This is a genomic window from Pseudomonas sp. GW821-FHT05H12 (assembly GCF_059419385.1).
Genome location: NZ_JBWKRS010000035.1, coordinates 1 through 55,471, shown reverse-complemented (window position 1 = coordinate 55,471; position 55,471 = coordinate 1). Strand labels below are relative to the sequence as shown.

General features: G+C 56.3%; 59 protein-coding genes, 2 tRNA genes and 2 pseudogenes (1 of these 63 cut by a window edge). 25 read left to right on the top strand and 38 right to left on the bottom strand.

The annotated features are described in order from the left end of the window. Positions 1-379, bottom strand: partial view of a GntR family transcriptional regulator gene (locus AC07SU_RS25140; RefSeq protein ID WP_494998548.1) — the 5' portion only. 290 nt of this gene lie to the left of the window's left edge; only the first 379 of its 669 coding nucleotides appear in the window; the start codon lies at positions 377-379; its stop codon lies beyond the left edge, outside the window. A 220-nt stretch (positions 380-599) separates the two neighbouring features. Continuing rightward, positions 600-836: a hypothetical protein gene (locus AC07SU_RS25135; protein ID WP_494998547.1), complete on the bottom strand. Its 237-nt coding sequence runs from the start codon at positions 834-836 to the stop codon at positions 600-602. Positions 837-1,145: 309 nt separating this feature from the next. Here AC07SU_RS25135 and AC07SU_RS25130 point away from each other — a divergent pair, with 309 nt between their 5' ends. Next, positions 1,146-1,397, top strand: coding sequence for an ECs_2282 family putative zinc-binding protein (locus tag AC07SU_RS25130; protein ID WP_494998546.1), 252 nt, complete (start codon positions 1,146-1,148; stop codon positions 1,395-1,397). 74 nt (positions 1,398-1,471) lie between these two features. On the opposite strand, the gene AC07SU_RS25125 is transcribed toward AC07SU_RS25130, so the two are convergent. The 3 genes and pseudogenes from AC07SU_RS25125 to AC07SU_RS25115 form a co-directional block, all read right to left on the bottom strand. Next, positions 1,472-1,693: a hypothetical protein gene (locus AC07SU_RS25125; protein ID WP_494998545.1), complete on the bottom strand. Its 222-nt coding sequence runs from the start codon at positions 1,691-1,693 to the stop codon at positions 1,472-1,474. After that, positions 1,690-1,959 (bottom strand): hypothetical protein, encoded by a 270-nt coding sequence (locus AC07SU_RS25120; RefSeq protein WP_494998544.1) that lies wholly within the window; start codon positions 1,957-1,959, stop codon positions 1,690-1,692. The genes AC07SU_RS25125 and AC07SU_RS25120 overlap by 4 nt, the downstream gene beginning before the upstream one ends. A 17-nt stretch (positions 1,960-1,976) precedes the next feature. Beyond that, a pseudogene (locus AC07SU_RS25115) lies at positions 1,977-3,139 on the bottom strand (IS3 family transposase). Between the two features lie 158 nt (positions 3,140-3,297). Here AC07SU_RS25115 and dndB point away from each other — a divergent pair. The 6 genes from dndB (at position 3,298) to AC07SU_RS25085 (ending at position 10,278) form a co-directional block, all read left to right on the top strand. Further along, on the top strand, positions 3,298-4,380 hold the full coding sequence (gene dndB, locus AC07SU_RS25110) for a DNA sulfur modification protein DndB (protein ID WP_494998543.1): 1,083 nt from the start codon (positions 3,298-3,300) through the stop codon (positions 4,378-4,380). Then, positions 4,377-5,903: a DNA phosphorothioation system sulfurtransferase DndC gene (gene dndC, locus AC07SU_RS25105; RefSeq protein ID WP_494998542.1), complete on the top strand. Its 1,527-nt coding sequence runs from the start codon at positions 4,377-4,379 to the stop codon at positions 5,901-5,903. Before dndB ends, dndC begins: the two co-directional genes overlap by 4 nt. Continuing rightward, positions 5,900-7,912 carry a DNA sulfur modification protein DndD gene (dndD, locus tag AC07SU_RS25100; RefSeq protein ID WP_494998541.1) on the top strand — a complete coding sequence of 671 codons (2,013 nt, stop codon included), beginning with the start codon at positions 5,900-5,902 and terminating at the stop codon, positions 7,910-7,912. The genes dndC and dndD overlap by 4 nt, the downstream gene beginning before the upstream one ends. Then, positions 7,909-8,274, top strand: a complete 366-nt coding sequence (locus AC07SU_RS25095) for a DndE family protein (RefSeq protein WP_494998540.1) — start codon at positions 7,909-7,911, stop codon at positions 8,272-8,274. The genes dndD and AC07SU_RS25095 overlap by 4 nt, the downstream gene beginning before the upstream one ends. 301 nt (positions 8,275-8,575) lie before the next feature. Then, the gene (locus tag AC07SU_RS25090) at positions 8,576-9,661 is read left to right on the top strand and encodes a hypothetical protein (RefSeq protein WP_494998539.1); all 1,086 of its coding nucleotides are present in this window, start codon (positions 8,576-8,578) and stop codon (positions 9,659-9,661) included. Positions 9,662-9,663: 2 nt separating this feature from the next. Then, on the top strand, positions 9,664-10,278 hold the full coding sequence (locus AC07SU_RS25085) for a class I SAM-dependent methyltransferase (protein WP_494998538.1): 615 nt from the start codon (positions 9,664-9,666) through the stop codon (positions 10,276-10,278). 580 nt (positions 10,279-10,858) lie between these two features. On the opposite strand, the gene AC07SU_RS25080 is transcribed toward AC07SU_RS25085, so the two are convergent. The 16 genes and pseudogenes from AC07SU_RS25080 to thrS all read right to left on the bottom strand — a co-directional run bounded on the left by AC07SU_RS25080 (position 10,859) and on the right by thrS (position 26,122). Next, positions 10,859-11,629, bottom strand: a complete 771-nt coding sequence (locus AC07SU_RS25080) for a restriction endonuclease (RefSeq protein ID WP_494998537.1) — start codon at positions 11,627-11,629, stop codon at positions 10,859-10,861. A 395-nt stretch (positions 11,630-12,024) separates the two neighbouring features. Then, complete coding sequence (locus AC07SU_RS25075; RefSeq protein WP_494998536.1) at positions 12,025-12,915, bottom strand: hypothetical protein; 891 nt, start codon at positions 12,913-12,915, stop codon at positions 12,025-12,027. Between the two features lie 3 nt (positions 12,916-12,918). Beyond that, positions 12,919-14,049, bottom strand: a complete 1,131-nt coding sequence (locus tag AC07SU_RS25070) for an AAA family ATPase (RefSeq protein ID WP_494998535.1) — start codon at positions 14,047-14,049, stop codon at positions 12,919-12,921. After that, positions 14,049-15,554: an FtsK/SpoIIIE domain-containing protein gene (locus tag AC07SU_RS25065; protein ID WP_494998534.1), complete on the bottom strand. Its 1,506-nt coding sequence runs from the start codon at positions 15,552-15,554 to the stop codon at positions 14,049-14,051. The genes AC07SU_RS25070 and AC07SU_RS25065 overlap by 1 nt, the downstream gene beginning before the upstream one ends. Further along, positions 15,554-17,617: an AAA family ATPase gene (locus AC07SU_RS25060; protein ID WP_494998533.1), complete on the bottom strand. Its 2,064-nt coding sequence runs from the start codon at positions 17,615-17,617 to the stop codon at positions 15,554-15,556. Before AC07SU_RS25060 ends, AC07SU_RS25065 begins: the two co-directional genes overlap by 1 nt. Then, positions 17,614-17,811, bottom strand: coding sequence for a hypothetical protein (locus AC07SU_RS25055; RefSeq protein ID WP_494998532.1), 198 nt, complete (start codon positions 17,809-17,811; stop codon positions 17,614-17,616). The genes AC07SU_RS25060 and AC07SU_RS25055 overlap by 4 nt, the downstream gene beginning before the upstream one ends. Positions 17,812-18,362: 551 nt before the next feature. After that, positions 18,363-18,541, bottom strand: a pseudogene (locus AC07SU_RS25050) (KUP/HAK/KT family potassium transporter); the annotation flags it as partial. 124 nt (positions 18,542-18,665) lie between these two features. Then, a tRNA-Pro gene (locus AC07SU_RS25045) sits at positions 18,666-18,742 on the bottom strand. 90 nt (positions 18,743-18,832) lie between these two features. After that, positions 18,833-19,189, bottom strand: a complete 357-nt coding sequence (locus AC07SU_RS25040) for a MerR family transcriptional regulator (RefSeq protein ID WP_003174972.1) — start codon at positions 19,187-19,189, stop codon at positions 18,833-18,835. Then, positions 19,170-19,472 carry an integration host factor subunit alpha gene (gene ihfA / locus AC07SU_RS25035; protein ID WP_002553164.1) on the bottom strand — a complete coding sequence of 101 codons (303 nt, stop codon included), beginning with the start codon at positions 19,470-19,472 and terminating at the stop codon, positions 19,170-19,172. The genes AC07SU_RS25040 and ihfA overlap by 20 nt, the downstream gene beginning before the upstream one ends. A 3-nt stretch (positions 19,473-19,475) precedes the next feature. After that, positions 19,476-21,854 carry a phenylalanine--tRNA ligase subunit beta gene (pheT, locus tag AC07SU_RS25030; RefSeq protein ID WP_494998531.1) on the bottom strand — a complete coding sequence of 793 codons (2,379 nt, stop codon included), beginning with the start codon at positions 21,852-21,854 and terminating at the stop codon, positions 19,476-19,478. Between the two features lie 26 nt (positions 21,855-21,880). Further along, complete coding sequence (gene pheS, locus AC07SU_RS25025; RefSeq protein ID WP_017737822.1) at positions 21,881-22,897, bottom strand: phenylalanine--tRNA ligase subunit alpha; 1,017 nt, start codon at positions 22,895-22,897, stop codon at positions 21,881-21,883. A 109-nt stretch (positions 22,898-23,006) separates the two neighbouring features. Then, positions 23,007-23,363 carry a 50S ribosomal protein L20 gene (rplT, locus tag AC07SU_RS25020; RefSeq protein ID WP_007913489.1) on the bottom strand — a complete coding sequence of 119 codons (357 nt, stop codon included), beginning with the start codon at positions 23,361-23,363 and terminating at the stop codon, positions 23,007-23,009. A 30-nt stretch (positions 23,364-23,393) separates the two neighbouring features. Beyond that, entirely contained in the window at positions 23,394-23,588 is a 195-nt protein-coding gene (gene rpmI, locus AC07SU_RS25015; protein WP_002553160.1) for a 50S ribosomal protein L35, read from the bottom strand. Positions 23,589-23,648: 60 nt separating this feature from the next. Then, on the bottom strand, positions 23,649-24,200 hold the full coding sequence (infC, locus tag AC07SU_RS25010) for a translation initiation factor IF-3 (protein WP_169850653.1): 552 nt from the start codon (positions 24,198-24,200) through the stop codon (positions 23,649-23,651). After that, positions 24,200-26,122 carry a threonine--tRNA ligase gene (thrS, locus tag AC07SU_RS25005; RefSeq protein ID WP_494998530.1) on the bottom strand — a complete coding sequence of 641 codons (1,923 nt, stop codon included), beginning with the start codon at positions 26,120-26,122 and terminating at the stop codon, positions 24,200-24,202. Before thrS ends, infC begins: the two co-directional genes overlap by 1 nt. 366 nt (positions 26,123-26,488) lie before the next feature. Here thrS and AC07SU_RS25000 point away from each other — a divergent pair, with 366 nt between their 5' ends. Next, entirely contained in the window at positions 26,489-26,800 is a 312-nt protein-coding gene (locus tag AC07SU_RS25000) for a hypothetical protein (RefSeq protein ID WP_494998529.1), read from the top strand. A 292-nt stretch (positions 26,801-27,092) separates the two neighbouring features. After that, complete coding sequence (locus AC07SU_RS24995; RefSeq protein WP_003234260.1) at positions 27,093-27,305, top strand: cold-shock protein; 213 nt, start codon at positions 27,093-27,095, stop codon at positions 27,303-27,305. A 73-nt stretch (positions 27,306-27,378) separates the two neighbouring features. Here AC07SU_RS24995 and AC07SU_RS24990 read toward each other — a convergent pair whose 3' ends face one another. Continuing rightward, complete coding sequence (locus tag AC07SU_RS24990; RefSeq protein ID WP_176998758.1) at positions 27,379-27,699, bottom strand: I78 family peptidase inhibitor; 321 nt, start codon at positions 27,697-27,699, stop codon at positions 27,379-27,381. A gap of 143 nt (positions 27,700-27,842) precedes the next feature. Continuing rightward, complete coding sequence (locus tag AC07SU_RS24985; RefSeq protein ID WP_176998757.1) at positions 27,843-28,151, bottom strand: hypothetical protein; 309 nt, start codon at positions 28,149-28,151, stop codon at positions 27,843-27,845. A gap of 156 nt (positions 28,152-28,307) precedes the next feature. Between AC07SU_RS24985 and AC07SU_RS24980 the strand changes: the two genes are divergently transcribed. Further along, a complete protein-coding gene (locus tag AC07SU_RS24980) occupies positions 28,308-28,520 on the top strand; it encodes a hypothetical protein (RefSeq protein ID WP_176998756.1) in 213 nt (70 codons plus the stop codon). Positions 28,521-28,553: 33 nt separating this feature from the next. On the opposite strand, the gene AC07SU_RS24975 is transcribed toward AC07SU_RS24980, so the two are convergent. The 7 genes from AC07SU_RS24975 to AC07SU_RS24945 are packed head-to-tail and all read right to left on the bottom strand — an operon-like array spanning position 28,554 to position 35,520. Next, on the bottom strand, positions 28,554-29,582 hold the full coding sequence (locus AC07SU_RS24975) for a nucleoside hydrolase (protein ID WP_176998755.1): 1,029 nt from the start codon (positions 29,580-29,582) through the stop codon (positions 28,554-28,556). Positions 29,583-29,607: 25 nt separating this feature from the next. Then, a complete protein-coding gene (gene rbsD / locus AC07SU_RS24970) occupies positions 29,608-30,012 on the bottom strand; it encodes a D-ribose pyranase (protein WP_176998754.1) in 405 nt (134 codons plus the stop codon). Beyond that, positions 30,009-30,926: a ribokinase gene (rbsK, locus tag AC07SU_RS24965; RefSeq protein WP_494998528.1), complete on the bottom strand. Its 918-nt coding sequence runs from the start codon at positions 30,924-30,926 to the stop codon at positions 30,009-30,011. Before rbsK ends, rbsD begins: the two co-directional genes overlap by 4 nt. Before the next feature lie 23 nt (positions 30,927-30,949). Further along, on the bottom strand, positions 30,950-31,972 hold the full coding sequence (locus AC07SU_RS24960; RefSeq protein WP_176998752.1) for a LacI family DNA-binding transcriptional regulator: 1,023 nt from the start codon (positions 31,970-31,972) through the stop codon (positions 30,950-30,952). 3 nt (positions 31,973-31,975) lie between these two features. Beyond that, positions 31,976-32,953: an ABC transporter permease gene (locus tag AC07SU_RS24955; RefSeq protein WP_176998751.1), complete on the bottom strand. Its 978-nt coding sequence runs from the start codon at positions 32,951-32,953 to the stop codon at positions 31,976-31,978. Further along, the gene (locus tag AC07SU_RS24950) at positions 32,950-34,503 is read right to left on the bottom strand and encodes a sugar ABC transporter ATP-binding protein (RefSeq protein ID WP_494998527.1); all 1,554 of its coding nucleotides are present in this window, start codon (positions 34,501-34,503) and stop codon (positions 32,950-32,952) included. Before AC07SU_RS24950 ends, AC07SU_RS24955 begins: the two co-directional genes overlap by 4 nt. 57 nt (positions 34,504-34,560) lie before the next feature. Continuing rightward, entirely contained in the window at positions 34,561-35,520 is a 960-nt protein-coding gene (locus AC07SU_RS24945; RefSeq protein WP_176998749.1) for a sugar ABC transporter substrate-binding protein, read from the bottom strand. Between the two features lie 555 nt (positions 35,521-36,075). Here AC07SU_RS24945 and AC07SU_RS24940 point away from each other — a divergent pair. From AC07SU_RS24940 to AC07SU_RS24930, 3 genes are all read left to right on the top strand, one after another. Continuing rightward, a complete protein-coding gene (locus AC07SU_RS24940; protein WP_494998526.1) occupies positions 36,076-37,164 on the top strand; it encodes an asparaginase in 1,089 nt (362 codons plus the stop codon). 175 nt (positions 37,165-37,339) lie between these two features. Further along, positions 37,340-37,591: a DUF1654 domain-containing protein gene (locus AC07SU_RS24935; protein ID WP_176998747.1), complete on the top strand. Its 252-nt coding sequence runs from the start codon at positions 37,340-37,342 to the stop codon at positions 37,589-37,591. Positions 37,592-37,595: 4 nt separating this feature from the next. Further along, complete coding sequence (locus AC07SU_RS24930) at positions 37,596-38,285, top strand: endonuclease (protein ID WP_176998746.1); 690 nt, start codon at positions 37,596-37,598, stop codon at positions 38,283-38,285. Between the two features lie 31 nt (positions 38,286-38,316). On the opposite strand, the gene AC07SU_RS24925 is transcribed toward AC07SU_RS24930, so the two are convergent. Next, the gene (locus tag AC07SU_RS24925) at positions 38,317-38,682 is read right to left on the bottom strand and encodes an SPOR domain-containing protein (protein WP_176998791.1); all 366 of its coding nucleotides are present in this window, start codon (positions 38,680-38,682) and stop codon (positions 38,317-38,319) included. Positions 38,683-38,945: 263 nt separating this feature from the next. On the opposite strand from AC07SU_RS24925, the gene csrA reads away from it, so the two are divergent. Next, positions 38,946-39,140: a carbon storage regulator CsrA gene (gene csrA / locus AC07SU_RS24920; protein WP_003192511.1), complete on the top strand. Its 195-nt coding sequence runs from the start codon at positions 38,946-38,948 to the stop codon at positions 39,138-39,140. A gap of 567 nt (positions 39,141-39,707) precedes the next feature. Continuing rightward, positions 39,708-40,004: a hypothetical protein gene (locus AC07SU_RS24915; RefSeq protein WP_494998525.1), complete on the top strand. Its 297-nt coding sequence runs from the start codon at positions 39,708-39,710 to the stop codon at positions 40,002-40,004. Positions 40,005-40,015: 11 nt separating this feature from the next. Here AC07SU_RS24915 and AC07SU_RS24910 read toward each other — a convergent pair whose 3' ends face one another. Beyond that, a complete protein-coding gene (locus AC07SU_RS24910) occupies positions 40,016-40,693 on the bottom strand; it encodes an HAD family hydrolase (RefSeq protein ID WP_494998524.1) in 678 nt (225 codons plus the stop codon). A gap of 217 nt (positions 40,694-40,910) precedes the next feature. Here AC07SU_RS24910 and AC07SU_RS24905 point away from each other — a divergent pair, with 217 nt between their 5' ends. The 5 genes from AC07SU_RS24905 to AC07SU_RS24885 all read left to right on the top strand — a co-directional run bounded on the left by AC07SU_RS24905 (position 40,911) and on the right by AC07SU_RS24885 (position 44,603). Further along, entirely contained in the window at positions 40,911-41,681 is a 771-nt protein-coding gene (locus AC07SU_RS24905) for an alpha/beta fold hydrolase (protein ID WP_176998743.1), read from the top strand. A 111-nt stretch (positions 41,682-41,792) separates the two neighbouring features. Beyond that, entirely contained in the window at positions 41,793-42,053 is a 261-nt protein-coding gene (locus tag AC07SU_RS24900; RefSeq protein ID WP_176998742.1) for a DUF2790 domain-containing protein, read from the top strand. A 42-nt stretch (positions 42,054-42,095) separates the two neighbouring features. Beyond that, a complete protein-coding gene (locus tag AC07SU_RS24895; protein ID WP_494998523.1) occupies positions 42,096-42,767 on the top strand; it encodes a heavy metal response regulator transcription factor in 672 nt (223 codons plus the stop codon). Next, on the top strand, positions 42,764-44,164 hold the full coding sequence (locus AC07SU_RS24890; protein ID WP_494998522.1) for a heavy metal sensor histidine kinase: 1,401 nt from the start codon (positions 42,764-42,766) through the stop codon (positions 44,162-44,164). The genes AC07SU_RS24895 and AC07SU_RS24890 overlap by 4 nt, the downstream gene beginning before the upstream one ends. 121 nt (positions 44,165-44,285) lie before the next feature. Continuing rightward, positions 44,286-44,603, top strand: coding sequence for a hypothetical protein (locus AC07SU_RS24885; protein ID WP_494998521.1), 318 nt, complete (start codon positions 44,286-44,288; stop codon positions 44,601-44,603). A 15-nt stretch (positions 44,604-44,618) separates the two neighbouring features. Here AC07SU_RS24885 and pcp read toward each other — a convergent pair whose 3' ends face one another. From pcp to AC07SU_RS24870, 3 genes are read right to left on the bottom strand one after another with little or no spacing between them, the layout of a single operon-like run. Next, on the bottom strand, positions 44,619-45,260 hold the full coding sequence (gene pcp, locus AC07SU_RS24880) for a pyroglutamyl-peptidase I (protein ID WP_176998740.1): 642 nt from the start codon (positions 45,258-45,260) through the stop codon (positions 44,619-44,621). Between the two features lie 8 nt (positions 45,261-45,268). Then, positions 45,269-46,219, bottom strand: coding sequence for a DUF979 domain-containing protein (locus AC07SU_RS24875; RefSeq protein ID WP_494998520.1), 951 nt, complete (start codon positions 46,217-46,219; stop codon positions 45,269-45,271). Further along, positions 46,216-46,932, bottom strand: coding sequence for a DUF969 domain-containing protein (locus AC07SU_RS24870; RefSeq protein WP_494998519.1), 717 nt, complete (start codon positions 46,930-46,932; stop codon positions 46,216-46,218). Before AC07SU_RS24870 ends, AC07SU_RS24875 begins: the two co-directional genes overlap by 4 nt. A 330-nt stretch (positions 46,933-47,262) precedes the next feature. Between AC07SU_RS24870 and AC07SU_RS24865 the strand changes: the two genes are divergently transcribed. Further along, entirely contained in the window at positions 47,263-47,808 is a 546-nt protein-coding gene (locus tag AC07SU_RS24865; RefSeq protein WP_494998518.1) for a hypothetical protein, read from the top strand. A 56-nt stretch (positions 47,809-47,864) separates the two neighbouring features. Here the strand turns inward: AC07SU_RS24865 and AC07SU_RS24860 are convergent, their stop codons facing one another. Continuing rightward, positions 47,865-49,067: an ROK family transcriptional regulator gene (locus AC07SU_RS24860; protein ID WP_494998517.1), complete on the bottom strand. Its 1,203-nt coding sequence runs from the start codon at positions 49,065-49,067 to the stop codon at positions 47,865-47,867. 209 nt (positions 49,068-49,276) lie between these two features. Between AC07SU_RS24860 and AC07SU_RS24855 the strand changes: the two genes are divergently transcribed. The 3 genes from AC07SU_RS24855 to AC07SU_RS24845 are packed head-to-tail and all read left to right on the top strand — an operon-like array spanning position 49,277 to position 52,733. Continuing rightward, positions 49,277-50,680 (top strand): APC family permease, encoded by a 1,404-nt coding sequence (locus AC07SU_RS24855; protein ID WP_494998516.1) that lies wholly within the window; start codon positions 49,277-49,279, stop codon positions 50,678-50,680. Positions 50,681-50,688: 8 nt separating this feature from the next. Further along, the gene (locus tag AC07SU_RS24850) at positions 50,689-51,699 is read left to right on the top strand and encodes an ROK family protein (RefSeq protein ID WP_494998515.1); all 1,011 of its coding nucleotides are present in this window, start codon (positions 50,689-50,691) and stop codon (positions 51,697-51,699) included. A gap of 2 nt (positions 51,700-51,701) precedes the next feature. Then, positions 51,702-52,733 carry an SIS domain-containing protein gene (locus tag AC07SU_RS24845; protein WP_494998514.1) on the top strand — a complete coding sequence of 344 codons (1,032 nt, stop codon included), beginning with the start codon at positions 51,702-51,704 and terminating at the stop codon, positions 52,731-52,733. A 75-nt stretch (positions 52,734-52,808) separates the two neighbouring features. Here the strand turns inward: AC07SU_RS24845 and AC07SU_RS24840 are convergent, their stop codons facing one another. Together AC07SU_RS24840 and AC07SU_RS24835 are read right to left on the bottom strand one after the other, a co-directional pair. Next, on the bottom strand, positions 52,809-53,438 hold the full coding sequence (locus AC07SU_RS24840) for a YajG family lipoprotein (RefSeq protein ID WP_494998513.1): 630 nt from the start codon (positions 53,436-53,438) through the stop codon (positions 52,809-52,811). Between the two features lie 438 nt (positions 53,439-53,876). Further along, positions 53,877-53,953 (bottom strand) — tRNA-Val (locus AC07SU_RS24835). A gap of 184 nt (positions 53,954-54,137) precedes the next feature. On the opposite strand from AC07SU_RS24835, the gene AC07SU_RS24830 reads away from it, so the two are divergent. Next, on the top strand, positions 54,138-55,421 hold the full coding sequence (locus AC07SU_RS24830) for an NAD(P)/FAD-dependent oxidoreductase (RefSeq protein WP_494998512.1): 1,284 nt from the start codon (positions 54,138-54,140) through the stop codon (positions 55,419-55,421). The last annotated feature ends 50 nt before the right edge of the window (positions 55,422-55,471 follow it).

Here is a 55,471-nt window from a genome sequence, read left to right as displayed (position 1 = left end):
CGCGGTAGTCATCCATCTCGTCGAGCATGCGTTCCAGTGCGGCCAATTGGCGCTCGCCGATCCGGCTGACGGCCACACGTACTGCCAGGCCCTCGAGGGCGCTGCGCATCTCGAAGACTTCGTGCAACTCGTCGATATCCAGACCGCTGACGACGGCGCCGCGGTTGGGCCTGAGGGTGACCAGACCCTGGGCATCCAGGCGGCGAAAGGCTTCGCGCACCGGCATGCGGCTCATGCCTATTTCACTGGCGATGTCTTCGGCAATCAGCCGGTCGCCCTTGCGGTAGCGGCCACTGCAAATGGCATCAAGCAGGAAGTTGTAGGCCTCCTCCTCGGCGGTGAGGGGCTGGCGGTCAACGTAAGCGGGAGCAAATTGCATCGGCAGCACCTTTTGTATTTTTGTATCCAATTATCCATGAATGCAAAAGAGCAGGATGTGTGCCAACTGGGTGGGTGGTGAGGCAAGTGGTTGATTTGGATGGAATAGAAAAGATTTTCGGCTGATGGGGCGGAAGGCGGGCGTAGGAATCTGCTACCAAATGGCTCAGAAGATGCCCCATTGGTGGGCGGAGGTAACATGCCGGTCTATTGGTTTAGAATCACCGCATACCGCTGCTACCTGCATATCCAGCCTGCAAAACTACTTGCGTGAACTCCTTTTGAACTTTCTGAATAGTTTCTTCTTTCAGATTGTAAACGCGGATATCTGCTGAGTTTGGGGTTTTCAGATCTCCCCTCCGCACACCAAACCGGTTGCGCATGTCTGATAGGTCGAGCGCGCTCTCAGCATCGCCGACCTTGAGGCTGATTTGCCGCAGGTATTGGGGTAGGCTCATAGGTCACCAACAAGGATTTAGGCAAGGAAATGGGATACAAAAAACCTAGCGATTTCATCGATAAAATCATTCGGCACTGGCTAAACCGCATCTACAACAAGGATGGAAAACTCTTTCTTTCGATTGATTACTCGAAAATCTCACCGCCAGCCGGAACTGCACACTTTTCAGCTTCTAACGGCGGTTTTCGTGTTGTTTTCGAATGTGGTGGCTCCATAGGCATGGAGAAAAACCCATTCACATTCATTCGAGATCAGAACGACTAATCGTTCGCCTCAAGTGCCTACTGGGCGCTCACAGAGGGCGAGCTTGCTTGCAGTCGACTACCCTCCTGAATCCAAAACCGAGGAAGTAGGCAATATGGATGTGAAGGCGCAATGCGCAGGGTGCGGCAGTGAAGATCTGCAAATCACCCTTGATGAAAATCACGAAGCTGCTCATGACAGTGTTGTGAAATGTAAAGACTGCGGAAAAGAATGGTCTTTCGCTGAGTACAAAGAAAATATCGCAAAAAGCGCAGAAGAAGCGCTTAAGAAGATGCTTGGTGGTTTCAAGCTATGACGCGATTTTGACCGAGACACCGGTCTGCAGCAGTAACTCTTTGGCCGCATCTACTGCGGCCTTTTCATGATCGGTCATGCGCCACGCGCCCCCTCTGGCACATGCACGTAAAAGCATGCGTACGTTCCGCGCCCTCGCATCGTTTTGATCCAGGTATGCTCAGCACCACCAAGATTCCAGCGCGGCCTGTCTTTCACGGCCTCGGACATGAACAGATCAAGATCGTGATGGCCGCGACTCATGACGATGTAGGTGTCTTCGCCGACCGATTCGACTTCCAGTGGATATGCCTTCATTGGGAGACCTCTGCTAGTTTGAGTGCGACGTCGATGCGCTCGTACAGCTCGTCGCAGGTAAGGTGTTTGGCATCGGCCAACAACCCCTCCAGCACATCAACTCGGGCCTTAAATTGCATGCGATCCATGTCATAGATGTTATCCGACTGAGACACCATCAGATCAAACCGTTTGTTCTCGGTCTCCAGCACATCCGCCCGCTCATCCGCTGCGGTCAAGCCCTGATGCAGGGCGCGCTCACCGGCGAGCGCATTGTTCAGCTGCAACTGAAGGTCTGTAGTGCTCAGCTAATCCCGGACACGACGTTAAGTTTTTCCTCGGCCTGTGCTGGCGCCATCCCACCGTTGAATTGATGAGGCCGAATCCAGTTGTAGCGATGCATCAAAAAGTGGCAGATATCGCGCTGTGCCTCCTGCGCAGTTCGATAGCCCAAGACCGGTATCCATTTTGTTTTCACGTTGCGGAATACGCGCTCCATCGGTGCGTTATCCCAGCAGTTTCCTCGCCGGCTCATGCTCTGGCGCATACGGTATCGCCACAACCGTTGACGAAACAACCGACTTGCATATTGCGATCCTTGATCCGAGTAGAACAGCAGATCCGAAGGCCTGCCACGCTGCTCGTAGGCCATATCCAGTGCCTTGATCACCAGTTCAGCGTCTGGCTTTTCCGATAGCGCCCAACCCACGATCCTACGCGTGCAGAGATCCAGGACGACGGCCAAGTAATGCCACCTTCCTTGCGCCCAAATGTAGGTGATGTCGCCGCATCAGACTTGATTGGGGACAGGTACATCGAATTCACGGCTCAACGTATTCGGGATGTCGAGTCGTTCTACTGTTGCTCGTTTATAGGCGTGAGAGCCGGGTTGTTTGCTAACTAAGTCAAGCTCGCGCATCAAGCTGCGCACTTTGAATCGAGCAAGTTGCTCACCGTCTTCACGCATCAACGACAAGATGCTGCGACTGCCCGCAGCGCTTTGGCTTTGCGAGCACAGTTCACTGACGCGGCTACGCAATCGACGCCGCTCTACATCGGGCGTGCGGCATCGCAGGCGCTGAGCGTAGTAACACGAGCGGGTGACGGCAAACACCTTTCACAGCCAGTCTACCGGCTCATGGGCGCTCAACTGGTCAATCAGCGCGAACGCTCGTGATCTTCCGACATCAAGAGCGCGGTAGCCTTTTTTAGTATTGATTTCTCTCGCTCAAGCCGAGCAATCCGGGCGTCAAGCTCCTGGATTTCTTGCTGTTCTGGCGTCAGCGCCTTGCTCTGCGGGGTGATGCCTTTATGTTCTTTCTGAATCTGATCAACCCAGCGGCGTAATGCCGACTCGCCAATGCCGAGTAAGCGGCTGGCAGCGACGTAGCTGTAGTTTTGTTTGAGTGCGAGGTCGGCAGCCTCGCGTTTGAACTCAGGCATCAAGGAGCGGCGTTGTTTGATCATCTGACACCTCGATCTGGCGAGCATTCTCGCCTAAATGGGTGTCCGGTTTCATTTGACCACTACACAACGAGCCAGACCTACCATTCGGTCATCCAGCCTTGTATGTATGTTAAAATGATGCAAAATAACGTACCTACCGTAAAAAAACATGCGAATACATGATGACCTATATCCACTCCTTCCCCTGTGTTAGAGGCATTCAAGCCGGTAGGCCGTGCTACATAGCGATGTGCCCTATGCGCCTCGTGCCAAAGATCTTCATTTTTAACGAGGACAATGTGCCTGCGGATTTGCGCGCGCAACGCACATTGAACTTGGCTAGAGTTCCGGAGATTTCCGCATATTTGCTCGATAACCGCGACGACTACACTCTATCCGCAATCACCGCATCGGTTGATGGAGTCGTCCAATTCAATCCTGCTTCCGACACGGGCCCAGAACAAAGTATTGGCACACTGACCATACCGATGGAAGCTCAAATCCTTATCAACGATGGCCAGCACCGTCGGGCAGCCATTGAGCAAGCCATTCGGGAAAATCCAGAACTTGGATACGACAACATCCCAGTCCTTTTCTTTATTGATGAAGGACTCAATCGCAGCCAGCAAATGTTCGCCGATCTCAACAAGCATGCCGTACGGCCAAGCAACTCAATCAGCACCCTCTACGACCACCGCGACCAGATTTCTGATTTGGCCAGGTATCTAGCAAAAAATGTAGAAGTCTTTTCCAGGATGACTGAGCTGGAGAAGTCAAGTCTCTCACCTCGCAGCTCCAAGCTTTTTACCCTCAGTGCCATCAAAAATGCGTCCCGCGTCCTGCTGAAGAAAGGAAAAACTGACCTAATCGCGCAAAACGAGAGAGAGCTCGCTAAGTCTTTCTGGGAAGAGGTCTCTCTACAGATGCCCGATTGGATCAGGGCAAAAAACAAAGAGCTGTCGACGTCTGAGCTACGTGACAACTACATCCATGCCCACGGCGTGATGCTGCAAGCGATGGGACTCGTCGGGTCTGAGCTGATTATCCGCAAAGAATCCGAGTGGAAAAAAACCATCAGCCAGCTACACAGCATCGACTGGTCCAGAGCCAATCCTGAATGGGAAGGCCGGGCCATGGTTCACGGTCGGATCTCCAAAGCCACAACAAACGTTGCACTCACCGCCAGTCTCATCAAGAAGAAGCTTGGTGTCCCGCTGTCCACGGTTGAACGAGAGTTAGAAAACAGGTTTCCTCAACAATGAGTAATGATCAATTTCTCTATCCATCACACGATGACTTCGTCCAAGAAGCGATCATTGCTGGTAGACCATTAGCGGACGCTGTCCGCGAGCTTCAGAGCATATACAAGGCAGATAATCGCCCTTGGGTGGTAGGATTCAGCGGGGGTAAAGATTCCACCGTAATTCTTTCGCTCACTTACTACGCCTTGAAGATGTTGCAGCCTGAGGAGCGCCATAAGCATGTGTACGTGGTCTCCTCCGACACTCGAGTGGAGACCCCTGTAGTTGTTGATATGATTCGCCAGGTGCTTGATTCGGTAAACGCTCAGGCGATTCAGGATCAGCTTCCCATGACAGCCCACTCTGTCACTCCTGAAGTCGGCGAGACGTTTTGGGCCAACCTCTTGGGCAAAGGTTATCCAGCCCCAACCAAAGCATTCCGTTGGTGTACTGAGCGGATGAAAATTGACCCTGTCAGCGAGTTCATCAAGGACAAGGTAGCTCGCTTCGGCGAAGTCGTGGTTGTGCTTGGCTCCAGGCGAGAAGAAAGCTCCACGCGTGCCCAGGTAATCACACGACACAAAATCGATGGTTCTGCACTAGGTCGACACACGACATTGCACAATGCGTATACCTACATGCCCATTGAGCTCTGGCACGCTGATGATGTCTGGGAATATCTCATGAGCGCTGCCAGACCTTGGGGTGGTTCCAACCGAGTACTGTTTGAGCTCTACAAAGACTCCAATGCTGGAGAGTGCCCGCTCGTTATCGATACCAATACACCATCGTGCGGCAACTCGCGTTTCGGATGCTGGACCTGCACAGTCGTGACACACGACAAAGCGATCGAAGGACTAGTAAACAGCGGAGAGGATTGGATGCTACCGCTGCTCCAGTTCCGCAACCAACTGCATGCCAGCTCCCTGCCCGAAAATAAAACCGAATTCCGTAACTACAAACGTCGTACCGGGAAAGTGACCTTCGCAAGAGGGACTATCGATGACGACTCCAATACTGTCGCCAAGCACGTGCCTGGTCCGTACTGGATGAAATATCGCCGCGAGTGGCTGAAGCTGCTTTTGGAAATTGAGAAAGGCATTCGTGAAACCGATCGCGAAATCGAGCTGATCGGCCGCGATGAGCTGCAAGTGATCCGCCAACAGTGGCTCAAGGATCCAAATGAACCGGACTGGATTGATTCGCTTCCTAAAATCTACGGAGAGGTTTACCCCGAAGATATAGTCGAGTGGATCAAAAATGATGCCGGTGCGTTTACTGAACCTGATGCGGCCATTCTCAATGCACTTGAGGCTGAGCGCGGCGTGCCAGCTGTGCTGATCATGAAGCTCATTGATACCGAGTTGTCGTTCTCCGGACTCTCACGCCGAAAAGGCATTCTGGACGAGCTGCAGAAAGTCCTGGAGCAAGACTGGGGTGGACTGGACGAAGCATTGGAACGACGCGCAATACCTAAAGTTACCGACACGTACAAGACAGCTTTCGAATCTCTGAAAGCTGACATAGATGGCTTGCTGCAATGATTATTGACTCCCTTTCAGTACTAGATTTCCGCGTGTTTAGCGGAGCCCACGACTTTGACTTGGTTCCTAAGGTCAAAAGAGGCAAAAACGCGCCTATCGTTTTGTTTGGCGGCCTAAACGGCGGCGGCAAAACAACCATCCTGAGCGCGCTGAAGCTTGCCTTGTACGGCAAAGGCGTACTGGGCTCCGGCGCAACGGTTGCCGAGTACCATCAGTATCTTCGTGAATGCATACACAGAGCTCACAACAGCATCGCAAAGCCTACGCGAGCTGCTATCGAGCTGACCTTCCGCTATGCACAATATGGCGTTATTTCGAGCTATCAACTGACCCGTGATTGGTTTGTTGATCACGCTGGCAAGGTAAAAGAAGGCCTGATCATTTCAAGGGACGGACACGCCTTAACCGAGCTTTCCTATGATCAGGCACAAGCATTTCTCAACGAGCTGATCCCGATCGGCGTTTCCGAACTGTTCTTCTTCGACGGCGAAAAAATCGCGAGCCTTGCCGAAGAAACATCCGGAGATGCTTTGCGTGAGTCGATCAACAAGCTTTTGGGCTTGGATCTCATCGATAGATTGCACTCCGACCTCTCCGTTATTATCAGAGGGCGCTCGATCAAAAAGGCTTCTGAAGATCGCAAGCAAAAAATTGCCGATGCAGAACGGATATATAACGATCTGGAGCAGCAACTGGCAAAAATACGCGAAAAGCTTCTCCTCATGCGCGTGAATACTGTCGAGGCCAGCAAGAACCTTGGCAACATCGAAGCGAGCATCAATGCTCGCGGCGGCGCCTGGAGCGCCGCTAGGCAAGAGGAAACTGTCAACCTCGATGCATTGGTTAGCGAAAAAAAGGCTATAGAGCACACCCTGCATGACATGCTCAGCGGCCTGCTACCTTTCGCAATAACTCAAAGCCTCAACGAGAAACTGCTAGCGCAGATAGACGCTGAGCAACGCGCGGAAAAAGCGCAAGTACTCTCCGAATACTTGCAACGCCAGCAAAGCAATTTTCTAGCAGAAGTCGAATCTGCCTTGGCTATGACAAAGGATCAGCTCCCTGCCCTTCAAGATATCTTTCTAAGGACATTCGGCTCAGAAGTCTCGAACAGCGCGGAACAACAAACTCCAGTTCACGAGCTCTCGGACAGCCAACGTTTCAGTATCTCCCACCGGCTGCTGAAGGATGTTGGCTCACTGCAACAACGAGCCTCCGGCTTGGTGATGACGCTTCAGGAAACTGATAACCAAATCGAATCTGCCCGGGAAAATATCGCTAGAGCCCCCGATGAAAAAATACTAATCCCACTGTTTAACGAACAAGGGCAGTTACAGGGACGGCTGTCCGCTCTTGAGGACCAGAGATCCGTAATGGCTGAGGAGGCAAAAGCCCTCCTCGTCCGCCTCTCTGTGGCTGCACGCCAGTTAGACGATTTCTACACCGAAATAGCTGAGTCCCAAGAAGAGGAGCGCCTGACCGGGCTAGCACAAAATGCCAAAGACGTACTGAAAGAGTTCTCTACGCGCGCCCGAATTGAAAAGCTCAAAGAGCTCGAGTCGCAGTTTTACACCTCGTTCAATGGCCTGGCCCGCAAAGAAGATCGGAATCTCAGCATCCGGATTGATCCAAACTCCTTCGAGGTCGTTCTGATTGACGATGAAGGCGTAATACTCCGTAAAGAAGAGCTGTCGGCCGGCGAGAAGCAAATATTTGCAATCTCTATTTTGGAAGCGCTGGCCCGCACTTCAGGGCGAAGCCTGCCAGTTGTGATCGACACGCCACTAGGACGACTGGACTCGGTTCATCGTAAAAAGCTCGTGGAAAACTATTTCCCCAAAACGAGTCACCAAGTCATCATTCTCTCGACAGATACGGAAATTGACTACGCCTTCTATGAAGGCCTGCAAGGTAGCATTTCGCACTCTTATCATCTGGTATACAACCCAGAAACTCGCTCTACTCAAGCTGAGGAAGGCTATTTCTGGCGGTGGGCACAAGACGCATGAATGTATTTCCGCACAAATTTAAAATATCAGCCTCATCCACTGCGAAACTGAAGTTCCTAAAATCGAAAACAGGCCTGACGCCTAATATTTTGAGCAGATTTGCGATTGCGCTTGCACTGGCTGACGAGAATGGGCTTGGTAATGCTAGCGTATCAGACCTGGACGGGCAGGAATTCAATGCCCCAACTCTATTTGGCGAGCACTTGGATATCTACGAAGCACTACTTAGGCAGTTCATGCACCAAAGTTCATTAACGTGGGATCCAGTCAGGCATGTAGCGTCACTGATAGAAGTGGGCTTGCATAAAATGGGTCATGTAAGATCAGTTAAAGACGTCGCGCTTTTGATTACCAAGGAATGAATAATCCTGGCCTTACTAGATGAGCGTTTCCAAAAGCTAAAATATCGATTATTTCTAGTCTTCACTCACAAAGTCAAAGGTACTGCGCGGAGATATTTCCTCGCACCAACTTAGCGATCACTTACTCTGCGGCCGGTCAAACTATCAACATTCTGTATCTTTTCTCTTTACACCCGCGATGCTCCATTTACCCGCTCCAATCGTCCACGCGATCAGAAGCGGGTACAATCGCATCTATCATTTGTAGAAAAAATAGCGTAGCCATGGCTTAATGTTGACTCTTACCGATAGGAGATTCTCTATGAAAATCGGATTCAGCTTACTGTCCTTTCTCTTAATCATCAGCGGCTCACTATCAGCCGCTGAGCTCTCATCTCCAGGTAGTTCACTATCTAGTGTCCAGGTAGCTGAATCGACGAATCCGCCTTCGGCATCTCAGCCAACGGAATCGAAGCCTTCATCGGCTACGCCGCAATCAACAGAGTCGCAATATCGATCTGCGGCACAAACGCCCGCTGTACCTGTACCTGCCGCGCTATCACGAACTGAGACCGCACCACCATTAATCGGTGGAACAACAGTGGATCAGTTAATTCAAGCTCAGGACAGCCTCTTGGCAAAGCTGAGTTCGCTTTCACGCGAGAATGAAGAAATAAGCAAGAAAATTGATTCCTTGAAGCAATCAATGATCGAAAAACTTTACCCAGCAATCTTTGGCTTTCTGGGGATTTTGTTTGGAGGATTTTTAAATTTCTATTTACACAGAAGCCAGCTTTCGTACAATCGAGAGGACCGTAAAGAGAACTTTTCGTTCGAAGTAAAGCAAAAAATATTTGAGTACCGAAATAAGCAAAATAATGAATTTTACGGCCCACTTCTAATACTCCTAGCTCAAAGCAAAGAACTTAGCTCTCAGCTGCATGATCAAATTCAAAAATTCGATGGTATTCGTTATGCATACAGAACCAACATAACTCAATCTCTACCCAAGAAAACTTTACATGTCTTTACTGGAGGAAGAGCAATCCCATTCCGGCTAATCGAAGAACTTCCTCACCTGGGTAGGTATATAAAAGCCTCCCTTCCTCAGGTAGCAGTTATCATCGAAGTTGGAGAGCAGCTGTCTGCACTAATCGAGCGCTCATCTGGACTCGCAAATCCTAATAACCTGGAACTAAGTGGATGCCTTGGGAATTATCTTGCACACCTAAGAGCATTGAAAGACTCATACGTACAAGCCAAAGAATCAACCCCTTCTGAGCCGACCAGGCTGTATACTGCGGTATTTCCGCGCCAGATATATGACCTAGCGAAAAAAGATTATGACGATATAAACACTCAAATCTCCGAGTGGGAACTTCAATCCAAACCTGCTGTAGAGGCCTGAGCTTGAAAGCAATAATAGCAGACTCTGAAACCATAGACTATTATGAAAAATCATTCGAGACCTATGACTCAAAAACATTCCACCTAGACTTAAGTCCTCAATGGGATTTTTTCGCTAATACAGTAAGGCCTGGTGGGAAAATTCTAGATATTGGCTGCGGAACAGGCCGAGACATAATACACTTTAAAAATCTAGGGTTCTTAGTAGACGGACTGGAACCTTCAAAAAATATGGCATCAATTGCCAGCAAAAGGACGCACGCCAATATTTTCAACATCCCGGTGGAGAGCCTTGATGTTATAGAACACTATGATGGTATATGGGCATGCGCCTCCCTGTTACATGTTAAAAATGAGTCGTTCCCCTATGTTATCAAATCGATCCTGAGAGCCCTTAAACATGATGGCTATCTGTATATTTCGCTAAAAAAAGGTGACGAACAAATTCGATTAGAGGATGGAAGATTATTCAGTCTTTTTACAGAAGAAAAAATATCTAGAATTTTTGAAAATTTTCCTAACGCAAGCATTATTAAGTCTTGGTCAACTACAGATTCCGCAGGTCGCGGAGACGTGGTATGGTTAAATATAATGATAAAAAAAGAACAACCATTTTAAATGCGACTTAGGACTCACTCAATGTAGTGGAAATACCGGCTGCATCTCTAGAGGCGTTCACCTGACCTCCCAGCTCCCCGGTAATAAACATTTATTGACCGACCACCTGGAACGAAATAATTGAGGGTATCGCGCCTTAAGTCTACAGTAGCAGCTCGGACTATATTGATTCGCATCGCTATGTGGCCAAAAGCCAAACTGGCTAGATAAGTGTTTTTTGTTCCTTCGATTAGAAGATTTCATAGCAGTGCGCAACACACGTCGTTTGACATCAGTGCAATAAAAGCACAGAAGTTTGAATAGTGATTTCTGTACCGCATCGGCCTCCAGTGGGCATAATTGTATGCCAATCCTGTACGAGCTGGGCTTTAAACGACTTTGGGTAAGAGCTTCGTTGACGCATAAACACTTTGGCGATAAGGGTGATCGCGTCCGCTAAAAAATAGTCGGACACACATCGCCCTTAATGCTGAGATTCTGAAGGTGCGTTCGATGGCCGATGACAAAACTCTTGCACATCAAACAGGCCCCATGAAATAGCGCCTCATGATCTCCGACCCTCTTTATACATAAAGCACGTTTAGTTCTCATGTTCTCCCAGTGCAAGATCAAGTGCATAGGAAGGAATTGAAAGCATATCGACTTGAACCCCGAACTCCTTCTGAATCATTAAATCCACGATGGATTCTCCATCAACAAGGATAATGGGTACCGCTCCACGCTTAATAGATGCAAATATTGCACCTGGCGAAAATGACGCCGTAGTAAAAAACAATCCTTGTTCGAAATCTCCCTGTGCTGCGCCACGAAACCTATCAATTTCTGGACGCTGTATATTACCTTTCGTCCATCGTTTGCATTGAAATGCAACATTCAGACTGGCGAGCCCAACCTTTAACTTTCCGTACCCGTCGATTCCCCCATCGCTAGAAGTTCTTGTGACAGCAGTGTCGTGAAACCCATATACATCCATTAACTTTTTCGCAAATAATTCAAATGCAGAAGGTGACATCCCCTTGAGATCATCTAATATCTTTTTTTTCAGCTCAACTATGTATTTTTCATGTAAAGCTTGAAGCTCGAGGAGACTGAGTGCGTGAGAATCTTTAACTTTTTGACCTATCGATGACTCTTCGACTTTATTTTTGCACTGAGATGGCGTGGCAGCACTCAATGGCCTATAACGATTCTCCCCAACGAGGGTAAAGTATTTAGTGGGAGAGGAGCTTGGAAAGACAATTCCTTCACAGTGGCGTCGAATTTGGCTACGAACAACGTGTCGAGGGTTGTCTGCATGAAACGTGTATAGACCGGCCTCAATTATTGCATAGTAAGCCTCATCCGCAGTCATAGGAAAACTCTGACTGCTCATTACGAAGCGAATAGCTTCTGTTATTGTCATGCCCAAAACCCAATTGAATTTGCCAATAAAGACATCTCAACACCAATAAAATGCACAGCGATTATTGCTCAGCCAGTTTCACTCATCTTGTCGGAATTACCTATCCGATACGTGCACATCGTGTGACCGAAACCATCTACGTGCGCGGCTAGCAACCTCTGGGAAAGCACAAGCAAATCGAGTTCCTGAGTTAAGAACGAACCAGCTGAAAATCTGGTACAGCGCACGCATCCTAGCTACCATTCCACTCGCGATAGACTATTCGAGCAGTTTCCGTAGGAGATTTTTATAGGAAACCTTCACCTTAGACCTAATAGTACTCTACCCCCTCCTACGCCTTTATCTCAATACACTGAAAGGCGCTGCCTTGCTTGCTCCAGCACTCTTTCAAACTCTTGAGGTCGACGTCCTAGGGTACCTTGCAGTGTAGAAAGCGTCCATTTTGACGCCTCTCTCAACGTGAGAGTATGCGTGAGACGCTGCAGTAGGCGCTTGGTATCTACATACCGCAGATAAATTGGCAATTGTTCGGTTGGATCAGTAGGCATTTGCGATTTGATCGAATTTATTAAACCGATGACCTCGGTCGCCACGTTGTGCTCTTCTTGATCCAATGATTGCAGTTTCTGTGCTATACCATCTCTTACAGCAGGATCGGCGACGCTGCACATGAATCCAGCAGGAACTTTTGTTCCCGCCCGGTGACTGGCGGCAAAAAACGGTGAGGCATCGAGTAAGAGATTACAGTCTGCCAGGGTTCTGGAAAGTGCAGTATCCACCTCAACCTGTGACCCGGGCGGATTGCGGTGGCAGGCCTCAATCCATCGCCCAAGCAGATCATGGTCTAGCAGATAAGCCTCAATCTCCCAACGTGAGGAGACATGCACACTCCCATTAGCAGTATTATAGGTAAGTGCATCATTCTCAAACTGATATAGCGCTGCCCAGTTATGCTCGCGAAAAAAAACATCGCGATCAACAATACCGATTGTGGGAACGCCATCTACATTGATGCTGTGCTCAACCGCAGCCTGGACACTAGTACAACCACTACCAGCGACGACACTGCGGGCTTCAACAAACTCGAAAGAATCAAGCAACGACATGAACCAGAAGCGATAGAAAAGATCCACATCATCTCTACCCTCCAGTACAACTCGGATCAGACAAGATTGATGCGCCTCAATCTGGTGAACGGAATCAAACTCATCGAATGATTGGAGTTCAATAGACATGCTCTACACCTTAAGTTTTGGTTTGAGCAGAACACCACCCTTAATAAGTCCGGGCTCAACCAATTTCGGAGCAAGTACACGTAACGAGTCGACCTGATGAGAAGTCAATACGAACGAAAGACCTGGATGCTCTTGTGCCCACTGTTTTATCAACTTCATAAGCCGACGTCGCATGACCAGGTGCAAATGCTGTTCGGTTTCATCGATAAGCACGATTGTCGATCCGGTCATGTGACTGGCGATACGAACGAGGAGTTGCACTAGTTGGCGTTCGCCGCTACTGAGTTGATCGATGCGGTGCACACCGGACTCCACCTCCACTGGAACAGATAATGTGGGACGATCTACTGCTCCGAGCCTTTTTATCCCTCTGAAAATCAAACGGTTGACCAGCTCCCGGCACTCTTCCTCCCTGCCATCGTCTAGCCAAGCAAACCAGACGAACAGATTGTCGATTGAAGCGTCCCACCTTTCACCATCCGCACCAAAACGATGCGCGGCACGATACGACCAGCCGCTTGGGCATGTGACCGCTCTCTCTGCCTCTGGCGGTCTACGAATTCCTCGATCAGATGGAAAATAAAGAACTGACGGATATCCGTTAGCCGAATCAAATAGTGCAGCCGGTGGTTCACCGGCGCGCTCTAGAATCGCCTCAGCGAAGGCTAATGCCTCATGGTCCGATTCAGCGCTGCGTTCCAACCCCGGTCCGTTGATGCGATTTTTGAACGATAAGAAAATTTGCTTTTCGACACCAATCCCTTCTAGAGCATCGGCTGTCCAGCGTTTCAACAGCCCGGGGCGACCAACAAATATCGACAGAAGATAAACCTTAGATCGAGCGCCATCATCAAGAGCAACTCGAGCGTCAAGCTGCAGCCCGCCATCCTTACTATCAATATCATCAATCCCGGTGCCTACATGTTCACGCGCATCCAGTAAGCGCATGCCAGCATAAATTGACTCAAGGACCGTAGTCTTACCAGCCCCGTTGGTCCCCATGATCATGAAGATATTCGTAGCTCCCCCTTGTCCATCCCTTAACAAGAACGACTTTTGCCCCCGAAGCGCTCCCAGATCTAACAGGGTTAATTCCAACAATTCGAATCGGGTGGGCCTCAACTTCATGGCCATTACTTGCTCCTTGTAGATAATGCGGCCCTGACTTCTGAAGGACTGACTTTTACACCGTGAGCGCGCACGGTAGCGCGCCCAGAAAGTTTGACCAGCATGTCGCCACGCATAAGCAGCTTCTCTGCGCCTCCCTCGTCAAGAATGATGCGCGAGTCCGAAGCTTTCTGAACCGTCAGGGCAATTCGTGCAGGCACATTTGCACGAAGCAACCCGGAAAACGTTGCAGCTTCAGGACGCTGAGTAGCAAGCACTAAATGAATGCCGGTCGCACGAGCCTTCTGAGCCAGACGTACGAGTGGTTCTTCTGCACCTGTCCGACCCAACATAAAGTCTGCCAACTCATCGATAACCACCACCAAACGCTCCACGGGAACGCCCAAAGCCTGGGCCTCAGCAATGTTCCGAACGTTGTTTCTGCGCAATAGCTCCTGACGTTCCTCCATCTCGATGACAACCTCCCGCAAGGCTTCAATTGCTATTGCCATGTCCGTAATAACGGCGCCTGTTCTTAAACGGGAATAGGTGTTGAAATCGCTGAAGTCGACTCCCTTGGGATCGATCATCAAAAGCTCGGGGGGTCGAGCAGAGATCACCAGGGAAAGCAAAAGAGCATTCAGACACACACTTTTACCGCTACCAGTTGCCCCGGCAACAAATAAATGCGGAGCCTCTGCGAGATCGAAAATAATCGGCTGCCCCAGTACATCAACGCCAGGCGACACAGGCATGGCTTCAGCGCGATTGACTAGTGCCGTTCCAATGGACTGCCAAGTAACTTCATGCCATAGAGCACCAGGTCTGGGAACATCCAGTATCACACGCCGCTCACCGAAGTCCTTAGATAACCCGATACCTGTATTACCCAAGCCGATTGCAAATGCCAAATCATCTAGGCCACGCTTCAAGCGGTCGTAATCTTCAACTCCGGCTAGCGTCAACTGGAAGCGCGACAGTCGCGGCCCCTCTTGAACATCGGCAGCCGCTGTAGCAGCAATACCCAACTGCTTCAATCCCTGTGCCAAGGTCGCAAAATCCAAAACGCTTAAGCCATCAGCTGCGTCCTGCGCATGCTCGGCGCGCTCGGCATTTACGTATAGCTCATCCAGAAGATAATCGTAGAAACTGCGAGCTGGAGTCCAAGCACCTCGCATGAACTCTAGGCCACGTCGAGCGTGTCGCTGTACAAGTTCGACGTAGCGCCGATTGTTGTCAAACAGCTCTTCATCATGAATCACACCCAAAAGAATTCTGAGTGCGTCGTCGTAATTTTGGCTCTCTTCTTTTCCCAAGCCCGTAATCTGCTCGATACTGAGCTCACTGCCACGATCCCCTCTCTTTGTGGATGGTGGGCCATACCTCTCATCTGGCTCCCCTCCCATCTTCAATGATTGAGCAATCGCGAAGCGGACAACCCACCAGTAGTGCCCGCTAGGTTGATGTAGACCGTCACGCAGAACGGTTTCAAAGAAAGATCTTTCATCAGGAGAGAAGTACAGGCTTATCATCAGCTTGAAATCCCGTTATAGCGCGCCCTATCGATCTCTTCGATCCTTGCTCGCGTCCCGCCGTCATTTTTAATCTCGTAACGACGCCGAATACGCTCGCCTAAGTGACAAAGAACGTCCTCGTCCATTTCACTATTGGTTGGCAGCAGTAAAAGTGGCCTTCCGGCCTTTGGGAAGTACTCGCTCATAAGCAAAGCTCGATTCTCTCGATCAATTCTTCCCAAAGGGGTATCGATTACCACCGGCAGATCCCGCCCCGCCTCATCCCTTAGAGCCCACAGCATTCCCATAGCAACAAGCTGTCGCATGCCTGCAGAGATACTCCTACGCGCTACCTCCTCGAGTTGCTCATCGAAGTATTTCATCGCGAACAAGTCATCGAGAGTTACTGATTTGATCAGTTGACTAGGTGCCAGAAGGATTCCAATCCTTTCATTCAGATGCTGCTCCACCGATTGGCGGATGTATGTCCTACGCCTATCGCGGTATGCCTCGAGGGCACGCCTGACCTTTACACTCAATTGATAGGCCTGGTTCTCTTTTGTCACTGATTCATACTTTTGCTCACATTGGCGAATGCGCTGCTTGGCTTGCTCTGCGTTTTCCAGAGTCTGCCGCTCCTTAACCCTAAGTTCGGCAAGCCTTTCATTGAAGTCACGAACCTGCTGATCGAGCTCTAAAATCGTTTGGCTCAACGAATCAAACTGATTCCTGGCTTCGTCAGTTGTGAGCTCGGCTTCATCCAGATCCCGCCGTGCTTGCTCAGCTTCTTGGGCGAGTTGTCTCAAAAGGCGAAGCTTCTCGACATGAGATGACACCAAGGTCGGACCTCGCTCTGTCCATATTAAGTACCGATCTCGCAGGAGTTTTGCTTGGCGAGGACTCAACGCAGAAAGCAGGGGGCTTACATGTGCTCCGACCGCAAGCCCTCTCCTCACCAGAGCTTCTTTGATATCCAAAGAAAAATTTTCGTACTGTGAATTTGTCAGCATGACCGGAGGACTTAAATGGGCCAAGCTACCTTTTAGGGCTTCCGGCAGCTCTCCATGAAGCTTTGCAGACAACGACAAATCCGTGCTGGTTGAAAACTGATCATCCAACAAGTTATAGGCGTCTCGGACCGCCGATAAATTAGTTAGCCAAGGAGCTTCTGGTGCTAGCAGTTCGGAGAGCTCGGCATCTAGCTTTTCGCTCTGGGAATTTATAACTTCTATCCTGTTGACCATACGTCGACGGTCTGACTCGGATATTCCAGTACGCAAGGCGTTGCGCTGATCGTCAAGACGTGTCCGCCTACGCTCTAAATCGGAGTACTCAGCTTCAATGTCCACCCGTGAACGTTGAAGCGACTCAATCTGGGCCTCGGCCGAGCGAAGGTCATTCTCTGCTTGTACAACCTGACTTTGAGCATCCGCCGGCAAACCTGAACGGCGTTTGCTTTTGCCATAGCCCTCTAACTCGCGAAGAATGTCTCCGATGAAAGATAGCTTCAGTAAGCGCTCTATCTCGGCACGCTCACGCCCCTCCTCTGCATCTGCAAACGATTGGACTTGCTCGCCGTCAAAGAAGTAGAAAGGCACAATTTCGCTAGGGGCCAACCCTGAGAGGAATGACTCGGCCTCTTCAGGGGCGAGCTGCTCTGCACCTCGAATGACTATCAGCCGCTCGACAAATCCCGCGGTTGTGTTGGATCTGGAGAAGGTGCGTTCAATCTTTACTTTCAGCGTTCCTTGAGTCCAACAAAGCATCGCACGTGCATGGTCGTCGGCATCGCGTGCACCTTTGTTGAATACACCATACCAGCGGCCCGGCTGACCTAGTACAAATTGCTTTGAGCTTAATGGAGCTCCACCAAAGCCTACCCTGCGAATCTCTTCGTTATCAGAACCTAAAAACAAGAGTTTGATAGCATTCAGCAGGCTCGTCTTCCCGGCACCATTGCGTCCAGAAATGACGACCATGTTGCGTTCAGCGGTGCAACCGCTCAAGTCAATTTGGCTGAGCCCTTCGTAAGCGAAGATATTTTCGACTTCCAGCGAAGTGAACTCAATAGGAGCACTCACGATTTACTCTGCCTTAAGGCTGCTTGGTCTAGGATATGACCAACGTGGCGAGAGAACTCTGCCTTCGCACCGTAAGTGGAAAAGGTGGTAAATTTTTCAGCTAGTCCAAGCAGCTCTTCGAGAACATCTGGGTCAACGCCAAACTCCGCAGACGCTTCAGCGATCAGCTCGCGGTCCTTGTTCTCACCGGTCATCCGGCCCTCCCCCCTAATCACCATGTCAGAACTAATGGAAATCCCTTTGAAACGGCGTAACACGTGTTATGAAGTAGAGCCGCCAAAGCATGATGCCACAAGGCATTCTGCGTATAGGATGAACGGCAACCGTCTCTGCTGCAAGTCGCCTAGTGGTTTAACTTGTATGACGATAACCTTGCGTTCAAACAACACATCCACAACAGGGGCTAGCGCACCACAGCTCCATCAAAAACCAACTCCACTGCAATGGTGCGGTCGCAGGGAAGATGTCGAACGGTCCAAACCTTACTTCGGCGCATGACCGCGAGGTTGAACGCCGAACCTGATTGCGTGCGGTAGGTTCGCGTTTCGCCGCGCTACCCCCACTACCGATTCAGCCTCGGACATCGCCGAAGCCGTGCAGGATCAGCAGTCCCGGGCGCCGTAACGAACAGCGGTACGCTCACGGGCATCGGGCACTTGGATCGAACACCTGAATGGCGCCACAGGTCTTGGCTGCGGCATCGCACTGTCGGGAGGTCATATCAGCGAAGCACGGCTGCACCAGGGCCTTGATCGGCGTGCAGCGCCTCGGCGTCGGTCACCGCCAGCACCACCGCACCACCGCACCAAAGATCACCACGCCGATGCCCATGTGCACCACGAAGAACTGCACGCTCCACGCCGGGTTTAGCCTCTGCAGTACCTCTGGCCGCTGCACGATGCCATGCACGCTCAGAGATACGAGAGTCGAAGCCTCTCAAGTGGCATATTTACTGAGATCCAAGATATCCGTGGGAGTAAATGTGGGAGTATTTTTTAGACATGAAAAAGCCCAACCTTTTCAGATTGGGCTAAGTCATTGAAAAATATGGTCGGGACGGAGTGATTCGAACACTCGACCCCTAGCACCCCATGCTAGTGCGCTACCGGACTGCGCTACGCCCCGACTAGGCGTGTTACTGGGTTCGCTTCTTGAGGAAGCGAACCGGAATATACCGCAAGCTTTTGAAATGTGGAAGTATTTTAAAAGCTGGAATTACTTCTTCAGCACCACCAGCACATCTTCGAGTTCGGAGATCATCTGGCGGATCAGTTGCTTGTATTGGGTGGTGTCGTCTTTGGCTTCATCACCGGACATACGCTGGCGCGCGCCGCTGATGGTGAACCCCTGGTCGTACAGCAACGCACGGATCTGCCGGATCATCAGCACATCCTGGCGCTGATAATACCGACGGTTCCCGGTGCGTTTGACGGGGTTGAGTTGAGGAAACTCCTGCTCCCAATAGCGCAGCACGTGCGGCTTGACCGCACAGAGCTCGCTGACTTCACCAATGGTGAAGTAGCGTTTGCCTGGGATGACGGGTAGCTCGTCGTTATGACTTGGTTCCAGCATAAGCCTCAACTCGGGCCTTCAACTTCTGCCCTGGACGAAAGGTGACCACACGGCGAGCCGTGATCGGGATTTCTTCTCCCGTTTTTGGATTGCGGCCAGGCCGCTGGCGTTTGTCCCGCAGGTCAAAATTGCCGAAACCGGACAATTTGACCTGCTCGTTGTCTTCCAGAGCGTGTCTGATCTCTTCAAAAAACAGCTCGACCAATTCCTTGGCCTCGCGCTTGTTCAGACCCAGCTCTTCGTACAGACGTTCCGCCATCTCAGCTTTCGTCAAAGCCCCCATACGTCACTTCCTTAACGTGGCGTTCAACCTTTGTTCGAGCGAGGTGAGGATATTTTGTGTCGTGGTATTCACCTCATCGTCATTAAGAGTGCGCGATGGATGCTGCCAGGTCAAGCCAACTGCAAGGCTTTTTCTATGCGGATCAATGCCTTTACCCTGATAGACGTCAAATAGCCTGAGGTCTGTCAGCCATTCCCCTGCATTTTCACGGATTACATCCAGAACGGCAGTGGCGGCCACTTCACGATCGGCAATCAGCGCGAGGTCACGACGCACTTCAGGGAAGCGCGACAACTCGCTGAATTTAGGCATCTTGCCCGACGCGACTTCAGCCAAGACTAGCTCAAAAACAAAGACCGGACGGTCCAGGCCGAGGGTTTTCGACAGCTCAGGGTGAATGGCGCCGACGAAGCCCACCAAACGACCTTCACGTTCGATACGTGCAGTCTGGCCCGGGTGCAACGCCGGGTGGCTGCCAGGCAGGAAGGTGAAGTCATCCAAGGCACCGGCAAAGCCCAATACCGCCTCCACGTCTGCCTTGACGTCGAAGAAGTCCACGGTTTCGCGACCCTGCGCCCAGCCTTCCGGCAGGCGGCTGCCGCACACCACACCGGCCAGCATCGGCTCTTGCTTGAGGCCGTCCAATTGACCGACAAAACGCAGGCCGCTTTCGAACATGCGCACGCGGTCTTGCTGACGGTTCAGGTTGTGGGACAACGCCTTCACCAAGCCTGGCCACAGCGACGAACGCATGGCAGCCATGTCATTGGAGATCGGGTTGGCCAGCAACAGCGGCTCGACGCCCGGGTTGAACAGTTCGAACTGCTTCGGATCGATGAAGCTGTAGGTCACCGCTTCCTGGTAACCACGAGCCACCAGCAGGCGACGCAGCTCAGGCAGGTGCGCACGCGCCTCGGCCTTGGGTTGCGGGGCCAGGCGCGCTTGCGGGTAACGAACCGGCAGGCGGTTGTAGCCATACAGGCGGGCCAGTTCTTCGATCAAGTCGACTTCCAGGCTGATATCGAAGCGATGGCTTGGCACTTCAACGTGCCACTGCCCTTCCCCGCCGGCGGTGATACCCAGGCCGAGGGCGGACAACAGTTGCTCGATTTCAGCCGGCTCAATCACCAGGCCGAGCATCTGCTCAACGCTTTTGGCACGCAGAGTGATCGGCGCAACAGACGGCAGGTGCTGCTCGCTGACAGTTTCAGTGATCGGGCCGGCTTCACCACCGGTGATTTCCAGCAGCAGGCCAGTGGCGCGCTCCATGGCTTCACGGGCCAGCTTCCAGTCCACGCCACGCTCGTAGCGGTGCGACGCATCGGTGTGCAGGCCGTAGGAGCGGGCCTTGCCAGCGATGGCGATCTGGTCGAAGAACGCACTTTCAAGGAAAACGTCACGAGTGGTGTCAGACACGCCGCTGTGCTCGCCACCCATCACGCCGGCAATCGCCAGGGCACGGGAATGGTCAGCAATGACCAGGGTGTCGGCGCGCAGGCTGACTTCCTGGCCATCAAGCAGAACAAGCTTTTCGCCTTCTTCAGCCATGCGCACGCGGATGCCACCGTTGATTTCGGCGAGATCGAAAGCGTGCAGCGGCTGACCCAGCTCCAGCATCACGTAGTTAGTGATGTCGACAGCTGCATCGATGCTACGCACGTCGGCGCGACGCAGACGCTCAACCATCCACAGCGGTGTTGGCTTGGACAGGTCGACGTTACGGATCACACGACCCAGGTAACGTGGGCAGGCGTTTGGCGCCAGCACTTCAATCGGGCGTACTTCGTCGTGCACCGCAGGCACGGCAGCAACGACCGGCCGAGTGACCGGGGCGTTGTACAGCGCGCCCACTTCACGGGCCAAGCCGGCCAGGGACAGGCAGTCGCCACGGTTCGGGGTCAGGTCGACCTCGATACTGGCGTCTTCCAGGTCCAAGTAAACGCGGATGTCCTGGCCCACTGGCGCGTCGGCCGGCAGTTCCATCAGGCCATCGTTGCCCTCACCCACTTGCAGCTCGGCCTGGGAGCACAGCATGCCGTTGGACTCAACACCACGCAGCTTGGCTTTCTTGATCTTGAAGTCGCCTGGCAACTCGGCACCGATCATGGCGAACGGGATCTTCAGGCCGGGGAGCACGTTGGGCGCTCCGCACACGACCTGGAGGGTTTCCGCGCCATTGCTGACCTGGCACACACGCAACTTATCGGCATCGGGGTGTTGCTCGGTGCTCAGCACCTCGCCAACCACCACGCCATTGAAAACACCGGCGGCCGGAGTAACGCTATCGACCTCAAGACCGGCCATCGACAGACGAGCAACCAGCTCGTCGCGGCCTACCTGCGGGCTTACCCAGCCACGCAGCCATTGTTCACTGAATTTCATCCTGCTCTCCTAAAGGTTCGTTACGACTAGCGAAATTGCGCGAGAAACCGCAAGTCGTTGTCGAAGAACAGACGCAAGTCGTTCACGCCGTAACGCAGCATGGCCAGACGCTCAACGCCCATGCCGAAGGCAAAGCCCGAGAATTCTTCCGGGTCTATCCCGGACATGCGCAGCACGTTCGGGTGAACCATGCCGCAGCCCATCACTTCCAGCCAGCCGGTTTGCTTGCACACGCGGCAGCCTTTGCCACTGCACATCACGCATTCCATATCCACTTCAGCGGATGGCTCGGTGAACGGGAAGAACGATGGACGGAAACGCACCGCCAGCTCTTTCTCGAAGAACACACGAAGAAACTCTTCGATGGTGCCCTTGAGGTCGGCGAAGTTGATGTCGCGATCAACCAGCAGGCCTTCGACCTGGTGGAACATCGGCGAGTGGGTGATATCGGAGTCGCTGCGGTACACACGGCCTGGGCAGACGATGCGGATCGGCGGCTTGTTCGCTTCCATGGTGCGGACCTGTACCGGCGAGGTATGGGTGCGCAACAGCATGTTCGCGTTGAAATAGAAGGTGTCGTGCATCGACCGGGCCGGGTGATGGCCTGGGATGTTGAGCGCCTCGAAGTTGTGATAGTCGTCTTCGACCTCTGGGCCTTCGGCAATGCCGTAGCCAATGTGGGTGAAGAACTGCTCGATACGTTCCAGAGTCCGGGTGATCGGATGCAGGCCGCCCGAGGCCTGGCCACGGCCAGGCAGGGTTACGTCAATGGACTCGGCGGCGAGTTTGGCCGCTAGATCAGCCTCCTCCATTGTCGCCTTGCGCGCATTGAGAACCTCTGTGACACGCTCCTTGGCGACGTTGATCAGCGCACCGACTTGCGGACGCTCTTCAGCCGGCAAATTCCCCAGGGTCTTCATCACCTGAGTCAATTCACCCTTTTTGCCAAGGTAGTGAACCCGGATTTGCTCCAGGGCATTGATATCTTCAGCGCTTTGCACAGCCTCAAGAGCTTGAGCGACGAGCGCGTCCAGGTTTTCCATGTACAGACTCCAGATACAAAATAGGGGAAGAGCTTGAAGGCTCTTCCCCTATTTATGACGTTTACCACCCTGGGCTGCAGGAGCAACCCAGAATGACTGTCGGGGGTACTTAAGCCAAGGTGGCTTTAGCTTTCTCGACAATCGCGGCAAACACCGCTTTTTCGTTCACTGCCAGATCAGCCAGAACCTTACGGTCGATCTCGATGGACGCTTTTTTCAGGCCAGCGATGAAACGGCTGTAGGACAGACCGTTAACACGTGCACCAGCGTTGATACGAGCGATCCACAGAGCGCGGAACTGACGTTTTTTCTGACGACGGTCACGGTAGGCGTATTGGCCTGCCTTGATTACCGCTTGCTTGGCAACACGGAATACGCGTGAACGCGCGCCGTAGTAGCCTTTAGCAAGTTTCAGAATTTTTTTGTGACGTTTACGGGCAATGACGCCACGCTTTACACGAGCCATGAGTTACTTCCTCTATTCTTGATCCAAAAATTAACGAAGGCGCAGCATGCGCTCGACTTTTGCCACGTCAGACGGATGCAGCAAGCTGCTACCGCGCAGTTGACGCTTACGCTTGGTCGACATTTTGGTCAGGATGTGGCTCTTGAAAGCGTGCTTGTGCTTGATACCGTTAGCAGTTTTCAGAAACCGCTTAGCAGCACCACTTTTAGTCTTCATCTTTGGCATGTTCGGATACTCCGCATTCAGTTGATAAACATAATCAGAAGGCCTGCCGTGCCCTGTTGATTACTTCTTCTTTTTCGGGGCGATGACCATGATCAGCTGGCGTCCTTCCATCTTAGGATGCTGCTCGACGGAACCGTACTCCAGCAGGTCAGCTTCAACCCGCTTGAGGAGTTCCATCCCCAGCTCCTGGTGGGCCATCTCACGGCCGCGGAATCGCAAGGATACCTTGGCCCTGTCCCCATCACTCAGGAAACGTACCAGGTTGCGCAGTTTTACCTGGTAATCCCCTTCCTCCGTCCCTGGACGAAACTTGATTTCTTTTACTTGAATCTGCTTTTGGTTCTTCTTCGCCGCAGCAATCTGCTTCTTCTTTTCGAAGATCGACTTGCCGTAGTCCATCACCCGGCAAACAGGCGGGACTGCGTCGGCGGAGATTTCCACCAGGTCCAACTTGGACTCTTCAGCGATACGAAGCGCTTCATCAATCGAGACGATGCCAATCTGCTCGCCGTCAGCGCCAATTAACCGAACCTCGCGTGCCGAGATATTCTCGTTGATCGGGGCTTTCGGTGCAGCTCGTTTATCTTGTCTCATTTCACGCTTAATAATAATTACTCCGAATCTGGGCGACCACGCCGGGAAACCGCTTGCGCGAGGAACTCAGCGAACTGGGCGACGGGCATCGAGCCCAGGTCAGCACCTTCACGAGTACGCACAGCGACAGTCTGCATCTCGACTTCCCGATCTCCGATAACCAAAAGATAGGGAACCTTGAGCAAAGTATGCTCGCGGATTTTAAAGCCGATCTTTTCATTTCTCAAGTCGGACTTGGCACGAAACCCGCTTTCGTTGAGAGTTTTTTCAACTTCAGCGGCAAAATCTGCCTGTTTATCAGTGATATTCATGATCACTGCCTGGGTCGGAGCCAGCCACGCAGGGAATGCACCCTCGTAGTGCTCGATCAGGATCCCGACGAACCGTTCGAACGAACCGAGGATCGCCCGGTGCAGCATAACCGGGTGTTTGCGGCTGTTGTCTTCGGACACGTATTCGGCGCCCAGACGGATCGGCAGGTTAAAATCGAGCTGCAGGGTACCACACTGCCAGACACGGCCAAGGCAATCTTTCAGCGAGAACTCGATCTTCGGACCGTAGAAAGCACCCTCGCCTGGCTGCAGGTCGTACGCAAGGCCCGCGCTGTCGAGCGCTGCGGCTAGTGCCGATTCGGCGCGATCCCACAGCTCGTCGGAACCGACGCGTTTTTCCGGACGAGTGGACAGCTTCATTTCGACTTCGGTAAAGCCGAAATCGCGATAGACATCCATGGTCAGCTTGATGAACGCGGCGGATTCGGCCTGCATCTGCTCTTCGGTGCAGAAGATGTGGGCGTCATCCTGGGTGAAGCCACGCACGCGCATGATGCCGTGCAGCGCACCCGATGGCTCATTACGGTGGCAGGCACCGAACTCGGCCAGGCGCATCGGCAACTCGCGATAGCTCTTCAGACCCTGGTTGAACACCTGCACGTGGCAAGGGCAGTTCATGGGCTTGATGGCGTAGTCGCGGTTTTCCGACTGGGTGGTGAACATGTTATCGGCGTAGTTGGCCCAGTGCCCGGATTTCTCCCACAGGCTACGGTCAACGACTTGCGGAGTCTTGATCTCCAGGTAGCCGTTGTCGCGCTGAACCTTGCGCATGTACTGCTCAAGCACCTGGTACAGGGTCCAGCCGTTCGGGTGCCAGAACACCATGCCCGGCGCTTCTTCCTGGAGGTGGAACAGGTTCAGGCGCTTGCCAATCTTGCGGTGGTCGCGTTTCTCAGCTTCTTCGATGCGCTGGATGTAGGCGGCCAGCTGCTTCTTGTCAGCCCAGGCGGTACCGTAGATGCGCTGCAGTTGCTCGTTTTTCGCATCGCCACGCCAATAGGCGCCGGACAGCTTGGTCAGCTTGAACGACTTGAGGAAACGCGTGTTCGGCACGTGCGGGCCACGGCACATGTCGACATATTCTTCGTGGTAGTACAGGCCCATGGCCTGCTCGTCCGGCATGTCTTCCACCAGGCGCAGCTTGTAGTCTTCGCCACGGGCGGTAAACACGTCGATTACGTCGGCGCGCGGCGTGACTTTCTTGATCACGTCGTAATCTTTTTCGATCAGCTGATGCATGCGCTGTTCGATCGCGGCCAGGTCGTCCGGTGTGAAAGGACGTTCATAGGCGATGTCGTAATAGAAGCCTTCTTCGATGACCGGGCCGATCACCATTTTCGCGGTCGGATACAGCTGCTTGACCGCGTGGCCAATCAGGTGAGCGCAAGAGTGACGAATGATCTCCAGCCCCTCCTGGTCCTTGGGCGTGATGATCTGCAGGCTGGCATCGGTGGTGATCAGGTCGCTGGCATCGACCAGCTTGCCGTCGACCTTGCCGGCCACGGTGGCTTTGGCCAGGCCTGCACCGATGGATGCGGCGACATCGGCTACGGAAACCGAATGATCGAATGAACGTTGACTGCCGTCGGGAAGAGTAATAGTTGGCATGGCGCCTCCTCTCCTAGTGGTGACCCCTACCAAAGGTCACGTGGGTTGGGATGAGCCAGTACAAGATCCAATACCAGGCCGTTCAGTGATGAACGCCTGCCTTACAGCGGCAGGAGCCTTTCGGCCAACCGATAATCGAACCAGAGTGACTGGAGTGAGCTAAAAAGAACATGGCAAGGCGGCAAATGGCGCGCCTGGAAATAGCCAGGTCGACGATGCTAGCACAGATGAACGGTCGTCGCGCCGGCGCGGCTTCATGTAATGAAAAATTCCGGGCTTTGCTGCTGCAAAAGTGAACTTGAGCTGTACGCACTACCTCAAACCCACTGAGAATTGCTGTCCGTCCTCGACCCAAAGGAGCATCCCATGATGCGTTTTACCTCGACACTCGCTCTCGCCGCCTCCCTGACACTGATGTCCCTCGGCGCACAAGCAGCCGCTCCATCGAACTGGCCTGCCGGCGCCCGCGATAGCTTCGTCAAAGATTGCAGCGCAGCAGCCCAGCAGAACGTCGACGCCAAAACCGCCAAAGACCATTGCGAATGTGGCGCCGACAAGATCAATGCCGAGCTGACCACGGCGGAAATCACAGAGCTCATGAAAAACCCGAATGCCAGCCCTGCGCTTAAAAACAAAGCGGTTGCGGCGATTTCGTCCTGCAAAGTCGTGAAAAAATAGTCAGCCATACCCGTGCTCAGACGGTCAATTTGTTGAAAAAACAGCCTGAAAATTGCCTTATCTCACAAATTACGCAGCTTTTACGGCTTTTTTTAACAGCTGATATTTCGCGCCAAAGCCCCGTAGATCGGGGCTTTCAGCCGACCGAAGCACTAAACGCAACGCTATTGATTAGCAAACAATGCCTTGGGGGGGCTCCCAAGCCGAACATTTCGACTATGATAGCCCGGTGTGCCCAGTTGGCCTGAGCAGCACAGCACTACTGAAAATATATGTTTCTTGGAGATACACCATGTCTAATCGCCAAACCGGCACCGTTAAATGGTTCAACGATGAAAAAGGCTTCGGCTTCATCACTCCTCAAGGTGGCGGTGACGACCTGTTCGTACACTTCAAAGCTATCGAAAGCGACGGTTTCAAAAGCCTGAAAGAAGGCCAAACCGTTTCCTTCGTGGCTGAGAAAGGCCAAAAGGGTATGCAAGCTGCACAGGTTCGCGGCGAGTAATTCTCCGCTGAGCTAAAAAAACCCCGTCCATGTGGCGGGGTTTTTTATGGGCGCTGTAAAAGCCTTGAAGCGATCAGCCGCAATTGACCCGCGTGATCACCAGGTTGTCGTCGGTGTTCAGGTTCAGGCGATCGGAGCGGTATTCCAGGGTAATCATGTCGTTTGGCTTGAGAATCCGTGCGTTCTGCGCACCGGCACGGGTACGGGCCTGCTCCAGCAACTGGGGCGAGGCTTTCTGGCCGATTGCGAACTCGGCGGCTTTCGACTCACAGCGGGTATGAGTGACGTCAGCGGCGGCGGTTGCTTTGCCTGGCTCAGAGGCACCCGGGGTGCTGCAACCCGCCAACGCGAGTGCTGCCAACAAAGTACCGAATGATGCGAGCTTCCAAGGCATGAAGCCTCCTATGATAAAAATGGACAGAGATCGTGCGACAGCGATATGGCGGATTGGTTTCAAGACGTAAACCGCCGGAGGGCAAGTCTGCCCTACTCTTGCGCGGCATTCGCCCGAGCAATCGTCACCAGATATGAACGTACTCAGTAGATATCGATGTAGTCGGACGAAGGTTTTGGCCAGTTCTGCGTAAGCGCATTCAGGATCTGGGTCACCCAGACTTCATCGCTGGCAGCCACGTTGCCGACGTAGCCTGAGCCCTTGGCCCAGGTCTCCAGGCGAAACAGCAACCCTTCGATCTCGACACCACCCACCGCCCTGCCAGAAGAGATATAAGCGATCCCGGCCTTGGTCACCCGCAATTGGGCATGTTCATCGTCACTGGCACTGGCAATCAACTGGCGCACGGCGGCCAGGTTCAGGTTGTCGGGGTTGTTCAAATCGATCTGCACGCGTTCATTCCCGGCAATTAAACAGGGAGACAGTGTCGCACAGCCCCTCGCTCATGCCTAAGTAGCAGTGCCAAACGCGGCGCAAAATGGTTAACTGCGCCGGCAAGAACCGCGTTCCAGCGCATTACCCAGTACTTTCAACACCGCGAGACAGCCATGAGCACTGTAACCCTCCAAGCCGATATCAAAGCCAAGTGGCCTCAGGGACAAAGTTCCTACAGCCCCGGAAGCCCCGAAGAATTGGCAATCATCGGTATCGACCTGCTGGTCAAGGAATTGGGCACCCAAGCGGCGCAAGCCTTTATCGGTCAGGTATTCGAAAAATACCCGGCCGATCACATGGGTGCACACGACCCCGAGCGGGAATAAGAACCGGTCGACGAGCGCCGACCGGCAAACACCTTACTTCAAGCGTGCCAGGCGCTCAGTCAGCAGATCGAAGAAGCCCTGGGCGTCGCCGTTCTCGACCCAAAACACATTCTTTTCCTGCTTCAGGCCGTCGTACCAGTCGACGATGGTCTGACCGAAAGTCGGGCCTTCGCGGCTATCGACCACCATATTGGCCTGACGGCCGCTGAACAGTGAAGGCTTGAGCAGATAAGCAATCACCGTGGCATCGTGCACCGGGCCACCGGGGATGCCGTAGTGCTCCATATCGCCTTTGACGTATTCGTTAAGGATATTGCTGACGACTTTGCTCGCGTTGTTGTTGAGGTCTGCGATCTTTTTCAAACGCGTTTCGCTGGTCAGGACTTTGTGGGTCACGTCCAGCGGCAGGTAGGTCAACTTGACGCCACTCTTGAGCACGATCTCGGCCGCAACCGGGTCGGCGAACAGATTGAATTCGGCCACTGGCGTAATGTTGCCGCCATTGAAGTGCGCACCGCCCATCACCACGACCTCCTTGATGCCTTGGGTGATTTCCGGCGCCTGGGTCAATGCCAGCGCCAGGTTGGTCTGCGGACCGAGCATGGCGATGGTGATGCTATGAGGCTTGGCGGTGCTCAAGGTCTTGATCAGGTAATCAACCGCATTGCCTTCGGCCAGACCCTTTTTCGGCTCATGCACGGTGACGCCGGAGATGCCTTCCTTGCCGTGGATATTCTCGGCATAGATCGGCGTGCGCAGCAGCGGCTTGGGTGCGCCGGCATACACCGGAATATCTTCGCGCCCTGCCCACTCACGGGCCAGCCGTGCGTTGCGGGAAGTCTTGTCCAGGCGCACATTGCCGGCGACAGTGGTCAGCGCTCGAATGTGCAACTCCTCGGGAGAAGCCATGGCAAACAGCAAGGCCACTACGTCATCAGCACCGGGGTCGGTGTCGATGATCAGGTCGATTTTTTCCGCCGCATGGGCGCTGGCTGCGGTGAGTGCGGACAAGAGCAGGACACTCCGGAACAGGTTTTTCAGGGTGGGTAGACCACGTTGCATGAAACACTCCTTGTCATTGGGAACGCTAGAAAGTTACGCCGGACACCAGCGCGATGTTGCAATAAGGCTGGCACTCGCCCGTGCGCACGACGGCGCGAGCCTTGCGGCTCAGTTGCTTGAATTCTTCATGGCTGACCAGACGGCGCTCGCCCAGGGCCGCCTGCTCGGTCAGGGTATTAAGGGCAGCCAACGCCGGTGGCTGCTTGAGCAGGATCTCCTCGGCCAGCACGTGGCTTTCCACCTGCATCTCGCTGAGCACAATGCGCAAGGTGCTGATGAAGTCCGGAATGCCTTGGGTCAGCGCCAGGTCGATCAGCTCGACGCCAGGCGGTACCGGCAAGCCGGCATCACCGATCACCAGTACATCGCCGTGACCCAGGGACGCGATGACGCGTGACAGTGCAATATTGAGGAGCGGTGTCTTTTTCATGAGGGCACAAAACCTTGAACGTCGTGCAGCGTGGGAATAGAGGGCTGCGCACCGGCACGTGTCACTGACAGCGCCGCTGCCACTTGGCCAAATCGGATAGCCTCGGCTTCGCTCTTGCCATTGGCCAGCGCCGCAGCAAAGCCTCCGACAAAGGTGTCACCGGCCGCCGTGGTATCCACAGCCTTGACCTTTGGCGCCATCAGGTGTTCGAAGCCCTTGCCATCGGCAAACAGCACGCCTTGGGCACCCAGGGTGATGATGACTTTGCCGGCGCCGGCCTTGATTAATTCTGTCGCGGCAACCTGGGCACTTTCGAGAGAGTCCACCGTCACGCCACTGAGGGCCGTGGCTTCGCTCTCATTGGGGATCAGGTAGTCGATCGCGGCATACCAGTCGCCCGGCAACGGGCCGCTGGCCGGTGCCGGGTTCAGGATGACGACCTTGCCCAGCTCACGCCCGCGCTTGAGCGCGTGACCAACGGTGGCCATCGGTACTTCAAGCTGGCAGATGATCACATCGGCCGCCTGCAGAACGGCGTCAGAGGCTTGCAGTGACGCAGGTGTCAGCTCGCCGTTGCTGCCGGCCACGATCACGATCGCGTTCTGGCTGCTGTCGTCCACCACAATCAATGCCACGCCACTGGAGCCTTCCACCGCTGCAACGGCCTGGCAATCAACGCCTTCCACCAGCAGAGCATCGCGCAACTGGGTGCCGTAGGCGTCAGTGCCCACGCGACCAACCATCGCCACCTCGGCACCCAGGCGCGCGGCCGCCACCGCCTGGTTGGCACCCTTGCCGCCAGGCACCGTGGTGAACGTCTGACCGATCAGGGTTTCACCGGCACGCGGCAACCGGCTGGCACGGGTCACCAGGTCCATGTTCAAGCTGCCTATTACCACTACTTTTGCGGGCATACATCAGTACTCATCAATTCGGTTCAGCGGTATTGGGCGAAGACCCCGGCAAAAGGTGCCGTGGACTCTCGCAACACAATACTCGGCGTCACGATGCGTTGATCGATCGGCAGTTGGGGGGTTGCAATTCGTTGCAGCAAAAGCTCGGCCGCCGTCTCGCCCAGCTGCACGATCGACTGCCCGACCGTGGTCAGCGCCGGGTACACGTAGCGGCCCATTTGGATATCATCGAAACCGATCACCGACAGTTCGCCCGGCACGCGGATGTTGCGCTCGGCCGCCGCGCGTAACACGCCGAAGCCAATCATGTCGTTGCTGGCGAAGATCGCGCTGGGCGGGTTCTGCGCCAACAGCTTCACCGCTGCGGCGTAACCACCGGTGCTGGTGAAATCGCTTTCTTCGGTGCGTCCCGCTGCCACTTCTACACCTGCCTCACGCAGGGCGCGGTGATAGCCCGCCAGACGCATCTGCGCCACGCGGGTATGCCCAGGGCCGCCAATGCAGGCAATGTCCCGGTGACCAAGTTCCAGTAAATGTTTAGTCGCCAGGTAGGCACCCTCTTCGTGGTCGATGCGCACCAGGTCGACATCAATACCGTCCAGTGCCCGATCGACAATCACCATCGGCGTGCGCACCGCGCTCAAGCCGGCCGCGAGGCCGCTGTCGTCACCGCCCACCGAGGTCACGATCAAGCCGTCGATGCGTTTCTCCAACAACACGCGCAGATAATTGCGCTGCTTTTCAGCATTGTCGTCGGAGTTGCAGAGGATGACGCAGTAGCCATTACGCTCGCAGTAATCCTCAATGCCCCGCGCCAGCTCCGCAAAATACGGGTTGAGGCTGTTGGGCACCAACAGACCGATGGTGGCGGTGGTCTTGGCCTTGAGCGAGCGTGCAACAGCACTCGGTACATAGTCCAGCTGCTTGATCGCCGCCTCGACCTTGATCCGCACAGGCTCGCTGACCGGGCGCGTCTTGTTCACCACATGGGACACCGTGGTGTAGGAAATACCTGCAAGCGCTGCCACATCCTTGATCGTTGCCATGGTTCAGCCTCGCCGACTGGCGCGCTGGCTGCGGTAGGTATCGAGGACCACGGCGATCACGATCACGGCACCGGTAATGATGCGCTTTGTGGGCTCCGTGGCACCAATCTGCGCCAGTCCAGCTGCCAGTACCGAAATAATCAACACACCAAAGAAGGTACTGATGACCGAACCGCGCCCGCCCATCAGGCTGGTGCCGCCGATCACCACGGCGGCGATCACCTGCAGCTCGAGGCCGGAGCCGGCATTCGGATCAGCCGCTTCGAGCCGTGAAATCTGGAACAGTGCCGCCACGCCTGCCAACAGGCCCATCAGGCTGAACACCAGGATCTTGTAGGGCTTGGGATTGATCCCCGCCAGGCGCACGGCCTCTTCGTTGGTACCGATGCCAATCAGGTAACGACCGAATACGGTACGGGTCAACACCAACTGGGCCGCGATGATCACCAGCAGCGCAATGATAAACGATGGCGAAATGCCGAACGCCACCGGGTTCGATAGCCAGGCGAAGGAATCACCGATGTACGCTGTGCGCGAGCCTGTCATTTGGTAAGCGACACCGCGAGCCATTTCCAGCACGCCGAGGGACACGATAAACGACGGAATCCGCCACGCCACAGTGATCGAACCGGTGATGGTGCCAGCCAAAGCCGCACAGCCCATGCCGAGCACCGCTGCTGGCAACACGCTCCAGCCCCAGCCGAGGATCGCCACGCTGACCGCCGACGCCGCCAGTGCCAGCACCGAGCCTACCGACAGGTCAATGCCACCGATGATGAGGATGAACGTCATCCCCACCGCCAACACCATCAGGTCAGGGATCTGATTGGCAAGGGTGCTGAAGGTGTCATAGGACAGGAAGTGATCGCTGAGCACCGAGAACAGCGCAATCATCGCCAGCAACGCACCCGCCAGCCCAAGATAAGTGCCCAGGCCGTAGAAATTGCCGCCGGTTTTACCAGGGGAAGTTGTTGTTTTCATGGGGTATCCCTAAGCACTGTGTCGTTGAGCAGCGCATCACGTTTCTGATAGCCGGCAAAGGCGGCGGCGAGCAATTCATCCTGGGTCCAGCTGTCGCGCTCGAATGTCTCGATCAAGCGCCCGGCCGAGAGCACACCGATGCGATCGCAGATCAGCATCAGCTCACGCAGGTCACTGGACACCACCACCAGCGCTTTGCCCTGGCGAGTCAGTTCGCCGAGCAAGGCATAAATGTCGAACTTGGCGCCCACGTCGATGCCGCGGGTCGGCTCGTCGAACAGCATCACCGCACAATCACGCTCCAGCCAACGGCCAATCACGACTTTCTGCTGGTTACCACCGGACAACTCGGACACCAGTTGTGCCGGGCTGGAACTGCGGATGCGCATGGCGTCGATCTGGCGCTTGGCCAGGGCCGTTTCGTCACGCGCATTCACCACGCCACCACCGGAGATTTCCGGCATGTTACCCAGGGCGATGTTGGCACTGATGGATTGAGTCAGCAGCAGGCCTTCGCCCTTGCGGTCTTCGGTGATCAACGCGATGCCATGCCCGACCGCATCCACTGGAGAACGGATGCTCACCACCTGGGCCGGCGAGCCCAGCGCAACGGTGCCACTGTCTGCCAGGTCAGCGCCGAAGATCAGGCGCAGCAATTCGGTACGGCCAGCGCCGATCAGGCCGGAAATGCCGTAGATCTCGCCAGCACGCACTTCAAAGGACACATCGCGGACCTTGTCCGAACGCGTCAGGCCCTTCACCGTCAGGGCGGGACCGCCGATTGTGCGCGGGCCCAGGTCGATCTGCTCACCCAACTCGCGACCGACCATCAAGGTGACCAGTTGCTCGCTGTTGTAGTTGGCCATCGGCTCGACACAGACCAGCTTGCCATCACGCAATACCGCAATGCGCTGGGCGACACGGGCCAGCTCTTCGAGCCGGTGCGAAATATAAATGATCGCCACGCCGCGGGCCTGCAGACGGGTGATTTGTTCAAACAGCATCTCGACTTCACGGGCGGTCAACATCGCCGTGGGTTCGTCGAGGATCAGCACATGGCAATCGCCAATCAGGTTGCGGGCGATTTCCACCATCTGCTGGTGGCCGATACCCAGGGTGCCAACGAGGGTGTCCGGGTCGATCGCGTCCAGGCCGACCTGGGCCATGGCCTCGATCGCCGCCTTGCGCAGTTGCTTGCGGCTGATCCAGCCACAGTGGCTGGGCAGGTTGTCCAGGAACAGGTTCTCAGCCACGGTCAGGGTCGGCAGCAGGTTGAGTTCCTGCATGACCATGCGCACGCCCAGCTCTTCAGCCTGGGTGCGGCTGCCCGGACGGAAGTCCTGGCCATTGAACTGCATGTGCCCGGTGGTGGGCGTGACCAGCCCGCCGATGATCTTCGACAAGGTACTTTTACCAGCGCCGTTTTCACCGGTCAGCGCCAGCACTTCCCCACGGTTGAGCGTGAGTGTGATGTCGGACAGAACCGGCTGGGCATAGGTCTTGCCGATACCGCTGACCGAGAGGACAGCGTTCGGGGCGGAAGATGACATAGGAAAATCTCCAGGCGCCCGCTCAGGACAAGCGGGCGCTGTTGGGTGCTGCCAGGATTACTTCTTGAGGACGAGTTCGACCGGGGTTTCGATCACGCCGTCTTTGGCATCGACTTTCTCACCCTTGACCAGCTTGAGTGCGTTCTGGATACCGAACACGGCCTGCTGGGCAGCGGCCTGGTCGGCAGTGGCCAACACGCGGCCGTCCTGAAGCATCGGCTTGATGGCTTCGATGTTGTCGTAGCCCACCACCAGCACTTTGCCCGCTTTACCTGCCGCACGTACGGCGGAGACGGCGCCCAGGGCCATGTTGTCGTTACCGGCCAACAAGGCCTTGAGGTCCGGGTATTCGCTCAGCATGGCGGACGCCACTTTCTGGCCCTGGTCGATTTCCCAGTTACCCGACTGGGTGGAGACGATCTTCATGCCGGCAGCGTCCATCGCATCCTTGTAGCCTGCGGTACGTTGCTGGGCGTTGGTGGTGGTCGGAACGCCTTCGATGATGCCGACCTTGTCACCCGAAGCCAGTTGCTTGGCCAGGTAATCGCCGACCAGCTTGGAACCTTTGCGGTTGTCCGGGCCTACGAACGGGATGTCGAGGTTTTTGCTTTTCAGCACGTCCGGGTCAAGACGGTTGTCGATGTTGACGACCTTGATGCCGGCGTCCGAGGCTTTCTTCAGCACGGTAACCAGTGCCTTGGAGTCAGCAGGGGCGATCACAATCGCATTGACCTTGGCGAGGATCATCTGATTGACGATATCGATCTGCGCACTGGTGTCGGTTTCGTTCTTGATCCCGTTGGTGATCATGTCGAAATCGGCGGCATGTTCTTTCTGATACGTCTTGGCACCGTCTTGCATGGTGACAAAGAATTCGTTGGCGAGGGATTTCATGACCAGGCCGACCTTGGGTTTGGCGGCAGCGTCATCGGCAAATGCAGAGGAGAGCGGCAGGGCAGCGGATGCGGCAGCAAGCACAGCGACAGCAAGAAGACGTCCAGCAAATGGCAGCTTCATGGGTTCACTCCGATCTTATGATTATTGTGAGCAACGCTTGCACCGAAGAACGCTTCGGCAGCCGGCCCACCCGGGTGGCTGATACGAGCTGTCACGATACGTCAAGGCGTGCATCGTGAAACATCTCGCAAACGTTTGCGTTACACCAAACTATGAGAACCTTGTCGAGATTTGTCAACGGGAGAAAACAGCCTTTCATCCACGCCCTCCCTCCCCTGTCCCAGGGGCCCATGGTTGATCCTGTTAAACATTCAACTGCTTGGGTCGTTCTCTAAAACGACAGGCGGCGCTGCCGGCTCCTGGCGCTGACCGAGCACGCTTTCGGACAACCGAACGCCAGCCCACCCCAACGTTCGGAAAGCCGGACACCCACTCAAATGAAAAACCCTACAATCAAAAATAAACTGATTAAAATCAATAAGTTAATTTATAACCGCAGACACAATCAGCCTGGTACAAATCCTGCTCTTACCCTGCACCTCGAGGCATTCAGAATCGCCCGGGTGTTCTAGATGAACCTGCACCAGCACTCATCAAAAACCAGAGAGAAAAATAATGAAATCTGCACTGAAGAACTTTGTTCCGGGCGCGTTAGCCCTCCTGCTGCTGTTCCCCCTTGCCGCCCAGGCAAAGGAAGCTGAAACCAAAATCAAACTCTCCAACGTCGTCATCCTTGCCACCGGCGGCACCATCGCCGGCGCTGGCGCCAGCGCGGCCAACAGTGCCACCTACCAGGCGGCCAAGGTTGGTATCGAACAATTGATCGCCGGTGTTCCTGAGCTTAGCCAGATCGCCAACGTTCGCGGCGAGCAAGTGATGCAAATTGCATCTGAAAGCATCAACAACGAAAACCTGCTGCAACTGGGTCGCCGCGTAGCCGAACTGGCCGACAGCAAGGACGTGGACGGTATCGTGATCACCCACGGCACCGACACCCTGGAAGAAACCGCCTACTTTCTGAACCTGGTCGAAAAAACCGACAAGCCAATCGTGGTCGTAGGTTCGATGCGCCCAGGCACCGCCATGTCGGCTGACGGCATGCTCAACCTGTACAACGCCGTGGCCGTCGCCGGCAGTAAAGACGCGCGTGGCAAAGGCGTGCTGGTCACCATGAACGACGAGATCCAGTCGGGTCGTGACGTCAGCAAGATGATCAACATCAAGACCGAAGCGTTCAAGAGCCCATGGGGCCCGCTGGGCATGGTGGTCGAAGGCAAATCCTACTGGTTCCGCCTGCCTGCCAAGCGTCACACCATGGATTCCGAATTCGACATCAAGAACATCAAGAGCCTGCCCGATGTTGAAATCGCCTACGGCTACGGCAACGTGAGCGACACCGCCGTCAAGGCCCTGGCCCAGGCTGGCGCGAAAGCCATCATCCATGCCGGCACCGGCAACGGCTCGGTCTCGTCCAAAGTCGTACCGGCCCTGCAGGAACTGCGCAAGCAAGGCGTGCAGATCATCCGTTCTTCCCACGTGAATGCCGGCGGTTTCGTTCTGCGTAACGCTGAACAGCCTGACGACAAGTACGACTGGGTTGCCGCCCATGACCTGAACCCGCAAAAAGCGCGGATCCTGGCCATGGTTGCCCTGACCAAGACCCAGGACAGCAAAGAGCTGCAACGGATGTTCTGGGAATATTGATTCCTGGCTGCATCTCGGCACGGGCGGCTTGTCCGCCCTTGCCACCTTTCAGATACGCCCCGCCTGCATGAATTCGCCCAGACAGCTGTCAGACCTAACTCCTGAAGTTTAAGCAGTTGCGAAATTGCCCACAGTTAAATACTGTATGCACGTACAGCTTATTAAGGAATTCTCCGTGGCAACGTCCTCTTCCGCACTGCCGACTCCACCTGATGCCTACGAGCGCCTGGCCATTCGGGTGCAAAAGATCATCAACTCGACCAACGCACAGAAAGCCAAGGCCGCCCTGATCTTCCGTTTGCCGGATGAGCCGGTGGACGAATGGGAGCGTCTGCTGGAAGAAATTGCCGAGAACGATAACGTCACCCTCGCCTACCGGGATGACGGCGGCGTGCAGATTTTCTGGGTTGTGCCGAAGGAAGATTGATTCAATGAGTGTCCGTTTTACCGCTGTGGTTTGCTTGTTCTTTGCCGTCACCGCCCATGCCCAGGCGCCCCGAACCTTCAGCGAAGCCAAGAAGGTCGCCTGGAAACTCTACGCCCCACAATCCACTGAGTTTTACTGCGGCTGCAAATACAACGGTAATCGGGTAGACCTGAAAGCCTGTGGTTACGTCCCGCGCAAAAACGCCAGCCGCGCCGCTCGTATCGAGTGGGAACACATCGTCCCGGCCTGGCAGATCGGCCATCAACGCCAGTGCTGGCAAGCTGGAGGACGCAAGAACTGCACGCGCCACGATGACGTGTTCAAGCGCGCCGAGGCCGACCTGCACAACCTGGTGCCCAGCATTGGCGAGGTGAACGGCGACCGTAACAACTTCAGTTTTGGCTGGCTGCCGGTGCAAAGCGGGCAGTATGGTTCATGCCTGACCCAGGTGGACTTCAAGGCCAAGAAGGTGATGCCGCGCCCTTCCATTCGGGGCATGATCGCCCGCACTTACTTCTACATGAGCAAGCAATACGGTTTGCGCCTGTCCAAACAGGACCGCCAACTGTATGAGGCCTGGAACAAGACCTACCCGGTGCAACCCTGGGAGCGCCAGCGCAATCAGACCGTGGCCTGTGTGATGGGGCGCGGCAACGAATTTGTCGGCCCGGTGAACCTCAAGGCCTGCGGCTGAAAGGGGGCGGGTAACCCGCCCAGCCTTCCGATTACTGCGCGGTCTTGTGTTCGATGACCTGCGACTCGGTATCGTTTTTCTTGGCGCGGGCCAGTTTCTCGGTCAACAGCGCCTGCTTGGCTTCCGCCTCGGCCTTGCTGGCGAACGGTCCCAGCAATACCTGGTCCTTGCCGTCTTCCTTCACGATATAAAAATTGAAACCATGTTCCAGCAGCCAGGCGGTCAGGTCGGTGAGCGCCTGCAACTTGTGATCCGGCGGGCCCACCCACACATCCCATTCCTGGGCAGCAATTGCGCCGGTTTGTGGCTGGCTTTCGGTCACGGCAGGCTTGGCCTTGGGGGCGTCGACGCTTTTGCCTTCACCGCAACCGGCCAAGGCCAACACCGCAATTGCCATCGCTACTTTACGCACTGCCCTGCTCCTTTAAGGATAAAGAGGCAACTTTATCATTCACTGTCTATTCTGGCCGTCATAAACGTTAGCTTAAACAATGCGAATGATGTATCGCAGACCTGTATGATGCCGCCATGGGAATTAATGTCGCCTCTATGCGTCCTAAAAGAGGCAGTCACAGGGAAGCGCTTAAGCAGTAAGCTACACACATCCGACATCTGCCCTGTCTGAAACATGTGTCCTTAAAAGTAATCAAGGAGAAGTCCATGCTTATACTCACCCGCAAAGTTGGTGAAAGCATAAACATCGGTGATGACATCACGATCACCATCCTGGGCGTCAGCGGCCAGCAAGTACGAATCGGCATCAACGCGCCCAAGGATGTTGCCGTGCATCGCGAGGAGATTTACCAGCGCATCCAGGCCGGCCTGACTGCTCCGGATAAAAACCAGACGCCTTGAAGCGCCCTCAGTAGCCAGCCTTTTCGTTCACTGTAACGGCTGGCGAAAACCTGCTTGGCCTGTTCACGTGGTTGTTGCGTGATCAGCGCGCCCCGCCCTGCTTCCTGGCAACAAGATGAAACTGTCTTCACGCCTGGAACTTGTTACTTTATTCATAGCCGAAACTCCTGACTCATTCCTTGCCATCGGAGTGCACCGGGAGCACACAGATGAGGCGATCCACTGCGCAGCCATTTGTAATTCGCTCTTGGACGATCACGCTGCTGATAGGGCTAATCTTCTTGGGGTTCGAATATGGCCTGAGGTGTGAAATAAACCCGGATAGCGGGCGCCAAGCCCATTCGTGGCTGGACCTGATGCTGTTCCTCGGTGCCTATCTGTTCGCATTCTGCCTCAAGCCGATTCAAACGGCGATGCAACGCAAACTGTGCCGTCGCGCAAACCATGCCTCATCGCAGAAAACAGCACGTTGACGGCCCGTGCAGCGCTATCGGATCGCTGGTATTTACAGTCTCCCGGCAAGTTCTATGCTTGGGTTTGCACGGTCCGCAATAGGCACAAAAGCAGATGGATACCCTGAGTAAATCCGAAATTGAAGCCGCACTGGCAGCGCGTTTGCCCAGTTACAAGATCGCCTGTACGCTGCACGCCGACGGTACGCTTTCAGCCATTCTCAGTGGTCCCGAAACAGATCATTTCGCAATCACCGGTATCGTCCGCGCCCACTACCGTGGCGCCGAAGCCATTGCTCGGCTCGCCAATGAAATCCTCAGGGAAATGGTGCTGTCGCGCCAAGGCATGAAGAACACCCGGCTACAAACACCCTCGAACCAACCCCTTCTCAACGACAACGACGACCGCTAGCGGGAAACGCTTCAGCCCACGCGGCTCGACAGCCGCAGAAACCCCTCATCGTCACGCCGGGCCTGTAATTGCCCATAACCGTCGATCGAAAGATGCGGCGTGTGCATGGGCTTCAGGTGCGTCGACGTCACCACGACCACATCCGCCCCCGCTGCTTCCCCTGCGCGAATACCCACCGCTGCATCTTCAAACACCAGGCAATCCTGCACCGGAACGCCCAAACGCTGCGCGCCCAGCACGTAACACGCCGGATCCGGCTTGCCGACCGCCACGTCCTCAGCGGTCACCAACACCGCTGGCGGGCTGATCCCGGCGGCTTGCAGGCGCCGCAACGCAAGCTCCCTGGGTGCTGACGTGACCAACGCCCATTGATCGCCTGGCAAGCCGTTCAGAAACTCGACAGCGCCGGGTATCGCCACGACCCCCTCGACATCGTTGATTTCGGCCTCGGTAATCCACTGCGCCTCAACTTCCGGATCAACGCCCAGCAACGCCTGGCGAGTAATGGTGTCGATGGCCCTTGCCCCGTGAATGGTTGCCAGGAACGCCGCTACATCCAGGCCATGGCGCTGCGCCCAGATGCTCCACACGCGCTCCGCCGCAGCGATGGAATTGAGCAGGGTACCGTCCATGTCAAACAGAAAGGCGCGGTAACGTCGGGCAAAAATGGCAGGAGCGGAGATAGACACTGCTGGGCTTCCTCTTGGGCAGGGACACGTAAAAGGCCCGATGCAATCTACGGATCACGCCCGCGCTTGTAAACGACGGCGGCGCACGCCAAGCCGATTGGATTACAGGTTTGTAATGAAGCTGTCAGTCTAAGAAGCACCCTCACTTCATACAGTGGAGTCGTCAGTCACCCACACCGGTTGACGCCACTTCCCACTGATGAAAAAGGGTCCACCCATGAAGCCTGCAAGCAAACTTTGCCTGATCGCCGCCAGCCTGTTGATGCTGGGAACCGGCACCGCCATGGCCAGCACCGTCGCGCCGGTCAAAGCCAACAACGTGGTACTGGTGCATGGCTCCTGGGCCGATGGGTCGAGCTGGTCCGAAGTGATCACTCGCTTGCAAGCGGCCGGTCTGCACGTCACCGCGGTGCAAAACCCGCTGACCTCGGTCGCCGATGACGTTGCCGCGACCAATCGCGTCCTTGATCAACAGGACGGCCCTACCGTACTGGTCGGCCATTCATACGCCGGCACCGTGGTCAGCGACGCTGGCGCGAATTCGAAAGTCAGCTCGCTAGTGTACGTCGCCGCCCGTGCGCCGGACGCCAACGAAGACTTCGTCGCCCTCTCCGCCAAGTACCCGACCATGCCAGTACGTGCCGGCGTTGAAGACCACGATGGCTACCTCACCCTGAGTCAGGACGCGTTCCTCAAGTACTTCGCCGCTGACGTGCCTCGCACCAAGGCCCTCGAGCTGTATGCCGTGCAGCAACCCATCACCAAGACCTTGTTCAGCGGCCGCACGGTGAACGCCGCCTGGCACACCAAGCCGTCCTGGTACGCGGTGTCGGCCAATGACCAGACCATCAACCCGGACCTGGAACGCTTCCTCGCCAAGCGCATGAACGCCACCACCATCGAGCTGCCGTCGAGCCACCTGTCGCTGGTGTCCCACGCCAAGGAAATCACCGACCTGATCCTCGAAGCGTCGGGCCGCCAGCCTTAAGCCCTTCATTACGAACTTGTCATCATCCTGTTGGCTGGCTGTTTGCGTCACCTGGTTACCGTGAACTTACTGCCAGGACCTGGCAGCCAGCCCTTAAAGAGAGATACCACCATGAAACTGTTTATCCTCGGTTTTACCGCTTTGCTTGCCACCGGTTCAGTGTTTGCTGCCGACACCGCACCCGCCGCCAACGTGATCCACGACAAGGTCGGTTTCTTTGTTCACTTGGATGTCGACAAAGTGCTGTCGAGCACCGACACCTACGGCCAATGCGGCATCGTCCCAGCCCGCCTCGACTACCTGGACCACCAGGGTCGCGAACACGTACTGGACTACCAGGTGCAAGGCATCGGTTGCGCCAGTGACAATTGATCGGGCTACACTTGCGCAACGCGACGAACCAAGGCACTTCCCATGAATATTCTCGTAGTCGAAGACGAACCCAAGGCCGGCAATTACCTGCTCAATGGCCTGCAGGAACTGGGCTACTCCGTGACCCTCGCCCGTGATGGCGTGGACGGGTTGCACCAGGCGCTGGAAACGCCGTTCGACGTGATTGTGCTGGACGTGATGATGCCTAAAATGGACGGCTGGGAAGTGTTGCGTCGCCTGCGCAAGGAAGCGGATACACCCGTGTTGTTTCTGACCGCCCGCGATGACATCGCCGACCGCATCAAGGGCCTGGAACTGGGTGCCGACGATTACCTGATCAAACCGTTTTCCTTCGCCGAACTGGTCGCACGCCTGCGCACCCTGACCCGTCGTGGCCCGAGCCGCGAAGAGGAACAGCTGCAGATCGCCGACCTGCAAATCGACGTGCTCAAGCGCCGCGTCACCCGCGCCGGCACGCGCATTACCCTGACCAACAAAGAATTCGCCCTGCTGCATCTGTTCGCCACGCACCAGGACCAGGTGCTGTCACGCTCGATGATCGCCTCGCGGGTGTGGGACATGAATTTCGACAGCGACACCAATGTGGTAGACGTGGCCGTGCGGCGCCTGCGCCTGAAAATCGACGACCCGTTCCAGCTCAAGTTGATCCACAGCGTGCGGGGCATCGGCTACCGCTTCGATACCCAGCCATGAGCCGCACTCGCCATTACTCCCTGACCCTGCGCCTGGCGTTGATCTTCGCCTTGCTTGCCTTCGGCCTCTTGGCCACCCTGGGCGTGGCGTTGTATCGCGAGCTGGAACGCGAGCTGATCAAACGTGATGACGCCGCACTGATCTATCGCGCAGATCAGTTGCGCAATCTGCTCAACGACAGCAACACGCTGGACCTGATCAAGACCAAGCCGGAGTTGTTCCAGAACATGCTGGGCAACAGCGAATCGGTGCTGAGTATCGCAGCGCCGGGCCAGACACCGTTGCTGCTGGTCAACCCGGGCAACATTGAAATGCCTACCGTGACCCCGGTGCCACGGGGCCATGAGCTGGGCTTTTCCGACGTGCACCATTTGCCCGGCGTGAATGGCGTGCCCTTCGCAACCGTGGCCGCCTCCATCGACTCCGGCGACCTGGGCAGCCTGCAGGTCACCACCGGGCGCCTGATGACCGAACGCACCGCCATGCTCGCCAGCTATCGCCTGAGCGTATTTGTGTTGGCGACCATCGCCGCGATCATCCTCGCCCTGGTGGGTTACCTGTTGGTCCACCGTGGGCTCGTGCCTCTGCGGCGCCTGGCCACGCACGCCCAAGGCATCGGCGTGGGCAACCTGGCCGAACGCCTCGACAGCCACGGTGCGCCCAAAGAACTGCTGCCGATGATCGATTCCTTTAACACCATGCTGGAGCGACTCGCCAAGGGCTTTGTGCAACTGGGCCAAGTGTCCACCGACATGGCCCACGAGCTGCGCACGCCGATCAACAATCTGTTGGGGGAAACCCAGGTGGCGCTGCAGCAAAACCGCAGCATCGAGAGCTACCAGCAACTGCTGGCCTCCAACGTCGAAGAACTCGAACGCCTGGCGCGGATGCTCGACAACATGCTGTTCCTGGCCCGCACCGACCCCGCCAGCGCCTTGCGCCAGCGCCAGGAACTGAGCGCGGCTGATGAAGTGGAGCGGATGGCCGACTACTTCGAAGGGCTGGCGAGTGATGTGGACATCAGCATTCTCGCGCAAGGTGACGGCGTGATCTGGGCCGAGCCGATGTTGTTGCGCCGCGCCCTGGCCAATCTATGCGCCAATGCCATCAAATATGGCGCGCCGAGTTCCGAGCTGGTGATTGCGGCAGTGCCGAACGACGACGGCATTCACCTGAGTGTCAGCAACCGAGGCGAAACCATTGCGGCGGAGCATTTGCCAAGGCTGTTTGAACGCTTCTACCGGGTGGATGAGTCGCGGGAACGTTCGGCTCAGTCCAACGGGCTGGGGTTGTCGATCGTGGCGACCATCATGCAGTTGCATAACGGGCGGTACAGTGTGAGCAGTGAGGCGGGAACCACGCGTTTTGAATTGTTCTTTCCTCGGCGGGAGGAGTGAGAACCGCACGCCAGGCGTTCCGAGTTATTTTGCAAAAATTTCAATGTCACAGCCGCGCCGAACTCCCACTACTCTTGCTTCCAACGTGCTCTTTCAAATGATCGGAAACAGGTGTCAGGCGTTGGAGAAAAAACAGTATCGACTCAGCGCAGAAAGTACGCTGAACGTGCCGGCTCAAGGCAGAGGCGGTGGAGGAAATGGAGGAGGTTCGGGCGTGGAAAAAAGATTGGGCTTACTTGAAAAGGGGCTGGCGGAAATGAAAGAGAAGCTGATCGCCGTATCAAGCAGAACAGATTCCTCAGAAAAACACTTCGCCACGCGGGCAGACCTCGCGACGACCGAGCTCAACCTCATCAAATGGTATGTAGCCACAGCCTTCGCGATGACAGGACTGGCCTGCGCTATTACTTTCGGCTTGACCCGACTTCTGACAAGTTGAGCCCCTGCGGGCTGGTCAACTGACCTGCCCGCCCGTTTCACTGATATCCACTGTTGTTCGCCACGCCGCCAGGAGTGCCACCCGTAACCCTTCAACCAACGTTCCCAGCGCCATCGAAGGCTGCCCCGATCCCATCACCTGCTCCGGCAGGTTCGGCACATGAATAAACCCACTGCGTACGCCCGACCCAACCAGTGCATGTTGCAATCGATAGAACACCTGGTTGCACACAAACGTCCCTGCCGTTTGCGAGACTGACGCGGCAATGCCCGACTCACGCACAGCCTTGACCATGGCCTTGGTCGGCAACGTGGAAAAATAGGCAGCCGGGCCATCAGGCACCACGGCCGTATCAATTGGCTGCGCACCCAGGTTATCCGGGATTCGCGCATCGTTGAGGTTGATTGCCACTCGCTCAACGGAGATATCGCTGCGCCCAGGCCCCAGGCCCGTCGCAATGACCATCGACGGTCGCAGCTCATCGATCAACTGGATCAGGCAGTCTCCCGCCGTGGCAAACGCACAGGGCAAGCGACGCGCAACAACCTGCATGTCGCTCCCTACTTGCACTCCATCCAGTTGGCGAACCGCTTCCCAAGAAGGATTCACCGGGTCTTGATCAAAGGGCTCAAAGCCCGTCAGCAAAACAGTGTGCATCGTTAGCCTCACATCAACAGGTAGAGCAGGACAATATTGACCACCAGCATCATCAAGGCGGTCGGCAGCTGCGCCTTGATCACGGCATTCTTGTCGGGCAACTCGAGCAACGCTGCCGGCACGATGTTGAAGTTGGCCGCCATCGGCGTCATCAGCGTACCGCAGTAGCCGGAGAACATGCCGATCGCAGCCATCACCGCCGGGTTACCACCATAGATCCCCACCAGCACAGGGACACCCACGCCACCGGTCATCACCGGGAACGCGGCAAAGCCGTTGCCCATGATCACGGTGAACAAGGCCATGCCCAGCACATAGACCATCACCGCCACCAGCTTGAAATCCAGGTTGATGTAAGTGGTGGTGACATGCGCCACCGCCGTGCCGACCCCGGCCTCGTTGAACAACAGCCCGAGCATGGCCAGCATCTGCGGCAGCACCATGGCCCAGCCCAAGGCTTCGGTCAGGCGTCGTGACTCGCGCAGGGCTTGCACCGGCGTGTCACGGGTCAGCCAGCACGCCAGGCCGAGGGCGATCAGGCAGCCAATGCCCAGGGAGACGAACGTGGTGTTCTTCGGGTCCAGCAACGGCACACCGCCGATTTGGGTGTTCTTGAGCAGCACTGAACCAATCACCGTGGTCAACGGAATCGCCAGCGCCGGGATAAACAGTTTGTGGCCCAGGCGACCAGCACTGGCGCGGGCAGCCTTGTCGTGCAATGGGCCATGGGCCCCGCGCCCTACACCACCCAACCCTGCGATCAGCGCCATCACCACCACGCCAACCCCAATAACCACCGGCGGCAGGCGCTCGCCCACCAAAAACGGAATGGCGAAGAGTAACCAGAACAGCGCGGTAGACCAGCGTTTGGGGTGGGTTCGATCCAGCAGGATCATGCCCGCCGTGATCAGCAGCAACACACCGGCCAGCCAGTACAGGTATTGAATGGAGATGATCATTGCGCAGCCTCCACTGAGGTGGCTGCCGGCGTCATGTCGCGGGTGAGCCTTCGGTCAAATCGATGCAGGCGGATCGCATGGATGATGAAAGCGCAGATCGCCGTCGGAATGCCCCACACGGCAATGTGCAGCGGCTCCACGTCGATGCCGGAGCCCAGCAGGAAGGTGTGCATCAGTGCAATCGCACCAAAGGCGACGAAGATGTCCTCGCCAAAAAACAGGCCGACGTTGTCGGTCGCCGCGCACATGGCCAGCACTTTGTGGCGCAGTTTATCAGGCAGCTTGCCATAGCGTTTTTCCGCCGCACCTTCCGCCATCGGCGCCAGCAACGGGCGCACCATTTGCGGGTGGCCACCCAGGCTGGTCAAGCCCATGGCCGCGGTGGATTCGCGTACAAACAGGTAGATGATCAACAAGCGCCCGACGGTCGCACGCTCGAACCGCGCAATCCAGTTCTGCGCATGCAAGCGCAGGCCATGGCGCTCCAGCAGGCCAATGACCGCCAGGGGCAATAACAGGATCAGTTGCAGGGCGCGGGTCTGAAGGAAACCTTCACCCATGCTGGAGAGAATTTTCTCCAGCGGAAACTGCGCCGCCAGCCCGGTGGCGATGGCCGCTGCGGTGACCACCAGCAGCGGATTGAAGCGCAAGACAAAGCCAACCACGATGACGAGTACGCCGATCAACGGCCATAGGTTCACAACAGTTTGCATGACGATGAGGTCCTGAATGCGCGCTGCGGCGCCGTGATAGCAGGTTGTGAACCAAGGGTTCACAGCATGAAAGTGGCGTGCAGCCCGGCGCGGTTTTTATTGTTGACCTTGAAGGTCGAGCGTCAGTGGCGGCAACTTTGCTGCTTGGGGGCGGGGGGTGTCCAACAAGAAAAATTGTTGCTGCAAACCAATAATTCTTGTGGGCGATTGCAGGGCTGAACGTAACAAGATGTGGACAAACAACCGGGTGGTCGAGCATCGTAGCGCCGCCCGATTCTCGGGTGCGGTGCCGACACCGGCGCCCCAACCTGCTGTGGATATGGAAATTCAATGAAAGCCCCAAAGGTCTTGATCGCTCTCTCGTGTGCTGTAGCCCTGTCCATGCTGGGTGGTTGCGCCGCCAAGGTAAAAAGCGGCGGTAGTGAAGCGCTGGCCATCCCCGAATCGGCCAAGCAGAACCTCGTCGTCAGCATCAAAGGCGAAAACCAGGTGGAGCAGAACCCCGACTGGAACCTGCTCAAGCGGGACTGGAATAACGCACTGGCGGTCGAAGCTCGCCAGGCCGGCTTCAATCTTACCGAAAGCCCGTCAGTCACCACCGGTGCCACAGACGGCGTTGGCATCAGCATCAACGTCAGCAAGTTCCGCTACATCGAACCGGGTTCGCGCTACGTGGCCGGCGCCCTGGTGGGTAACGCCTGGGTATTCTCGCGTGCTGACTTTTCTGACCTGAAATCCGGTGCGCCCATCGGCTCACGCACCTACAACACGGAGTCGTCCGCCTGGGAAGGGATTGCCTCGGCCATGACCCAGAAACAAGTGCAGGCGATTGCCAAGCAATTGATCAGCGACATCAAGAGCGCCAAGGCCAAGTAATTCGCCTGCAAGAAAGCCTCGCTGATGGCCTGAAGGTCATCAGCGAACGCCCCTCCTCACTCCGGCTTGAGCAACGCCTCATAGTCAGGGCTGATCTCGGCCAGGATCATCAGGGCGGCCGCCCCCAGCGCCACCGCATCTTGCCCCGCAGCGCCCATCTGAATGCGCGGATACTGACGGCCCGAACGGCTGCTGATCGAACGGCTCAAGGGCTCAAGGCGGGTGATCAAACGCGCCAGAATGGCGTCGGGCAGAAAGCCGCTGATCAAGATAGTCTGCGGGTCGAGCACCGACTCAAGAATGTTGATCGCTTGGCGCAACGCTGGCACCGCCTCATCCAGCCAACCCTCTACGCGCGCGTTGAGCACCTGATCGTTGGCGTCCCAGGTGCCGAGGTCATGATCGGCGGGATATCCCAGGTGCTCGAGCAATGCAGCGATCGAAATGTAGCGCTCCAGGCATCCCTGGTTGCCGCAAAAACACGCCTTGCCCCCCGGGATGACCGTCATGTGACCGATCTCACCGGCATTGTGCCAATGGCCGGAATACAAACGGTTACCCAGGTAAAGACCTGCGCCAAGCCCGCTGCCGATAAACAAATGCACGAAATTGTTCAGGTCGCTGGCGATACCGTACAGGCGCTCGCCCATGGTCGCGGCGGTGGCGTCGTTTTCAATCAGCACCGGCAGGCCGACCTCTTGCTGCAAGCGCAGCGGGATACCTGGATCGTCCCAGCCGGACATCGCCGTCGGCCCCACGGCCGTCATGCCCTCGACGCTGAAAGGCCCGGGCAACGCGATGCCCACGCCAAGAAAGCGCGCGCCCGGTCGATGCTGCCGAAAACCTTTCACATGGTCCAGGATCAGCGGCAACGCCTGCTCAAAGGTGGGGTAGCTGACCGCCAGGGTGACCTGGGCCACCGTCTGGCCGAGCAGGTCGAGCAACACACCGATGATGCGGTGCTGCTCGATATGAAAACCGATGGAATAGCCGCCCTCAGGGTTCAGGGACAGCGGCACCGGCGGCTGGCCTCGCCCACCCTTCTCGGCCGCGTGGGCCAGCAGCACGCCCTCCTCCTGCAACTCGGTGACGATGTTGGAAATCGTCTGCGCAGTCAGCGAGGTCAGCCGTGTGAGGTCAGCACGGGTCAGGCGCCCGCTCTGGCGAATGGCTTCGAGAATCACCCGACGATTATGCAAACGGGCGTGTTCGGCGTTGGTGCCGGTGGTGACGGTGCGTGTGTTCGGGAGGTTTTTCATGGGGCGATAATCCGTGCAGGCGATTAATTAAATCAAGTTGAATTAATACTCTTGCTGTGGTTTTCTAGGCGCCTCGGTCTCTCGCACCCGCTGCGAATGCCGGTTACGCCCCATAAAAACAATGACGGGTCGACAGCACCCTCGATGGCAAGCAGGCCCTTTTGCAATCTGCCCTCACGCGTCTGTCACTCGAACAAGAGGTCGTCCCCATGAGCACGCTGACACCCGTCGATCCGGATTTGCCCAACGGCAAACGCAAAATCGGCCTATTCCCCGCCATCACCCTGAACATGAGCCAGATGTGCGGCGTGGGCCCCTTCATTACCATCCCGGCCATGATCGTGATCATGGGTGGGCCCCAGGCCTACCTGGGCTGGATTCTCGGCGCGCTGTTGGCGCTGTGTGACGGGCTGGTCTGGGCCGAACTCGGTGCGTCGCTGCCGGGTGCGGGCGGCACTTACGTTTACCTGCGCGAAGCCTTTGGCAAACGCACCGGCAAGCTGCTGCCATTTCTGTTCGTGTGGACGGCGATGCTGTTTATCCCGCTGATCATGTCCACCGGCATCATCGGCTTCGTGCAATACCTCACCTGGTTCTGGCCCGACATGAGCCCGACGGCTGGCAACCTGATCGGTCTGGCTGTCATCTGGCTGATCATCGTCATGCTTTGGCGCAAAATCGAATCCATCGCCAAATTGAGCATCGTGCTGTGGGTGATCATGCTGGTCAGCATCGGCGCGCTGATCGCTGCCGCGCTGTCCAACTTTCACGCCGACCTGGCGTTCACTTTCCCGGAAGGCGCGTTCAACCTGGCCGACAGCGGTTTCTGGTTTGGCATGGCCGGTGGCCTGACCATCGGCATCTATGACTACCTGGGCTACAATACTTCGGCCTACCTGGCGGGTGAAGTCGAGCAGCCCGGGCGGGTGATTCCCAAGTCGATCATCCTGTCGATCGTTGGGATCCTGACTATCTACTTGGTGATGCAAGTGGGTGTGCTGGGCGTGGTGGACTGGCACCGCATGCTCGATCCGGAATCTGCTGCGTACAAATCCGTCGCCTCCGTGGTGCTCAGCGAAACCTGGGGTAGCACCGCTGCGGGCATTGTTACCGTGCTGATCCTGATCACCGCCGTTGCCTCGGTGTTCGCCGGCTTGCTCGGCGGCTCCCGCGTGCCCTTCGAAGCGGCCAAGGACAACGTGTTCTTCAGTGCTTTCAGCAAGACCCACCCCAAGCATGAGTTCCCCACCTGGGGCATCTTGAGCATGGGCCTGCTGACCTCCGTGGGTTTCATGATCGGACGGCTGACTGACTTGAACACGCTGATCCAACTGCTGACGGCGGTGATGATCCTGGTGCAGTCGGTGGCGCAGATCGTCTCCTTGCTGGTGCTGCGCAAGACCAAGCCGCACCTGGCACGGCCTTACAAAATGTGGCTCTACCCGGTGCCTGCGCTGATTGCGTTGCTGGGCTGGGTCTATATCTATATGGCGTCCAACCACAATGCGCCCGGCGCCTACCCTATTCAGTGGTCACTGGTGTGGGTGCTGGCCGGCAGCGTGGCCTATCTGTTCTGGGCACGGGTCCAGCGGTTGTGGCCTTTCAATAAGTGATCAATGCAATGCACGAAACCATCGAATCAACGGGCGCTGCGGCGCCCCGGCAAGGCTTGCTACTGGCGATCGACGTGGGCGGCACCAAGACGCAGGTGGCCTGCTACGACACCGCTCGCCAGCGTATGAATACGCGGATCCTCGCCACCCACGCCGACGGTTTGTCTGGCGTGCCGGCTTTGCAGCGCATCCTCGACGCCGCGCGCGACTGCGTGGCGGAATTCGACAGTGCCCAAGTGCTGAGCGTGGCCGCGGTGTTCCCCGGCGTGGTCCGCGGCCCGACCTTGCTGATGGCGCCCAACACACCAGGCTTCGAGGGGCTCGACTTACAGGCTTTGATCGCCCGGGCATTCGGCAACGTGTGTGTCACCCTGGACAACGATGTGAAAGCCGGCGCCTTGGCCGAAGTACGCTGGGGCTCGTTGGCCGGTGTCGACAACGCGATCTACCTGAACCTGGGCACAGGGCTTTCTGCCGCCGCCATCGCCAATGGCAAGCTGGTGCGCGGGCACAACGGCGCCGCGATGGAAGTCGGCTACCTGCTCTCGCCCTTTATCGACCCGGCGCATCCTGAGCAATGGGCCACCTTCCAGAACGGCAACGCGCCTCTGGAAGAACTGTTTTCCGGCAATGCGCTGAGCCGCTTGGCCGACGAGATGCTCGGGGACGGGCACCAGCCCCTGGATTTGTTTGCCAGCGCCAATCCCGACGTGCGCAGAGCCCTTGAGCTGCGCATTGCCGCATGTGCCGTACAGGTCGCCAACCTGGCGGTAGCGCTGGATGTGGAGCGCATCGCGATTGGCGGCGGCCTGTATCGCCAGGCGTCCCTGTTGGCACCGATGATGGAGCAATTGATCCAACGCGTGGTGCCCTTTCCGCCCGCGCTCACCACCGCGTTTTTCACCCACGATGCGCCGCTCTGGGGCGCCTTCAGCATGGCCATGGACGCCGCCGGCTTAAACGCCATCGCCCGCCAGTTGATCGCCGCTGGCGAGTCCATTGACGCCCTTGGAGATTGATCATGTCGTTCATGTTGAGTGAAACCCTGTCCATCCCCGCGATCGTGCAACGCATGCTCGACGAGGACAGCGCCGTTCGTGCGCTGAGCCAGCAATGGGCCCACGCGCTGCCCGAACTGATGATCACCGTTGCACGCGGCAGCTCGGACCATGCAGCCGCCTATTTCAGCTACGCCCTGATGAGCCAGGTGGGCGTGCCTAGCCTGTCGATTCCGTTGTCGCTGGTCAGCCTGCAACAGCCGCCGCTGCGCCTGAAAAAAGCGTGGGTCGCGGCCTTTTCCCAATCCGGCAAAAGCCCGGACCTGATCGACAGCGTGCACTACCTGCAGCAACGCGGTGCGCGCTCGGTGGCGCTGGTCAACACACCGGCCTCGCCGCTGGCGGCGGTAAGCGATCATGAAGTGCTGTTGCCGGCCGGCCTGGAACAAAGCGTGGCCGCCACCAAGAGCTATGTGGCGATGTTGATGGCGGGCGCTCAAACCGTGGCCTACCTGGCCGACGCGCTGGCCATCGACAACGGTTTGACCAGCGCGCTGCAAACGCTGCCGGAGCAAATGCGCCAGGCGGCTAGCGAAGACTGGTCGGCGCTGCACACGGTATTGGCGAGCGCCGACAAAATGATCGTGATCGGCCGAGGAGCAGCCTTGCCTATCGCGCAAGAGGCCGCGCTGAAATTGAAGGAAACCTCCGGCATCCAGGCCGAGGCGTTTTCCAGTGCCGAAGTGCGTCATGGCCCGATGGAGATCATCGAGGAAGGCTACCCCGTGCTGGTCTTTGCCCCCTCAGGCCCGGAGCAGCCGGGCAGCCTGGCGTTTGCCGAAGAAATGCGCGCCCGCGGTGCTCAGGTGCTGGTGGTGGCCCCGCATGGCACCGTCTGCGAAGGCTTGCTGCCCAGCGTACCGACGGCGCACCCGTTGCTGGAGCCGTTCACGATGATCCAGGGGTTTTATCTGAGTGCTGCGCAGTTGGCGGTGGCGCGCGGACGTAATCCCGATCAGCCGAGGTTTTTGAAGAAGGTGACGCAGACTCACTGACTTCAGCGGCAGGCGAGGCATACGGCAGAAGCAAAAATGGGCCAACCTCCCGGTTGGCCCATTTTTTATCCAAGGTCAGAGCTGCTTGAGTGTCTCACGCGACACTTCCTGCAAACCGGCCTCGGTGATCTTCTTCCAGTCGTTTTCAGTGACTGCCTGCATGCTTTCGTTTTTACGGGTGACCACATTCAACTCAGTGGCGCCCGGCGTTTCGATGCGCAGGTGAGACTTGTTGCTGACGTCGACGGAGAAGAATCCGGGGGTGAACCACGACCAGAACTCAACGATGTGCACCTTCACGGCTGTCGCATCGGCTGCGCCCGGCTCTGTTACCACTTGATAACCCGCCTGCTTGTAGGCCGCCGCAACCGATTCGTTGACCAGTTGGGACACCGTACGACCCGACGGCAGCAGCACATCGCCGAGGCCCTGGCCGTAGCTGTTGCGCTTACGCGCAATGGCACGCTCGGTGATCGACTTGTCCGTCACTTCATCGTTTTTCAGGGAGGGGGTATCAGGGCTGCGAGGGGAGATCTGGAAGACGCGATCATCGACGGTGCTAATCAGCACTTTCTTGCCATTGCTGGAGGCAGCCGCCTGCGTGGTATTCAGCGGCGCGACATTGACATCCACTTCCGAGCGGCTGGTGGCACAACCTGCCAACATCACCAATGCTGCAACCCCAAACGCAATCCGAACGCTCATAGCTACCACTCCCTATCGCCGTCATTGGCTCGACCGGGTATCGGTCGAGGGCGATTGTACATGGGTGATAGCACTTAGGCATCATTGATCGCAGGCACAGTGCCAGCCCAACAATGACGAATTCCGTTACAGACCTATACTCAATTCAGGTCTTGCGCGTTCCCGCGCATCGCTGACGGCACTGTTGCCGACAAAGAGGGTAGCCGCTATGTACGCCGGACAAATGGGAATGGCGACAACGAATGGTGAAATACGCTGCCAAATGGTGGTGCAAATCATCTGCCTGCTGTCGGTGGCTACGCTTTTCTGCTGACTCTCCTGTAGCAACCGATATTGGTGGTTAAGGCCAAGGGAGCCGCTTGGCCAAATCACAGGCAACAAAAAAGGGCCCACCTTTCGGTGAGCCCTTCTAGACCGCCCAGCAGAGCGGATTTTGTTTGGTAGGCGCGATTGGACTCGAACCAACGACCCCCACCATGTCAAGGTGGTGCTCTAACCAACTGAGCTACGTGCCTGCTGTGAGGCGGCATTCTACGGAATTCCGAAGGGGTGTCAACATCTTTTTTGCAGCTAACCCTATGAATATGCGAATTTTTTATTTGCGTAGGGTACGCCCGTGGTTTTCGGATGGCTGGCAGGCAATTTTCAACTCAGGTAGGATCTGGGCACTCGTAAAAAATATAAAACAGAGGTTCCAGGATGGCGAACACCCCCTACCCCCAGTCGTATTACGCCGCGTCCGCCAATGCGGTCCCGCCTCGCCCAATGCTGCAAGGGGACGTCGAAACCGATGTGTGCGTGATTGGCGCTGGGTACACCGGCCTTTCCAGTGCACTGTTCCTGCTGGAGAACGGTTTTCGCGTCACGGTCCTGGAAGCCGCCAAGGTGGGGTTTGGCGCTTCGGGCCGCAATGGCGGGCAGATCGTCAACAGCTACAGCCGCGATATCGACGTGATCGAGCGCAGCGTCGGCCCGAAGCAGGCGCAACTGCTGGGGCAGATGGCGTTTGAAGGCGGCAAGATCATTCGCGAGCGGGTCGCCAAGTACCAGATCCAGTGCGACCTGAAGGATGGCGGCGTGTTCGCCGCCCTTAACAGCAAGCACATGGGCCACCTGGAGTCGCAGAAGCGCCTGTGGGAGCGCTACGGGCACACACAACTGGAGCTGCTGGACGAACGCCGTATCCGCGAAGTGGTGGCGTGCGACAACTATGTCGGCGGCCTGCTGGACATGAGCGGCGGCCATATCCACCCGCTCAACCTGGCACTCGGCGAAGCGGCGGCTGTTGAATCCCTGGGCGGCACCATCTACGAGCAATCGGCCGCCGTGCGCATCGATCGCGGCGCGAACCCTGTGGTGCACACCGCAGAAGGCAAGGTCAGAGCCAAGTTCATCATTGTCGCGGGCAACGCGTATCTCGGGAACCTGGTGCCGGAGCTGGCGGCCAAGTCCATGCCCTGCGGCACGCAAGTCATCACCACCGCACCGCTGGGTGATGAGCTGGCTAAAACGCTGCTGCCGCAGGATTACTGCGTCGAAGACTGCAACTACCTGCTCGATTACTACCGACTCACCCGCGACAAGCGCCTGATCTTCGGCGGCGGCGTGGTGTATGGCGCGCGTGACCCGGCCAACATCGAAGCGATCATTCGTCCGAAGATGCTCAAGGCCTTCCCGCAGCTCAAGGATGTGAAGATCGACTACGCCTGGACCGGCAACTTCCTGCTGACCCTGTCGCGCTTGCCGCAAGTGGGTCGCCTGGGCGACAACATCTACTATTCACAGGGCTGCAGCGGCCATGGCGTGACGTACACGCACTTGGCAGGCAAGGTGCTGGCCGAGGCGCTCAGAGGCCAGGCAGAGCGTTTTGATGCGTTTGCCGACCTGCCGCACTACCCCTTCCCGGGCGGGCAACTCTTGCGCACACCGTTTGCCGCCATGGGTGCCTGGTATTACGGCCTGCGCGACAAGTTAGGTTTCTAACTCAACCCTGTAGGAGCACGGGGGGGGGGGGGGGGGGGGGGGGGGGGGGG

Excerpts from the sequence above, each read along its gene's own strand:
- AC07SU_RS25135 (WP_494998547.1), bottom strand. The coding sequence starts at position 836 with ATGAGCCTACCCCAATACCTGCGGCAAATCAGCCTCAAGGTCGGCGAT.
- AC07SU_RS25125 (WP_494998545.1), bottom strand. The coding sequence starts at position 1,693 with ATGAAGGCATATCCACTGGAAGTCGAATCGGTCGGCGAAGACACCTAC.
- dndB (WP_494998543.1), top strand. The coding sequence starts at position 3,298 with ATGATGACCTATATCCACTCCTTCCCCTGTGTTAGAGGCATTCAAGCC.
- dndC (WP_494998542.1), top strand. The coding sequence starts at position 4,377 with ATGAGTAATGATCAATTTCTCTATCCATCACACGATGACTTCGTCCAA.
- dndD (WP_494998541.1), top strand. The coding sequence starts at position 5,900 with ATGATTATTGACTCCCTTTCAGTACTAGATTTCCGCGTGTTTAGCGGA.
- AC07SU_RS25095 (WP_494998540.1), top strand. The coding sequence starts at position 7,909 with ATGAATGTATTTCCGCACAAATTTAAAATATCAGCCTCATCCACTGCG.
- AC07SU_RS25090 (WP_494998539.1), top strand. The coding sequence starts at position 8,576 with ATGAAAATCGGATTCAGCTTACTGTCCTTTCTCTTAATCATCAGCGGC.
- AC07SU_RS25080 (WP_494998537.1), bottom strand. The coding sequence starts at position 11,629 with ATGACTGCGGATGAGGCTTACTATGCAATAATTGAGGCCGGTCTATAC.
- AC07SU_RS25075 (WP_494998536.1), bottom strand. The coding sequence starts at position 12,915 with ATGTCTATTGAACTCCAATCATTCGATGAGTTTGATTCCGTTCACCAG.
- AC07SU_RS25070 (WP_494998535.1), bottom strand. The coding sequence starts at position 14,049 with ATGGCCATGAAGTTGAGGCCCACCCGATTCGAATTGTTGGAATTAACC.
- AC07SU_RS25065 (WP_494998534.1), bottom strand. The coding sequence starts at position 15,554 with ATGATAAGCCTGTACTTCTCTCCTGATGAAAGATCTTTCTTTGAAACC.
- AC07SU_RS25055 (WP_494998532.1), bottom strand. The coding sequence starts at position 17,811 with ATGACCGGTGAGAACAAGGACCGCGAGCTGATCGCTGAAGCGTCTGCG.
- AC07SU_RS25040 (WP_003174972.1), bottom strand. The coding sequence starts at position 19,189 with ATGCTGGAACCAAGTCATAACGACGAGCTACCCGTCATCCCAGGCAAA.
- ihfA (WP_002553164.1), bottom strand. The coding sequence starts at position 19,472 with ATGGGGGCTTTGACGAAAGCTGAGATGGCGGAACGTCTGTACGAAGAG.
- pheT (WP_494998531.1), bottom strand. The coding sequence starts at position 21,854 with ATGAAATTCAGTGAACAATGGCTGCGTGGCTGGGTAAGCCCGCAGGTA.
- pheS (WP_017737822.1), bottom strand. The coding sequence starts at position 22,897 with ATGGAAAACCTGGACGCGCTCGTCGCTCAAGCTCTTGAGGCTGTGCAA.
- rplT (WP_007913489.1), bottom strand. The coding sequence starts at position 23,363 with ATGGCTCGTGTAAAGCGTGGCGTCATTGCCCGTAAACGTCACAAAAAA.
- rpmI (WP_002553160.1), bottom strand. The coding sequence starts at position 23,588 with ATGCCAAAGATGAAGACTAAAAGTGGTGCTGCTAAGCGGTTTCTGAAA.
- thrS (WP_494998530.1), bottom strand. The coding sequence starts at position 26,122 with ATGCCAACTATTACTCTTCCCGACGGCAGTCAACGTTCATTCGATCAT.
- AC07SU_RS25000 (WP_494998529.1), top strand. The coding sequence starts at position 26,489 with ATGATGCGTTTTACCTCGACACTCGCTCTCGCCGCCTCCCTGACACTG.
- AC07SU_RS24995 (WP_003234260.1), top strand. The coding sequence starts at position 27,093 with ATGTCTAATCGCCAAACCGGCACCGTTAAATGGTTCAACGATGAAAAA.
- AC07SU_RS24990 (WP_176998758.1), bottom strand. The coding sequence starts at position 27,699 with ATGCCTTGGAAGCTCGCATCATTCGGTACTTTGTTGGCAGCACTCGCG.
- AC07SU_RS24980 (WP_176998756.1), top strand. The coding sequence starts at position 28,308 with ATGAGCACTGTAACCCTCCAAGCCGATATCAAAGCCAAGTGGCCTCAG.
- AC07SU_RS24975 (WP_176998755.1), bottom strand. The coding sequence starts at position 29,582 with ATGCAACGTGGTCTACCCACCCTGAAAAACCTGTTCCGGAGTGTCCTG.
- rbsD (WP_176998754.1), bottom strand. The coding sequence starts at position 30,012 with ATGAAAAAGACACCGCTCCTCAATATTGCACTGTCACGCGTCATCGCG.
- rbsK (WP_494998528.1), bottom strand. The coding sequence starts at position 30,926 with ATGCCCGCAAAAGTAGTGGTAATAGGCAGCTTGAACATGGACCTGGTG.
- AC07SU_RS24960 (WP_176998752.1), bottom strand. The coding sequence starts at position 31,972 with ATGGCAACGATCAAGGATGTGGCAGCGCTTGCAGGTATTTCCTACACC.
- AC07SU_RS24955 (WP_176998751.1), bottom strand. The coding sequence starts at position 32,953 with ATGAAAACAACAACTTCCCCTGGTAAAACCGGCGGCAATTTCTACGGC.
- AC07SU_RS24950 (WP_494998527.1), bottom strand. The coding sequence starts at position 34,503 with ATGTCATCTTCCGCCCCGAACGCTGTCCTCTCGGTCAGCGGTATCGGC.
- AC07SU_RS24945 (WP_176998749.1), bottom strand. The coding sequence starts at position 35,520 with ATGAAGCTGCCATTTGCTGGACGTCTTCTTGCTGTCGCTGTGCTTGCT.
- AC07SU_RS24940 (WP_494998526.1), top strand. The coding sequence starts at position 36,076 with ATGAAATCTGCACTGAAGAACTTTGTTCCGGGCGCGTTAGCCCTCCTG.
- AC07SU_RS24930 (WP_176998746.1), top strand. The coding sequence starts at position 37,596 with ATGAGTGTCCGTTTTACCGCTGTGGTTTGCTTGTTCTTTGCCGTCACC.
- AC07SU_RS24925 (WP_176998791.1), bottom strand. The coding sequence starts at position 38,682 with ATGGCAATTGCGGTGTTGGCCTTGGCCGGTTGCGGTGAAGGCAAAAGC.
- csrA (WP_003192511.1), top strand. The coding sequence starts at position 38,946 with ATGCTTATACTCACCCGCAAAGTTGGTGAAAGCATAAACATCGGTGAT.
- AC07SU_RS24915 (WP_494998525.1), top strand. The coding sequence starts at position 39,708 with ATGGATACCCTGAGTAAATCCGAAATTGAAGCCGCACTGGCAGCGCGT.
- AC07SU_RS24905 (WP_176998743.1), top strand. The coding sequence starts at position 40,911 with ATGAAGCCTGCAAGCAAACTTTGCCTGATCGCCGCCAGCCTGTTGATG.
- AC07SU_RS24900 (WP_176998742.1), top strand. The coding sequence starts at position 41,793 with ATGAAACTGTTTATCCTCGGTTTTACCGCTTTGCTTGCCACCGGTTCA.
- AC07SU_RS24895 (WP_494998523.1), top strand. The coding sequence starts at position 42,096 with ATGAATATTCTCGTAGTCGAAGACGAACCCAAGGCCGGCAATTACCTG.
- AC07SU_RS24890 (WP_494998522.1), top strand. The coding sequence starts at position 42,764 with ATGAGCCGCACTCGCCATTACTCCCTGACCCTGCGCCTGGCGTTGATC.
- pcp (WP_176998740.1), bottom strand. The coding sequence starts at position 45,260 with ATGCACACTGTTTTGCTGACGGGCTTTGAGCCCTTTGATCAAGACCCG.
- AC07SU_RS24875 (WP_494998520.1), bottom strand. The coding sequence starts at position 46,219 with ATGATCATCTCCATTCAATACCTGTACTGGCTGGCCGGTGTGTTGCTG.
- AC07SU_RS24870 (WP_494998519.1), bottom strand. The coding sequence starts at position 46,932 with ATGCAAACTGTTGTGAACCTATGGCCGTTGATCGGCGTACTCGTCATC.
- AC07SU_RS24865 (WP_494998518.1), top strand. The coding sequence starts at position 47,263 with ATGAAAGCCCCAAAGGTCTTGATCGCTCTCTCGTGTGCTGTAGCCCTG.
- AC07SU_RS24860 (WP_494998517.1), bottom strand. The coding sequence starts at position 49,067 with ATGAAAAACCTCCCGAACACACGCACCGTCACCACCGGCACCAACGCC.
- AC07SU_RS24855 (WP_494998516.1), top strand. The coding sequence starts at position 49,277 with ATGAGCACGCTGACACCCGTCGATCCGGATTTGCCCAACGGCAAACGC.
- AC07SU_RS24850 (WP_494998515.1), top strand. The coding sequence starts at position 50,689 with ATGCACGAAACCATCGAATCAACGGGCGCTGCGGCGCCCCGGCAAGGC.
- AC07SU_RS24845 (WP_494998514.1), top strand. The coding sequence starts at position 51,702 with ATGTCGTTCATGTTGAGTGAAACCCTGTCCATCCCCGCGATCGTGCAA.
- AC07SU_RS24840 (WP_494998513.1), bottom strand. The coding sequence starts at position 53,438 with ATGAGCGTTCGGATTGCGTTTGGGGTTGCAGCATTGGTGATGTTGGCA.
- AC07SU_RS24830 (WP_494998512.1), top strand. The coding sequence starts at position 54,138 with ATGGCGAACACCCCCTACCCCCAGTCGTATTACGCCGCGTCCGCCAAT.